Origin of the sequence: Streptomyces hamibioticus (assembly GCF_047946815.1) — a bacterium.
Taxonomy (GTDB): Bacteria; Actinomycetota; Actinomycetes; order Streptomycetales; family Streptomycetaceae; genus Streptomyces.
On sequence record NZ_JBKKQY010000001.1, the window covers coordinates 6912693 to 6967137 of the forward strand.

A 54445-nucleotide genomic window follows, 5' to 3' on the forward strand; every position below is an offset into this window, starting at 1 on the left:
CGACAGCCCCTTTTTGAACTCCGACGCGGTGACCGGGGAGCTGGTGGACCGGCTCCGCGGCCTGGACGAGATCGCCAAGTCCCGCGGCCAGTCGCTGGCGCAGATGGCGCTGGCCTGGGTGCTGCGCGGCGGCCGGGTGACCTCCGCCCTGGTCGGCGCGAGCAGCCCGCGGCAACTCGAGGACAGCGTCGCGGCCACCCGCAACCTCGACTTCGACGCCGCTGAGCTGGACCGCATCGACGCGATCGTCAAGGGATAGTCAGGCGCCGAGCCGCTCCTCCAGCCGGACGGTGACGGTGTCGCCCTCCTGCTTGCCGATGGCCTCGCGGACGGCGGCCTTCACAGGCAGTTTGTGCGTGCCGTCGCCCAGTGCCGTGAAGGAACTGCGGAACGGGTGCCCGTCGATCGTGCCGCGGACCTTGACCAGTCCGCGCGTACCGAAGAACGCGACGGACCCGGGCCAGACCAGATAGGTCCAGCCGCCCTCGCTCGGGCTCTTGCGCAGTACGGCGGTGAATTCCTCGGGAAGTTCGCCGGTGGTCGCCATGATCTCCTCCGTCGTCGGTGGCCTCGCCACTGATGAGACCGCCGGCGACCGGGGAACTCATCGCCTTTCGGCCAACAGCGGCCGTGAATATGCCAGGAGACTGGCCGGAAACTCATGGTGACAGTGTTTCAGCAGTCAACATACTCGTCTGCTAGGGCGTCTCACAGCACGCGACAGCGCCCTCACGCACCGCACATGATCCGCACGGCCGCCCGGCCGGACCGGCCGCCGGCCGGGCGACGGGGGAGGGGACCAGTGCACGACGAGTTCCTGTGCCATGTCACCGCATACGGCGTCTGCGACGGCCGCCGCATCGGCGTGCCCCTGGGGACCTACCGGGCGCCCACTCTCGCCCTCGCCCTGTGGTGGCTGCGCGACCGCGCCACCTGGATCGCCGAGCGCCTCGACCCGCGACCGGACGACCCGCACTTACCGCCCGGCGCCCTGACCCCGGTCGCCGACACCGTGCCCGACGTGCCGACGGTGCTGCGGGCCTGGTGCGCCGACGACGTACGGCAGGAACAGGTCGCCGACGAGCTGGCCGCCGGGCGGCTGGTGCGCATCGCCACCAGCGACGACACCACCGAGTACGAGCTGCTCGCCGAGTCCGTGGACGCCCTGCGCATGCAGCGCGCCGCCCCGCCGCTGCTGGTCCCCGTCGGCTGAGCGGCCGGTCCCCGCCTCGGGTGCGCGGCACGTGCTCGCGCCCAGGCGCATCCATGGGCACATCGGTAGAATTCACGTATGGCTGAGCGGCCGGGCGCCCCGACCGCGCCCGAACTCGTCCTGGAGACGGACTCCGGCTCCACGGTGATGAGTCCGAGCCGCGACTACCACGTCGGGCGCGACCCGTTGAGCGACATCGTCATCGACGATGCCCGGGTCTCGTGGCACCACGCGGTGCTGCGGCCCGAGGACGGCCACTGGACGCTGAGGGACGAGCACAGCACCAACGGCACCTACGCCGACGGCCACCGCGTCGACGCCTGGGACGTCGGCCCCGGCAGCGTCATCCGCTTCGGCAGCCCGGCCGACGGCCCCCGCGCCGTCCTGGTCGGCCGGCCCGCACCGCCGCCCCCGGAGCGCCCCTCGGTGGTCTCGCACCCCGCACTGACCTCCACCTACCGGCAGCCCACGACCGTGCGCCCACTGCCCGCCCGCACGGTCCGCATCGGCCGCGCCGCCGACAACGACCTCGTCCTCGACGACCTGGTCGTCTCCCGGCACCACGCCGAACTGCGCACCACGGCCGACGGGACCTACGAGATCGTCGACCTGGACAGCCACAACGGCACCTACCTCAACGGCCTGCGCGTCACCACCGCCGAGATCGGCCCCGGCGACGTCGTCGGCATCGGCCACTCCGACTTCTGCCTCGTCGGCGACACGCTCCAGGAATACGTCGACACCGGCGAGATCTCCCTCGACGTGCAGGACCTCACCGTCGCCGTCGACCGCGGGCGCAAGACCCTGCTCGACCACGTGTCCTTCCCGGTGGGGGAGAAGTGCCTGCTCGCCGTCGTCGGCCCGAGCGGTGCCGGCAAGTCGACCCTGCTGAACGCCCTCACCGGGCAGCGGCCCGCCGACCGCGGCACCGTCCTCTACGACGGCCGCGACCTCTACCGCGACTACGCCGAGCTGCGCCAGCGCATCGGCCTGGTCCCGCAGGACGACATCCTGCACTCCCAGCTGACCGTCCGCAGCGCCCTGTCCTACGCCGCCGAGCTGCGCTTCCCCCAGGACACGGCCAAGGCGGAGCGCCGCGCCCGGGTCGACGAGGTGATCCGCGAGCTCGGCCTGGAGCAGCGCGCCCGGCAGGCCGTGCACAGCCTCTCCGGCGGGCAGCGCAAACGGGTCAGCGTGGCGCTGGAGCTGCTGACCAAGCCCTCGCTGCTCTTCCTCGACGAGCCGACCTCCGGCCTCGACCCCGGCATGGACCGCTCGGTGATGAACATGCTGCGCGGCCTGGCGGACGACGGCCGGACCGTCGTCGTGGTCACCCACAGCGTGCTGAGCCTCGAGGTGTGCGACCGGCTCCTGGTCCTCGCGCCCGGCGGCAAGGTGGCGTACTACGGGCCGCCGGAGGACGCCCTGCCCTTCTTCGGCTTCGACCAGTGGCCGGAGGCCTTCGAGGCCTTCGAGCGCGACCGCGACCGGGACTGGGCGGGCCGGTTCGCCGAATCGCCGCTGCACCGCCGCTACGTCGCCGACGAGACCGCCCAGCCGCAGCAGCCGCGGTCCGGTCCCGTCGTCATCGCCCCGCCGCCCCGGCCGCGCAGCCGGACGGCCCAGCTCGGCACACTGGTGCGCCGGTACGCCAGCGCGCTGGGCGCCGACCGCACCTTCCTCGCCATCATGATCGCCCTGCCCTTCGTGATGGGCGCGATGGCCCGCGCGCTGGCCGGCGGCCGGCTCACCCAGGAGACGGCGATGAACGCGCTGCTGATCCTGTGCGTCGGCGGTGTGCTCACCGGTGCGGCCAACGCGGTCCGGGAGCTGGTCAAGGAGCGGGTGATCTACCAGCGCGAGCGGGCGGTGGGCCTGTCCAGATCGGCGTACCTGATGTCCAAGGTCGTCGTCCTCGGCACGATCACCGTGGTCCAGGCCGTGGTGCTGACCCTGGTGGCGCTCCTCGGCGTCGATCTCAACGCGCCGGGCGGAGAAGGGGTGATCCTGCCGCCCCTCGTGGAGATCACCGTCGCGGTCGCCCTGCTGGCCTTCACGGCGATGATGCTGGGCCTGCTCATCTCCGCGCTGGTGCGCAAGGAGGAGGTGACGATGCCGCTCCTGGTGCTGCTCGCCATCGTCCAGGTCGTCTTCTGCGGCGCCCTGCTCGGGCTGGACGGGGTGCCCGGCCTGCAGCAGCTGGCGTGGCTGGTGCCGGCCCGGTGGGCGCTCGGCGCGATGGCCGGCACCGTCGACCTGGGACGCATCGTGCCCGGCGAGCTGACCGACGATCCGCTGTTCGAGCACACGGTGGGGATCTGGCTGCTCGACATCGGCATGCTGGTCGTGCTGTCCGTGGTCTTCGGCTTCGTCGTCTCCCGGCTGCTGCGCCGCCACGAGCCCGTCGTGATGCGGAAGTAGGCGTCCGTCATGAGCACTCCCGGCTTCCGGCCCACCCACGTCGTCCCGCAGCACGGGATGCCCGCCTGGGAGACGCCGGACCCCGGCCGGCCCACCGTGCCGCTCGACGCCCTGCTGCCCGTGCAGCTCGTCGAACGCAGCGGCGACTGGGCGCACGTGCTGTGCTCCAACGGCTGGTCGGCCTGGGTCGACGGCCGGCTCCTGGTCGCCGTACCGCAGGATCCGCCCGCCGCCGGCGGCCCGCAGGCCCGCACCGCCGACCCGCGACCGCTGCTCACCCGCGCCGAGCAGGGCCTGGCCCGCTACCGCGCCGCCGTCGAGGACCTGACGGACGGCACCCTCGACGGCGAGTCCTTCCAGGCCCGGACGCGGGGCCTGAGGGTCGGTGTCGTGGTCGACGGGGAGTCGGTGTGGCTGTACGACACCGACCGCTCCGAGTGGGTCCACGGCGACGGCACCCGGCTGAACACGTACGCGACGGACGACGGGCTGCCGCAGCACGCCTCCGGTGCGGGCCGTGCCGTGCCGGAGGAGACCCACCCGCCGACGCGCGTGGTGCCGGAGGGCGCGCCGGACGGGGCGGCTCCGGCGGAGCGGGAAGCGCGTCCCCCTGCCCGGCCGGCGCCCGGGGCGGGCCCGCCGGAGCGGCTCGCGCCCGGCGGAGCGGGCCCGGCGGGGACATCGGAAGCGGACCGTCGGCACGCCCCGACCCGGCTGGTGCCCGTCACCGGTGCACCGGAGCCACCACCCCGCCGGACGGGCCCGTCCCCGGCGGAGGACTCCACCGGCCAGGACCCCACCCGCTTGGCCGGCGAGCCCGGGCCCGAGCGGGAGGGCGGTGGTCGGGATCCGGGGCACGTGCCTACCCGGTTGGTCGGGGAGGCCGAGTCCGAGGCGGCGTCCGACGGGCAGGGGCCGCGTCAGGACCCCACCCGCTTGGCCGGCGAGCCCGGGCCGGAGCGTGAATTTGTTGGTCACGGCATGGGGCACGCGCCCACGCGGTCGGCCGGCGAGCCCGGGCCCGAGCCGGAGGGTGGCGGTCGGGATCCGGGGCACGCCCCCACGCGGTTGGTCGGGGAGGCCGGGCCCGAGCCGGAGGCCGACGGGCAGGGTACGGGATACGCGCCCACCCGTGTCGTACCGGAGGCCGGTCCGTCGGACGGTCCGGATGCCACCCGGATCGCCGGTGACGGTGAGCGGCGGTGAGCGACGGCACCGGTGCGTTCTCCGGGCGGCCGTCCGAGCTGGTGGGACGGCAGGTCGCGGGGTACCGGATCGAGCGCGAGATCGGGCGCGGCGGCATGGCCGTCGTCTACCGGGCCCGCGACCTGCGTCTGGAGCGCACCGTCGCCCTGAAGCTGCTCGCCCCGGAACTGGCCCGCAACGACACCTTCCGGCGCCGGTTCACGCACGAGTCCCGGGCCGCCGCCGCGATCGACCACCCGCACATCGTGCCGGTGTTCGAGGCGGGCGAGACCGACGGCGTCCTGTACATCGCCATGCGCTTCGTCCCCGGCAGCGATCTGCGCCACCTCCTCGACCGCCGGGGCCCGCTGCCGCCCGCCACCGCGCTGCGCATCGCCGCCCAGGTGGCCTCCGCGCTGGACGCGGCCCACGAGCACGGGCTGGTCCACCGGGACGTCAAACCCGGCAACATCCTGGTGGCCCGCGGCACCGACAGCGAGCACCCCGAGCACGCCTACCTCACCGACTTCGGGCTGACCAAGAAGTCGCTGTCGCTCACCGGCTTCACCACGGTCGGCCAGTTCGTCGGCACCCTCGACTACGTGTCACCGGAGCAGATCTCCGGCCGTCCGGTCGACGGCCGCTGCGACGTCTACGGCTTCGCCTGCGTCGTCTACGAGATCCTCGCCGGGCGCCCGCCGTTCCGCCGGGACGACGACCTGGCCCTGCTGTGGGCCCACCAGTACGACGAGCCGCCGACCCTCACCGAGGCGCGCCCCGACCTCACCGCCCGGGCCGACCCGGTCTTCGCCAAGGCCCTCGCCAAGCGTCCGGACGACCGCCACGACTCCTGTCTCGCCTTCGTCGCCGCCCTGCGCGCCGCGATCCGCCCCGGCGGGCCCGCCCCGCACCGGTCGGCCGACCGCCCCGCACCGCCGCCGCGCTGGGCCGAACCGGTCTTCGGCAAGCGGTCCTAGGACCCGCCGGACGGGCCCCGGACCTCGCCCCGCGCACGCCGCACCGCCCACCGCGCGAGCAGCGCGCCGAGGAAACCGGTGACCAGGCCCCACAGCAGGGCCAGGCCGAGCGCGCCCCACAGCCGCGGCCGGAGGAAGAGGTCCCCGGACAGCCCGCCGCCCAGGTCGCCGATGCCGAGCACGGACAGCCCGTACCGCGCGGAGAGCCGCCCGACGAGGCAGATCATGAGCACCGTGAGCGCCAGCGCCACCGCCATGTGCGCGCCGTGCCGCCAGGCCGGCAACCGGCCCGGCGTGCGCGCCGCCTTCACGAAGCCGGCGGCCAGCAGCAGCACCACGTCGGCGACCAGCAGCCACCACACCCGGCCGTCGTGCTCGGAGAGCGTGCCCAGGTTGAGCGTCGAGATGCCCGGCGTGCGCAGCACCTCGTCCAGGACGTGCGGCATCGGCAGCCCGAACGGCCCCTCCACCCGCCCCTCCCACGTCGCACCCAGACCGATCGTCAGCCCCAGCCACACCAGGTTGGGCAGGCCGAGCAGCAGCACCGCGAACGTCTCCGCCGGGTGCCCCCGGGTCGCCGCGACCACCAGCCCCACCACCACGCCGATCGCCACGTACGCCAACAGCAGCAGAACCATCGCGTACGCCGCCGGCCGCACCGAGGTCTCCCAGCGCAGCATCCGCCCGGGCAGCGGGGCGCCGTGCGAGACCAGCAGGGCCAGCGCCAGCACGCCCGCCAGCCACAGCAGCCCGAACAGCACGGTCAGCGGTACGTCGGTGGTGAACCCGACCTTCGGCTCGAACCCGAACAGGTCGCCGAGGTCGTCCAGTCCCTCCCCGAGGGAGATCTCGAAGGTCTGCCGTGCGGCGAAGGCCAGCGCGAGCAGCGCGAGCAGCCACAGCACGGCGATCCGGCCCGCCCAGCCCGCCAGTTCCGGGGCGCCGGCCACCGCCCGGTGGCGCAGCGGACGCAGAAAGCCCCAGGCGAACACCAGCGCGCCGGTCAGCGTGACCGACAGCGGGATCACGGTCATCGACGCCTCGGTGCCGGCGAGCCCTCCGGCGTCTCCGGACAACTCGACCGCCCCGCCCACGGCGGTCACGACGGTCGCCGTGACGACCCGGGGAAAGGCGTTGCCGGGCAGGTCGGTGGCGCCCGCCGCCCACAGCCCGAGCGCGGCGACGACTCCCATGGCGGCCAGCCCGGCCAGCACCGTGCCGAGCGCCTGCACCCAGCCGTGGCGGGGGACCCGGCGGCCGGCGGGGGAGGGGGTTGGCGAACTCACCCTGCCACGCTAAGCAGCGCCCGCGCCGGGCGCCCGCCGAGAGGGCCGTCCGCGTCGGCTTGCGCCCACCTCGGGAGGAGAGCACACAATAAAGGGATACGGCAGATAGCACGCATATCGGACTGAAGTCTCGTCAGAGCCGTTCAGGTCTTCGCGGAAGAAGAACTCGTGAGCGTCGAACCACCGTCGTCCGGCCGCCCCACCGGACCGCCCTCCGGGCCGCTGTCCGGACCCTCGTCCGGGTCCCCGTCCGGCCCCTCCCAGCCGCCCTCCGGCGGCCCCCCGTCCCCGCCGCCCGGGGGTGGCGGCGGCTCCACGGGACCCGGCCGGCCGCGCCGCCCGTGGTGGCGCTCCGCCCCTCGGCTCGCGGTGCTGGCCGTGGTCGTGGTGGCCGCCGTCGTCCTCGCCGTCGTGTTCTCCCGGACCGGCGGGGACTCCGGCACGGTCGGCGAGCCCGGCACCCAGGGCGAGGTGTTCCTCCAGGCCGCGGGCACCAGCGGCCCCGACCCGTTCACCGAGTCGACGGCGAAGGACAGCTCCATCCCCTCCGAGAGGCCGTCCCCGGACACCGAGTCCGGACCGCCCAACGAACTGCGCGGCGCGGACGGCGGCGAACCCGGCCTGTACGGCGGCACCCGCAACGTCTCCAGCTGTGACGTGGAGAAGCAGATCGACGCGCTCGGCGCCGACCCGGACAAGAACCGGGCGTTCGCCTCCGTCGCCGGTGTCGACCCCGCCGACGTACCCGACCACCTGCGCGGGCTCACCCCCGTACAGCTGCGCGTGGACACCCGCGTCACCAACCACGGCTTCCGCGACGGCAAGGCGACCCCCTACCAGTCCGTGCTCCAGGCCGGCACCGCCGTCCTCGTGGACGACCGCGGCGTGCCCCGGGTGCGCTGTGCCTGCGGCAACCCGCTCACCGAACCGGTGGCCCAGCCCGTCACGCCGAGGACGACGGGCGACCCCTGGCCCGGGTACCGCGCCTCGAACGTGGTCGTCGTCGAACCGGCGCCGCGGCCGGTGGAGGTGTTCGTCCTCTACGACCCCGAGCGCAACGAGTGGATCTCCCGGCCCGCCGGCGACACGGGCGGCAAGGACCGTGAGACCGAGCGCCCCACCGACCCGGCCTCCCCGTCCCCCGGCGAGCCGACCCCCGCGCCCCCGACCGAACCGACCTCACCGGCACCGGACACCGGGGAGCGGACCACCGAGGGGCCGACGACGCAGGACCCCGGCACGCCCGAGGCCCCGGGAACGACCGGCGACCCCGGCACGACCGACCCGCCGCCCGCCGACCCGGGCACCGTCCCCCAGTCCCTGCCCTCCGCACAGGTGCCGCCGTCACCGGCCGCTCCGCCCGCCGTGTGACTCAGCCGTCCCGTACGACCAGGGCGTGGTCGCCGAGCCCCAGCATCCGGTCGCCGGGCAGCTCACCGCGTGTGGTCAGGATCGTCAGGACGCGCCCGGACTCCGGGTCGAAGGCGACGTCCTGCACCGTCCCCCACGCGTCGCCGGTCTCCGTCAGCACCCGGCTGCCCGGCAGGTCGTGGCGGGGCGGGGCGGACTCCGCGGCGGCGGCCGAGCGGACCAGGACGGCATCCGGGCCGATGGCGTGCACCGCGTCCCAGGCCAGCACCGTCTCCTTGCGCGGGCGCCGGCCGCGGACCCGTACGTGGGTGAGGGCACCGGAGCGGGCGTCGACGGTCAGTGACGCCACCGTGCCCAGCTGAGCGGCCTCGGTGAGGGTGACCACGGGCAGGCCGCTCACCTGCGAGAACAGCATCATGGCGGCGAGCCCTCCGGACGGCCGGGCGAGCCGCCCATCAGCGCGGCCAGGTCGTGCAGATCGTCCGCGACGTGCCGGGTGGCGTCCGCGGGCAGCACCAGCGCCCGGCCGGAGACGGAGAGCGTCTCGCCGCGCGGTACGTACACCCGGCGCCGCCGGCGATGCGAGGCCGCCACGAACGACTTGCTCGCGGCGACCCGGAAGCCCACCACCCGACCGCGGGTGCCGCCCTCCACCACCGCGTCCAGCACCGTGCCCACGTCGGTGCCGTCGTCGGTCAGGACCTTCGCCCCCAGCACCCGACCCTGCGCGGCCTCCCGGCGCGCAACCACCGCGGCCGTCTCCACCAGCGCCCGCCGGTCCGCGATCATCACCGCGTCCCGGCCCAGCGAGTGCACCGCCGCCCAGGGCAGGCTCTGCCGCAGGGGCCCCGAGAACAGGCCCCGGCCGCTCAGGGTGAACCCGGTGATCCGCCCGGCCTCCGCGTCGAAGACGGTGTCCTTGATCTGGGCGACCGCGTCGCCGCCCAGGGTGACCACCGGGCGGGTCGTCAGGCTGCGGGCCGCCATCAGCTCGTTCATCGCACGCCCTTCCCGCCGGACCGGCGTCCCCGGCGCACCGCGACGACCGTCCCCGACCGCCGGCCGGCCTGCACGGCCACCGTCACCGCCGCGCAGGCCACCACCGCGACGAGCACCACGACCAGCCACATCCACCAGGCCACGGCTCACCTCCGGCCCTCCGTCCGGCCACCGTCGACCGGCCCCGGTACCATCCGGGTGCCCCCGGCGACTGTGACGATGCCCGCAGTGCGGCTCCGGGGGACTGCGGAGCCGAGGCCGGGGTACGAGGACTGGTGCAGCAGCGTCCGGCCAGTCCGGCATCCGAGAGAGAAACGCATGATCGAGCATCTGGACGGGGCAGTGATACCGACTGGTTTCGACGTGCCCGTGGAACCGCTACGGCGGGCGGCGCACTACACGGGCGACCCGGGAAGCATCGCCGAGGCGCGGTCCTTCGCCTCGCTCTTCCTCGACCAGCTCAGGACCGAATGGTGTGCCACGATCGGCCCGCGGGCCGACGGCGCCGTGCTGCTGGTGGTGAGCGAACTCGTCACCAACGCCGACCGGCACAGCAGGGGTCCCTACATCCTGGAGCTGGAGGGCACGGACGTCTCCGTGACCGTGTCCGTCTACGACAGCAGCGGATCGGTTCCCCGGCGCTTCCCCCGCGACCCGGAGCGCGTCGGCCGGCATGGTCTGGAGATCGTGCACGCCCTGGCCGAGGAGATCGTCGTCGAACGGGTCCCGGTGGGCAAGCGGGTACGCGCCGTGGTGCCGCTGCAGGAGAACTGAGCCGCAGGACTCTCGCGGGCCCGGTACCCTCAGGTTCCCGGGCCCCGTCCGGCGGTGGGGCGCCCGGCCCCTCGGCCAGGTGCCCGCCCCGTCCTGTCAGGCGCAGCCCAGCTCGCCCAGCATGCCCTCGCGCAGCCGGGTGAGGATCCGCTTGATCAGCCGGGACACGTGCATCTGCGAGCAGCCGAGCTGTTCGCCGATCTCGGCCTGGGTGGCCTCCTCGACGAACCGCAGATGGATGATCTGCCGGTCCCGCTCGCTCAGCTCGGCCATGAGCGGAGCCAGTGCGTGGAAGTCCTCGACGAGCCGCAGCCCGTCCTCCTCCATACCGATGAAGTCGGCGAGCACCGCCTCGCCGCCCTCGGCGCCGTCGCCGGTGAGCGCCGCGTCGAGGGAGGAGGAGTTGTAGCCGTTGGAGGCGATCTGGCCCTCGATCACCTCGTCCTCGCTGATGTTCATCAGCGTGGCCAGCTCCGCGACGGTCGGCTCGCGGTCCAGCCGGCTGGACAGCTCCTCGCGGGCCTTGGCCAGCTCCACGCGCAGCTCCTGGAGGCGGCGCGGTACGTGCACCGCCCAGGTGGTGTCACGGAAGAACCGCTTGATCTCGCCGACGATGTACGGCAGCGCGAAGGAGGTGAACTCGACCTCGCGCGACAGCTCGAACCGGTCGATGGCCTTGATCAGGCCGATCATGCCGGTCTGGACGATGTCCTCCATGTCGTTCCCGCGGCCGCGGAACCGTCCGGCCGCGAACCGCACCAGCGACATGTTCATCTCAATGAGCGTGTTGCGCGCGTACTGGTACTCGTGCGTGCCCTCTTCGAGTTCCGTCAGACGCTGGAAGAACTGCCGGGACAGCTCACGCGCGTCGCGCGGGGCAACGGCCCGGGGGTCCACGACTCCGGGCAGCGGCCCGTCGCCCGTCCCGGTCCCGCCGGTCTCCTCGACGACCTGTGCCTGCGACCGGATCACGGCGGTGTCCATTACCTCTCCCACGAAAGTCACGGTTTGGTCTCCCTGAGTCCTTCGGGCTTGCGTGTACCCGGGTCGTGGCTGCACATGCCCACCACTGTCCCGGGTGGCGGAAAACCGTCGGTGATTTTGCGTGGAACTCACCATCCCATCAGGATATGTCCCTGCCTCAGGGGCCGCATCATGGACGGATTTCGGCCGCTGGATTTCCCTCAGGGCGGAAGACCGCTCCCTTCCGCGAGGGCCACGCCCTCCTAGGCTGAAGAGGTGAGCAGCCAAGCGTCGAACGAAGCCCGCGTCATTCCCCTGCGCTCGCCCGCCGCGCGCCCGGGAACCCGCCCCGCCGCCGTCTCCCCGGCCCGCCCGTACACCCCGGCGCCGGCTCCCCGGGAGCCGCTGTGGCGCGACCTGGTCGGCGATGTCCTGCGCCGCGAACGGCTCGACCAGGAGCGCACCCTGAAGGACGTCGCGGAGGCCGCCCGGATCTCCATGCCCTATCTCTCGGAGGTGGAGCGCGGCCGCAAGGAGGCCTCCTCGGAGGTCCTCGCGGCCGCCGCGCAGGCCCTCGGCCTGGGGCTGGGCGACCTGCTGTCCCGGGCCCAGGGAGAACTGACCCGGATCACCTCCCGGCACGCGGCGGGCGGCCGCGGCACGTCGGGCACGCACCACGGCGGACTGTGCCTGGCCGCCTGACGGCTTCCCGGGGCCGGCACCGCCGCACCGTGCGGCGGCGCCGGCCCTCGTCCCCGCCCGCCCCGCGCCCCAGCCCCGCGTCCCCGGTCCTCGCCCTCGGCTTCGCCGCCGGCCCGTCTCAGGCCGTGGCCCGGACCGTGTCTCAGACCGTCACGAGACGCCGGCTGAGCACCTCGTCGGCCAGCCCGTACGCCACCGCCTCCGCCGCGGGGAACACCTTGTCCCGGTCCATGTCCGCGCGCAGTGTCGCCACGTCGTGGTGGGTGTGCCGGGCCAGGACCTCCTCGACCTGGGCGCGGATGCGCACCATTTCCTTGGCCTGGAGCGCCAGATCGGACACCGTGCCCCGGCTGCCCCCGGACGCCGGCTGCCCGAGCAGCACGCGCGCGTGCTCCAGCACGAACCGCCGCCCCGGGTCGCCCCCGGCCAGCAGCACGGCCGCCGTGGAGGCCGCCTGTCCGACGCAGAACGTCGAGATCGGCGCCTGGACGAACGTCATGGTGTCGTAGATCGCCATCAGCGAGGTGAACGAGCCGCCGGGGGAGTTGATGTAGATGGCGATCTCGTTCTCCGGTGCCGCCGACTCCAGGTGGAGGAGCTGCGCGATCACGACGTTGGCGACGCCGTCGTCGATCTCGGTGCCGAGAAAGATGATCCGCTCCGACAGCAGCCGGCTGAACACGTCGTAGGAGCGCTCGCCCCGCGGGGTGTGCTCGACGACGTTCGGAATCGTGTACGTCCCCATGCCTACAGCCCCATCCGTCGCCTGGTGGTGGCCGGCCGGATGTCCGCGAGGGACTCCACGACCCGGTCCACCATCCCGTACTCCCTGGCCTCCTCGGCCGTGAACCAGCGGTCCCGGTCGCCGTCCCGCGAGATGGTCTCGGGGGACTGCCCGGTGTGCTCCGCGGTGATCCGCTCGATGGTCCGCTTGGTGAACTCCAGGTTGTCCGCCTGGATCTCGATGTCGGCCGTGGTGCCGCCGATGCCCGCCGACGGCTGGTGCATCATGATGCGCGCGTTCGGCAGGGCGTAGCGCTTGCCGGCGGCGCCGACGCCCAGCAGGAACTGGCCCATGCTGGCGGCGAAGCCCATGGCGAGCGTCGAGACGTCGTTCGGGATCAGCCGCATCGTGTCGTAGACGGCCAGCCCGGCGTGCACCGAGCCGCCCGGGCTGTTGATGCAGAGGGTGATGTCCGTCCGCGGGTCCTCCGCGGACAGGATCAGCAACTGGGCGCAGACCCGGTTCGCGGAGACCTCGTCGACCTGCGTGCCCAGCAGGACGATGCGCTGTGCGAGCAGTTGGGCCGCGAGGTGGTCGTCGAACCGCGTCGGAAGGGTGTCGCCCTCCTCCGCCCGCGGCGGCATGGCCGGCAGCGGGCCGGCGGTCAGTGGAGACATCGGCGCTCCTTGTCGAGTCGTCGAGACGGTCGTACGCGGCCGGTCGGCACCGCGCGGTCTCCACTGTCCGCCCGGCCGGGCCCGGGGCGGGGGCTTCTCTGCCCGCGGCAGATTCGCCATGGGCAGAGCGGTCGCGAGCCCCGCGTGCGCAGCCGTCAGGAGTCACGCCCGGCCGCTGCGCGCCGAACGGCTCTTCTGGCCCGCCGATGAGTTTCCGGGGCCGGACCGGTCTCTGCATACGACCGCGTTCCCACCGCATCCCGTGCCCAGGAGGTACTCATGGCCACCGACGGATTCACCACCTGTCTCTGGTTCGACGACCAGGCCGAGGAGGCCGCCCACTTCTACGTCTCGGTGTTCAAGAACTCCAGCGTCGGCGGCGTCACCCGCTACCCCGAGGGGGCCATGCGCCCCGCCGGCACCGTGCTGACCGTCGACTTCACCGCCAACGGCCAGAGGTTCGTCGCGCTGAACGGCGGGCCGCAGTTCACGTTCAACGAGGCGATCTCCTTCCAGATCCCGTGCGACTCCCAGGAGGAGGTCGACCACTACTGGGCCAAGCTGCTGGAGGGCGGCGGTGAGGAAGGGCCCTGCGGCTGGCTCAAGGACCGGTACGGGGTGTCCTGGCAGGTCGTCCCGCGCCGGCTCAACGAGATGTTCGCCGACCCGGACCCGGTGAAGGCGGCGAACGTCAACAAGGCGATGATGACCATGCGCAAGCTCGACATCGCCGCCCTGGAGAAGGCCCACGCGGGGGAGTGAGGCGTCCGGGGCGTCGACAGGGGCCGGCCCTCCGGCCCCTGCGCGGCCTCGGCGAGAACCTCCCGCCCCGGGTGGGCGGGCCGGGCCCTCTTCCACCGCGCGCCCTCAGCGGCCCGCGGCTCGTTCGCCGACCACGCGCGTGATCTCCCGGACCATCCGCAGGATGCCGGGTGAGGGCACCGGGCACGGCTTGGGCGTGGACGTCGTGGGCGCCAGGCAGAAGTGCAGGTAGTCGTCGTCGCGATGCAGCGCGGTGCGGTCGCGGCCCGGCTCGGTGCAGTGGCCGGCACGGGCCCGCTCCTGGGCGGTGCACGGCAGGTGCTGCACCCAGGTGTAGCGGGCCCCGGCGGCGCTCACCGTTCTCCCGGCGTCGGCGACCAGGTCGCCGGAGGCGCGGGCCAGCCGTTCGTAGACACCGTTCACCAGCCGGACCCGCTCCGGGGTGATGGGGTCCGGGCCCTGCAGCACCCACACGATCCGCGGCCGCTGCTTCCCGCCGGCCGCCGCGATCTGCTCGGTCAGCCGCTTGGCGTCCGCCTCGTACCGCCGGAGGTACCCGGTGCGCGAGGCGTCGTAGGTGATCCCGTCCATGCACGGGGTGTAGCCCCAGGAGTTGCCCCAGAACTGCAGCACCACCACGTCCGGCCGCAGGGACCGGACCAGGGCCGCCGCCTTGTCGCCTGCCGGCACCAGGGACCGGCCGGGGACGCCCTCCAGGTAGTCGCACAGCGTGGTCCCCGAGTATGGCGCGCTGGTGTACGTCGCCCTCAACCGCTCACGCAGCTCCCGCCCGAGGGCCTTCTGGTTCTCCATGGCGAGCGAGTCGCCGAGGTAGAGCACGCGGGGCGGCTTCGCCGGGGCGGCGGAAGGGGCGGTGGTGCCCGGAGAGGCGGCGGCCCGCCGGTGGGTGGTGGCCGGCGCGTCGGGAGAGGGGGGCGGCGGCGCGGCCGGTCCGGACGCCGGATCCCCGCACGCGCCGAGCAGCACGCCGGCCAGTACCAGTCCCGAGATCCACGACTTGCGCATACGGCAACTCCCGCCCCGGCCGACGCCCATGGCAACCGAAAGGCCCCCAGGCAAGCACACCCCGGCGGCGGGTGGAAGACGCCTGCCGGACGTCCTGCCTCCTTCCACGCGCGCGGCGGCGGACGGATGACTAGCGTGAGGAACCGGACCCATCACTCATACGGAACATACGGGAGGCGTCGTCATGGCCGCACCACCTGAGGGAGCCCCTTGCTGGGCCGATGCGATGTTCGGCGACCTGGAGGGCGCCAAGCGCTTCTACGGGGAGGTCCTCGGCTGGACCTTCGGTGAGTCGTCGTCGGAGTTCGGCGACTACACGACCGCGTACGCCGACGGCAAGGCGGTCGCCGCGGTCGTCCCGCCCATGCCCGGCCAGGAGGGCCGGTCCCAGTGGTGCCTCTACTTCGCCTCCGAGGACGCCGCCGCGACCGCGGGGAGGATCCGCGACAGCGGGGGCGAGCTGCTGATGGAGCCGATGCAGGTCGGCGACTTCGGCACCATGTGTCTGGCCCGTGACCCGGGCGGGGTGCTCTTCGGCGTCTGGGAGAGCGGGACCCACCAGGGCTTCGAGGCGACGGCCGAGCCCGGCGCCTACTGCTGGGCCGAGATCTTCGCCCGCGATCCAGGGCCGACCGACGCCTTCTTCCCCGCCGTCTTCGGCTACCGGGCCAAGCGGATGGAGGACGGCGAGATCGACTTCCGGCTCTTCGACCTGGGTGAGCGCACCGTCCTGGGCCGGATGCGGATGACGGACGACATCCCGGCCGAGGTGCCGCCGTACATCAACGTCTACTTCACCGTCGCCGACTGCGACGAGGCGGTGTCCACGGCCACCGGACTCGGCGGCGTCCTGCGCTTCGGGCCGATGGACTCGCCCTTCGGCCGGTTCGCCACGCTCACCGATCCGCAGGGCGCGGACTTCTCGGTGATCGACGTCACGACCACCGAGGGCGAGATGCCGAAGATCACGGACCTGGCCTGAACCCCGCCCGGGGCCCGGTGCCGCCATGGCATGATCGAGCCCATGCGTGAACGTGTAGTGGCCGCGTGCGACGGCGCCTCGAAGGGCAATCCCGGCCCGGCCGGCTGGGCGTGGGTCGTCGCGGACGAGACCGAGACACCGGCCCGCTGGGAAGCGGGACCGCTGGGCCGGGCCACCAACAACGTCGCCGAGCTGACCGCACTGGAGCGGCTGCTGACGGCGACGGACCCGGAGGTGCCGCTGGAGGTCCGCATGGACTCCCAGTACGCCATGAAGGCCGTCACCACCTGGCTGCCCGGCTGGAAGCGCAACGGCTGGAAGACGGCGGCCGGCAAGCCGGTCGCCAACCAGGACCTCGTCGTGCGCATCGACGAGCTGCTGGCGGGCCGCTCGGTGGAGTTCCGCTACGTGCCCGCGCACCAGGTCGACGGCGACCGGCTCAACGACTTCGCGGACCGCGCCGCCAGCCAGGCGGCCACCGTCCAGGAACCCGCGGGCAGCGGTCTCGGCTCACCGGAGCCGCCGCCCGCGCCGGACGCCCCGGCGGCCCGCGGCCCGCGCCGCAAGCCGGTGGCGGCCCGCAAGGGCGGCGGCTCCGGCGCGCGGACCATCAAGGCCAAGTTCCCCGGGCGCTGCGTGTGCGGCCGCTCGTACGCGGCGGGCGAGTCCATCGCCAAGAACGACCGGGGCTGGGGCCACCCGGAGTGCCGCACGGCGGCGGCCGGGTAGCCCGGGGCGAGCCTGCCGCAGGCCCGTCACACGGCGCCGCGCCAGCCCCCGGTCTCCTGTCCGCGCTGTTCGATGAACTGCTTGAACCGCGCCAGGTCGTCCTTGGTCTGCCGCTCCACGAACCCGAGCTTGTCGCCGACCTTCTCGGTGACGCTGTCGGGCTGGAATTCCAGCTGCAGCATCACCTTGGTGTGCTCGTCGTCCAGCCGGTGGAAGGTCACCACCCCGGCCTGCCGGGCCTCGCCGTCGACCGTGGTCCACGCGACCCGCTCGTCCGGGATCTGCTCGGTGATCTGCGCGTCGAACTCCCGGCGCACGCCGCGTACGTTGGTCACCCAGTGGGTGAGCGTGTCCGTGCGCTGCTCGATGCGCTCCACCCCGCTCATGAACTCGGGGAAGGACTCGAACTGCGTCCACTGGTTGTATGCGGTGTGCAGGGGGACGTCGACCTCGATGGACTGCTCGACCTGTGACATACCGTGCGTCTCCTCCTTCGGTTGCTCCGCTCGGGGCGGCGCGGGTACCCGGGAGATGACCGGCGAATCGCCTTCCGGACCGGTCAGTCGGTGTCGAACGTGTAGTGCGCGGTGTGGTCGAGCAGCTCCGCCGGGGTCACGTCGTTCCACGGCCGCATCGGCTCGTTCAGGTCCACCACGTCCGCTGTCCCGCCGCCCGGCACGTACCCGGATCCGGGGTGGCGGCGCTGCCACTCGGCCCACAGCTTGTCGATGTAGGCGTGGTGCAGCCAGAACACCGGGTCGTTCGGGGAGACCCCCGTGGCCATCTGGCCGCCGACCCAGACGTGCACCCTGTTGTGCAGGTTGACGCCCCGCCAGCCCTCCAGATGGTTGCGGAAACCGTCCGAGGCGCTGTTCCAGGGCGCCATGTCGTACGTCGGTATGGACAGCACCGACTCGACCTCCGCCCGGGTGGGCAGCTGGACGCCGCCGGCGCCGAGCGAACGGCGCAGGAAGGTGCGCCCGTCCACGCGCACCCTGATCGGCCAGTTCCCGGCTTCCGCGGCGAACGGGCCGTCCGCCACCCGGCCGTCCCGGCTGCGCCCGGTGCCGCCGAGGAGGTCCGGCGCCCACAAGGAGGCCCGCGCCGTGCGGTCGGTGCTCCAGTCCCAGTACGGCAGTGCCACCGAGGCGTCCACCGACTGCAGGGCCCCCTCGAAGTCCAGCAGGAATCTGCGGTGCCAGGGCAGGAAGGACGGCGAGCGGTGTCCGGTCCGCTCGCCGTCGTCGGTGTCGGCGAGGATGAAGGCGTTGTGGGTGGTGACGAACTCGTCGTAGCGGCCGGTGCGTTTGAGCTCCAGGACCGCGTCGACGAAGCGTCGCTTCTCTTCGCTGGTCAGGCTCGCCTGGTTCTTGCGGACGGTCATGTGCGGGTGGCTCCCTGGGTGGTCGCGTGCGGTCGGATCAGCGGGCGGGCGCGGAGGACCGGATCAGTGGGCGGGTGCGGAGAAGGGGACGAGCCGCGCGCCCTGGAGCTCGTCGACGGCGGCCCGTGCGGCGGCGCGCGGGGTGGGCACCGGGTCGTAGTGGCTGACGACGCTGATCCAGGTGCCGTCGGCGTTGCGCATCAGGTGCAGTTCCGCCCCGTCGACGAACACGGCGTATCCGGGGCCGTGGTGGTGACCGCCGCCGGTGACGGGGCGGCCCTGTATCCGGCGGCCGCGGTAGACCTCGTCGAAGGCGGCGGGGGAGTGGTGGTGCTCCGCGGCGGCGGTGGCCGGGGTGCGGGCGGCCGTGGTCCCCGCGGCTGCGGCGACGGCGGCCGCGGCGGCGAGGGCGTGGCGGCGGCTGAGTCCGGGCATGCGGACCTCCCTGGTTCGTCGGGGTGGTGACGCCGCATGCCTACCGGCCCGGCCGGGAGTGGCGGAAATCATGGAGCGGTGGTTGGCCACGATCCGGACAATTGCCAATAACCGGTACAAGGTTGAATCAAGATGATCTTGCCCGGAGTGGGGGCCGCGGAGGCCCGGAAGGAGGAATTCCTTCTGTCCAGGCCCCTGTCGCGGGTGGTGTTTCGCGGGATGGCGCAGTTTCGGCGGCGCTTCCCGTGCCGGGAAGCTGACGTGAATCGAAAGGCCGGCCGCACGGTCGGTCACCTGTCGCACGGCTGCTACTCTGCGTCCGAAATGACCGTTATAGGTAGATATCAGAGGTGTGTGTGAAGGTCGTCTGCGTCGGCGGCGGGCCCGCCGGCCTGTATCTGTCGATCCTGCTGAAACGGCAGGACCCGTCCCACGACATCACCGTCCACGAACGCGACCCGGAGGGCTCCACCTACGGGTGGGGCGTGACGTACTGGCGCACCCTGCTCGACAAGCTCCACGCGCACGACCCCGCATCGGCGCACGCCGTCGAGAAGGCGTCCGTGCGCTGGCGCGACGGCGTCGCCCACATCCGCGGCCTGACCACCCGTCACCGCGGCGACGAGGGCTTCGGCATCGGCCGCCACCGGCTGCTCGAGATCCTCGCCGCCCGCGCCCGCGAACTCGGCGTACGGCTGGAGTACGGGCACGAGACCGGCCCCGACGACCTGCCCGCCGCCGACCTCGTGGTCGCGGCCGACGGCGTGGGCAGCGCACTGCGCACCCGCCACGCCGGCCACTTCGGCACCGTCTCGCGGGCCGGCCGCAACCCCTACCTCTGGCTCGGCACCACCAAGGTCTTCGACTCCTTCACCTTCGCCTTCGTCGAGACCGCCCACGGCTGGATCTGGGCCTACGGCTACGGCTACGGCCCCGGGCGCAGCACCTGCGTGGTCGAGTGCGAGCCCCGAACCTGGACCGGCCTCGGCCTGGACCGGGCGGGCGAGACCGAGGCACTGGCCCTGCTGGAGAAGCTGTTCGCCGACGTCCTGGACGGCCACCCGCTCACCGGCCGGCCCTCGGCCGGCGGCGGCGCCCCCTGGCAGAGCTTCCGCACCCTCACCAACCGCACCTGGTCCCGCGGCAACCTCGTGCTGCTCGGCGACGCCGCCCACACCACGCACTACTCCATCGGCGCCGGCACCACGCTCGCCCTGGAGGACGCGATGGCCCTGGCCGCCGCCCTCGGCACGCACGCCCGGCTGCCGGACGCCCTCGCCCGCTACGAACGCGAGCGCAAGACGGCCCTGCTGCCCGCGCAGAGCGCGGCCCGGCACAGCGCCCAGTGGTACGAGAACCTGACCCGCTACGTCGACCTGCCTCCGGAGCGGATGTTCGCCCTGCTCGGCCAGCGCCACTCGCCGCTGCTGCCGTACGTGCCGCCGCAGCTGTACTACCGGATCGACCGGGCCGCCGGGCGACTGGAGCCGCTGCGCCGGCTCAAGCGCTGGCTGGGGCCGCGGGTGGCGCGGACCGTGCACGCACGGCGGATGACAGACTGACGCCCATGGAAGAGCGCACATTCGAAAGGTCCGGTCAGCACGCGTCCGTGGTCGGTCTGGGCACCTGGCAGCTGGGTGCCGACTGGGGAGACGTCGACGACAAGGAGGCCCTAGCGGTCCTGGAGGCGGCCGCCGAGGCCGGGGTGACCTTCTTCGACACCGCCGACGTCTACGGTGACGGACGCAGCGAGGAGACCATCGCGACGTTCCTGCGCAGCCGGCCCGATCTGCATGTGCTGGTCGCCACCAAGATGGGCCGCCGGGTCGAGCAGATCCCGCAGAACTACGTCCTGGACAACTTCCGCGCCTGGAACGACCGCTCCCGGCGCAATCTCGGCGTCGACGTCCTGGACCTGGTCCAGCTGCACTGCCCGCCCACCCCCGTCTACTCCGCGGACGAGGTCTTCGACGCGCTCGACACCCTCGTCGAGGAGGAGCGGATCGCCGCCTACGGCGTCAGCGTCGAGACCTGCGCGGAGGCGCTGACCGCGATCGCCCGGCCGAACGTGGCCAGCGTGCAGATCATCCTCAACCCGTTCCGGATGAAGCCGCTGCGCGAGGTGCTCCCGGCGGCCCGCGAGGCGGGGGTCGGCATCATCGCCCGGGTGCCGCTCGCCTCGGGCCTGCTGTCCGGCAAGTACACCGAGGACACCGTCTTCGCCGCCAACGACCACCGCACCTTCAACCGGCACGGAGAGGCCTTCGACCAGGGCGAGACCTTCTCCGGCGTCGACTACGCCACCGGCGTGGCGGCCGCCGCCGAGTTCGCCGCCCTCGCTCCCGACGGCTGCACCCCCGCCCAGCTGGCCCTGCGCTGGATCGTCCAGCAGCCCGGCGTGACCACCGTGATCCCCGGCGCCCGCTCGCCGGAGCAGGCCCGCGCCAACGCGGACGCCGCCCGGCTGCCGGAGCTGCCCGAGCAGACCCTCGCCGCCGTCCGCGAGCTCTACGACCGGCGGATCAAGGACCAGGTCGAGGGCCGCTGGTAGGCGGCCGCCCGGCAGGTGAGCGGCCGCTCACGGCACCAGGAGCAGCTCCCGCTCCTGCTCCTGGTCGCCGGAGGCCGCGCCCTCGTCACGGGTGCTGAAGGCCTTCGCGAGTGTCTCGCTCGCCGCCGTCACGGCCTGCGGGGTGCCCTGCACGGTGACCGTCAGCGGGGCGGACAGCCGCTCGCCGCGCGCCTCGGTGGAGGCCACCGGCTCCGGGGTGAGCGGAGAGGTGAAGACGGCCGTGCGGACCGTCGCCCGCTCGTCGGACGGGACGTCCCGCGGCGCCCCGAACACCCCCTCCAGTACGCGGACCACCGCCCGCGCATCGTCGATGCCGCCACCGCTGAACGTCACAGTGAGCTGCGTGTCGGGCATTCTGCGCGACCTCCTCGGGCTCGGGTCCGGTCGCGGCCCGTGTAACCGTGAGCCGGTCCCCCAAACCGTCCGCCCCGCCGCACGGCAAGCGCTGGAACAGGAGCGCGACACGGCGTCTGACTCCGGGGAACCCGGGAAGAGGACAGTGCACATCCCGGTGAGGAGGAGAACAGTGGCGGACACGGGCGCGGCAGCCGAGGGGACGACGAGGCGCCGGGGGCGCAACGAGAGCGAGGAGGAGCGAGCCGACCGGATGTGGACCGAGCTGATCCAGGAGGTCCGCGTCGCACAGATGGGTGTGCAGATCCTGTTCGCCTTCCTGCTGACCGTCGTGTTCCAGCCCAAGTACGAGGAGCTGTCGGACGCCAATCAGACGATCTACCTGGTGACGGTCGTCCTCGGGGCGTGCGCGACCGGCGCGCTGATCGCCCCGGTCTCCCTGCACCGCCTCGTCTCCGGCCGGCGCATCAAACCGCGGGCGGTGCGCCTGGCGTCCCGGCTGACGCTGCTGGGCCTGGCGCTGCTGCTGGCCACGACGACCGCCTCGCTGCTGCTGATCCTGCGCGTGGCCACCGATGACGGCTTCGTCCCGTGGATCGTCGCGGGCGTGGTCGCGTGGTACCTGCTGTGCTGGCTGGCGATCCCGGTGTGGACCCGGTACCGCCACACCGCGGACTGACGGCGGCGCCCACCCGGGGGCGCGTCAGTGTCCCGTGAGGATCTCCGCCAGGGCCTCGTCGACGTGCACCCGCTCCTGCCCCGGCCGGACGACGGCGTGGGTCTCGCGCAGGAAGGCCGCGATCGCCGGCGCCCACGCGTAGACCACCGCGTGGTGGCGGCCCCCGTCCGGGCGGGGGTCGCCCAGGAGTTCCAGCCGCAGCTCGTCCCACATGCCCCGGGACACCGGACGCAGCCGCACGTCACCCACGCCGACCGGGCGCAGCAGTCCCTCGCCGACCATCTCCCGGTCCAGCGTCCAGCGCGCGAGCACGCGGCCGTCGGCACTGAACACCACGGTGACCGCGAACGGGTCGGCGGCGTCGTACCCCAGGTGGGCGAGAACGGGAAAGCGCTCCGTGTCACCGGCCTGAAGCTGTACGACCAGGGTCTTGTGCACGAAGGAGTTCACGGCGGGGCCTCCGGGAGAACGGGCGTGAAGCATCGGGAGCGGACGTAGAGCCTCCTAGTACCCCGTCGGCCCGTGAGATGCCCCATCGTTCGGGTGAATCGCGCGGAGCCAGGTCGTCAGGACCCGCCCAGTGCCTCGCGCAGCGCGGGCAGCAGCGTCTTCTCGGACCAGTCCAGGAACGCCGGCTGCGAGTCCCCGCCGATCTGGACCAGGGCGATCTCCGTGAACCCCGCCTCGGCGTACGGGCGCACCGCCTCGACGAAGGCGTCCGGGTCGTCGCCGCACGGGATGGACCCGGCGACGTCGTCGGGCGTGACGAACTGGGTCGCCGCCTCGAAGGAGTCCGGGTGCGGCAGCTCGGAGTTGACCTTCCAGCCGTTGCCGAACCAGCGGAACTGGGCGTGCGCGCGTTTGATCGCCGTGTCCCGGTCGGGGTCGTAGCACACAGGCAGCTGGCCCACGCGCGGCTTGCCCTGCCCGCCGTGCCGGTCGAAGGCCTCCAGCAGGCCCGGCTTGGGCTCCGTGGCGATCACCAGGTCGCCGAGCTCGCCGGCGAGCCTGCCGGACCGCTCCCCGGAAACGGCGATCCCGATCGGCGGCGGACTGTCCGGCACGTCCCACAGGCGGGCCGACTCCACGTCGAAGTGCTCGCCGCGATGGTTCACGTGCCCGCCCGCGAACAGGGACCGGATGATCTCGACGGCCTCGCGGAGCATCTCGTGCCGCACGTCGACGGACGGCCAGCCGCCGCCGACCACGTGCTCGTTGAGGTTCTCGCCGGACCCGAGCCCCAGCCGGAAGCGGCCCTCGGACAGCAACTGCATCGTCGCCGCCTTCTGCGCCACCACCGCCGGGTGGTAGCGGAACGTCGGACACGTCACGTACGTCATCATCGGGATGCGCGAGGTGGCCTGGGCCGCCGCTCCCAGCACGCTCCACGCGTACGGCGAGTGGCCCTGCGCGCGCAGCCACGGGAAGTAGTGGTCCGAGGTCACCGAGAAGTCGAACCCGACCTCCTCGGCCCGTACCAGATGGGCGACGAGATCGCGGGGACCGGCCTGCTCGGTCATCATCGTGTATCCGATTTGCACCATAAACGCCGAGTCCCCGGCGCGGGGCACCGAAAACGGCCCGTCACCCGGTCAGCCCGACCGCTCCCGGAACGTCCCCAGGAACGTGTCGAGCGCCAGCCCGTTCGCGGGGTCCTGCCAGTCGGCGGCCGGGGTGGTCCAGCGCAGGGAGAAGCTCCGGCCGCCGCCGAGCAGAAAGCCGCGGCCGAAGGTGCGGACCCGGGAGCCGCCGTCCTCGGCGAGCCACTCCATGTCGGCGGCCTCGCGCCCGCGGTAGGTCGTCGCGCGGATCGCGCCGACCCGCTCGTAGCCGCCGGACCGCTTCAGCCTGGGCTCGACGTCGTCGCGCCAGACGGCCACCGGGTCCGCGCCCGCGCGTTCGCTGTAGGTCACCGCCAGCGTCCGCGGATCGCCGGACGCACCGAAGACCACGCGGTACGCCACCCCGGGCACGCGCTTGGTGTCCAGCCGCCGCCAGTCCTCGGGCAGGGCGACGGAGAAGCCCTCCGGCGCCCGGTAGGTGCGGAACCCGGCCGGCGGGGCGGTGGCCGGCGGGGCGGTGGCCGACGGGGAGGGGGGCCTCGGCGGCGCCGTGTCCGGGGCCGGGACGACGGGCTCGGGAGGCCCCTCCGGCGGTGCGACGGGGGCCGAGGGGCGCGGCCGGCTGCCGGTCGCGGGCTCGCCGGTGCCGGGCGGCCCGTACGTGGCGGCCAGCACGGCGACCGTGACGGTGACGACGGCCAGGGTCGTCCCGGCGATCATCGTCCGCCTGCTCCACCGGTGTCCGGCGTGCCAGGCGGCGGAGCGGGCGCCGCGCGGACGCGGGACCGGCCGGACGGCGGCGTCGGCCTCCTCGCTCAGCACCCGGACGAGGGCCTCGCGGATCACCGGGCGGGTCAGCCGCTCGCGGGAGTCCTTGCGGAGCAGCCCCTGCACCGCCTGGGTGAGCGGCCCGGCGCGCAGCGGTGCCCGCATCGGCAGCCGGTCCACGCCCTTGAGGGTGTCCTCGGGCCGGCCCCGGTCCCGGAAGGGCGGACGCCCCTCGACCATCGTGTAGAGGATCGCGCCCAGTGCCCACAGGTCGGCCGCCGGGCCGATCCGCGCGTCGCGGGCCTGCTCCGGGGAGGCGTACGACGGTGCGGTCAGGCGCGGTGCGAGGGTGGCGCCGGCCAGGCCGAAGCCCGTGACCACGACGGGGCCCTCCTCACGTACGAACACCTGGCCGGGGCTCAGCTCCCCGTGGGTGATGCCCTGACCGTGCGCGGCCTCCAGCACGTCCAGCAGCCCGAGGCCGATGCGCGCGGCCCGCATGCAGGTGAAGGTGCCCGGCCCCGCCAGGAGTTCGCTCAGCGGCACCCCGCCGGGCCACTCGGTCACCGTCCACAGCGAGCCGTTCTCCACCACGGCGTCCACCACCGCGGCGACCCGCCCGGAGCACAGCAGCCGCATCGTCTCGCAGGTGCGGACGATCCGGCCGGTGGCCCGGCGCGCGGCCTCGCCGGCCGGGCCGTCGGGCAGCCGCACCTCGGTGACCAGACACGGGCGGTCAGCCTCGACGTCCTCCCCGGACCAGCAGACGCGGTTCGTCTCGCTGTGGACGATCTGGAGGAGGCGGTACCTACCGGCGACCCATTTACGTGTGGAGACGTGCGCCCTGCCCATGGCCATCCCTCGTTCGCGCCCCTGGCTCTCAGCTTGACCAGAGGTACGGTGAGCGGGCCCCGGTGCGTTCAAAAGGCACCGCAACTCCGGCTGTTTTTCCGCCCTTTCTTCAAATAGGCGAGCAGGTGGGTGAGCAGGTGTGCGAAGAAATGCGGCCGGCCCGGCGGCACCCCGCCTCACCTCGGCAAGCAGTTCCCCACGTACGCCCGGGAATTCCGCCGCCCGGCGCCCGCGGACCGGAATTCGCGCCCGACCAGGCAGTAACCCGCGGTAAGCAAAACCGTGTGCGGGTAAACGGAACTCAGCGCAGCCCGAACCGGGCGGCCCAGCCCGCAAGGTCCGCCGGGCTCGCGTTGCCCCCGCACACCACCAGAGCGAGCCGCGCCCCCTCGCCCACCCGGTCGACCACGCGCCGGGCGGCGGGCAGCAGGCACCCGGCGGCCGGCTCGGTCCACAGCTTGGCGTGGTCGGCGAACTCCAGCGACCCCTGCACGGCCTCCCGGTCCGGCACCACCAGCACCTCGGTGACGAGCGCCGACACATGCTCGTACGTCAGCCGCGACACCGACGGGGCGCTGAGCGTCGTCACCAGCGACGACAGCGGCACCGGCACCGGACCGCCCGCCGCCAGCGCCCGCGACATGGCCTCGGCGCCCGAGGTCTCCACCCCCCAGATCCGGACGTCCGGACGACGCGCCCGCAGCGCCGCCGCGACCCCGGAGACCAGCCCGCCGCCCCCGATGCTGACCAGCACGTCGGTGAGTTCCCCGGCGTCCTCGGCCAACTCCAGTCCCACGGTGCCCTGGCCGGCGACGAGCACGGGATCGTCGAAGGGGTGGACCGGGGTCAGGCCCTCCTCGCCCAGTCGCACCGCGAGCGCGAAGGCTCCGTCCATGTCGTCGGTCAGCCGCACCGACGCCCCGGCGTGCTCGGCGGTCTCCACCGACCGGGCGGGTGCCGAGCGCGGCATCACCACCGTCGCCTTCACATCGAGGGCGGCGGCCATCACCGCCAGGGCGATGCCGTGGTTGCCGCCGCTGACCGCCACCACACCGGCGGCGCGCTCGGCCTCGCTCAGCGACAGCAGCTTGGCCGCCGCGCCGCGCGCCTTGAACGAACCGGTGCGCTGCAACGACTCCAGCTTCGTCTCGACCGGCACGCCCAGCAGGGCGGACAGGCCGGGGCTCGGCACGGTCGGGGTGCGCACGACGAGCCCGGCGATCCGCTCGGCCGCGGTGGTGATCTCCGTGATACCGATCATTTCCGTCCCTCCCGGCGCGCTCAGTGCTGCTGGGACTTCTGCGGCGTCGCCTCGCTCGGCCGTACGACGACGTACCCCTGGCCCTGGAGCACCAGCTGGACCGCCTCCCCGGAACCGCCGCGCAGCATCGACCCGATGGACTGCGAACGGTGCAGCGTGGTCTGCAGCCCGGCGGTCCAGCCGACGACCGCGTCCGTGTCGACGTACACCGGGTACTGCGGGGAGACCGGGATGACCAGCGGCTCGCCGTCGCAGACCAGCCCCAGCCTGCCCTGTCCCGTGAAGACGCTGTTGAACAGGCCGCCGCCGCTGATGCCGGCGCCCTTCACGGTCGCGATGCGGTAGGACAGGGACGCGTCGAAGCACAGGACGTTGCGGCCGTTGACGGTGAACTCGTCGCCCGGGCCGACCTCGACGACGAAGCAGTTCTGCGCCTCGTGCGCGAACCAGGCCTCGCCCTGTCCGCGCACCGCCATCAGCGGCAGGCCCTCCCCGGTGACCGCGCGCTTGAGCATGCCGCCCACGCCCTGGCCCTTGCGCTCGAACTGGAGGTTGCCACGATAGGCGACCATGGCGCCCTGCCGGGCGAGCATCTCGCCGTCGACCGCGTACCGGATGCACTTGGAGTTCTCCACGGTCATGCCCGGCGCCTGCGCCGGCTGGACCATGTGCTCGCTGGAAAAGAGGTCACCCTTCATACGCGCATCCTGTCCCGGAAGGCCCCCGTCCGCCAAGATCGCCTCGGAGCCGGGAGATTCCGGTGTCAACCGCCGAACACCTGCGTCCAGTACGTGCCCGCCCGGCCGCCGCCCGCGAGGCCGACGCCGATGTGGGTGAAGTCGCGTCCGAGGATGTTGGCCCGGTGGCCGGGGCTGTTCATCCAGCCCTCCACCACATCGGCGGGGGAGCGCTGCCCGCAGGCGATGTTCTCGCCGATCGTGCGCCGCGTGGCACCGGCGGCCGCCGCCCGGTCCCGGGGAGCGCTGCCGTCGGGTGAGGTGTGGGAGTAGAAGTCCCGAGCCACCATGTCCGCGCTGTGCGCCTGCGCGGCCGCGGTCAGCCGGGGGTCGGCGGCCAGTGGCGGCAGACCCGCCCCGGCCCGCTCGCGGTTGGTGAGGTCCACGACCTCCGCCGCCGTGCGGGCCAGCCCGTCCGGGGTCAGCGGCGCGGCCCACAGCGCGGTCCAGTGGACGTCGCCCGTCCGGCCGTCGGCGGCACGGGCCACACCGGTGTGGCGGAACGCCGGGTCGTGCAGGGTGCGCCGGGTCCGGTCGGTGTCCAGGCAGTACGCGACGAACTCCGCCGGCGTGCGCGGGCCGGAGACCAGGTGCTCGCCGACGGTGAGGAACCGGTAACCGGCACCCAGGACGCGCTGGTAGACCGAGACCCCGTCCCTGGTCTGCACGGCCGGCCCGCCCGCCGCGGCCATGGCGGTGGCATGGGCGCGGGCCGCCGAGGTCAGCCGGGCGTCGAGGGAGACCGCCGGGGAACCGGCCGAGGCACGGGCGGCGTTGACGGCATCGAGGAATCCGCCGGCCTCGGCGGTGGGCGCGGCGGCGGGCGGGTCGTCGACGACGTCCACGCCGAAGTCGCGGGCGAGGCCGGCCAGCCCGTCGGCGTAGCCCTGGCCCAGGGCGCGCAGTTTCCAGCGGTCGCCGCGCCGGTAGATCTCCGCGAGCAGCAGCACGGTCACCTGTCCGGCCGGCGGCGGCGCGAACCGGGCGAGCACGCGGCCGCGCGCGTCCGTCACCTGCAGCGTGGGCGGGGGCAGCCGGTGCAGCGGGGTGCCGGGCTCGGCGGGGCTGACGGCCACGGTGACGCGGGTGGCGCCCGGGCGCAGCTTCGCCGGGTCCACGGTGAGCGTCCCGTCCCGCAGCCGGGCACCGGGCGCCTCCGGCTGGTTGTAGAAGACGAAGTCGCCGTCGCCGTCCACCGTCCCGCCGTCGTCCGTGACCAGCGCCGAGACGTCGAAGGCGCCGGTCACCCGCACACCCACGGGGCCGTCCGGCAGGGGGAGGTTTCCCCCGGGGACCAACTCGTACATCGTGCCCGCCCTGTCTGCTGGTTCGCGCTCCGATGGGGTGCCCAGGAGGACGTACGCCGCGGCGCCTCGGTTCCCGGGACGCCCCGGGCCCGGCGGCGCACCGGGCAGGGCGGAAGGGGGGAGCGGACCGCGCGGGAACGGTCCGCAGGGCCCGCCCGCCGGCGCCGGGCACGGCCGGACCGGCCGGTCAGCGCCGGACCACCGGGCCGGCACGGTTTCGGCGGGTCGGCCGGTCAGCCGGGGGCGCGGCAGGTCGGCACGGTTTCGCTGGCCGGCCGGTCAGCCCGGGACCGGCCACTCCGGTGCCACCAGGCCCTTGCGGCAGGCGATGGCCACCGCCTCCGTACGGCTCGTCGCGCCGAGTTTGGCGAGGATGTTGGAGACGTGCACGCTCGCCGTCTTGGCGCTGATGAACAGCTCCTCGCCGATCTGGCGGTTGCTGCGCCCGCGGGCCAGCAGCCGCAGCACGTCCCGCTCCCGGGCGGTCAGCGACACCGGCCGTTCCCCGGCGGACCCCGCGTCCGCCGGGCCGCCGCGGCGGACGAGGGCGTCCAGCCGCTCGCGCAGCGGCGTGGCGCCGAGCCGCTCGGCCGTCCGCCGGACGTCCGCGGCCTGCGCGGCCGCCTCCTCGCGGCGGCCCGCCGCCAGCAGCGCCTCCACCAGCCGCAACCGGCACCGGGCCCGTTCGTAGGTGTCGCCGTAGGCGAACGCGGCGACCGCCTTCTCCCATGCCGCCGGGTCCGGTCCGGACACGGCCCGGGACCACTCCGCCTCCGCCCGGGCCAGCCACGCCTGCCCCTCGGGTCCCTGCGGGACACCGTCCTCGCCGCGCGCGGCGGAGGCACGGGCCCGCTCCACCAGCTCCGCGGCGGTGTCGGCGCAGCGCCGCGCTCCCTCCGCGTCGCCGGTCTGCCGCAGCTCGGCGGCCGTGTCGGCGACCGCGGACAGCGCGAGGGCGGTGAGCCGCACCGTGGCGTCGGGCGGGGTGCCCATCTCGTCCGTCAGCGCCTCGATGGTGGTGCGCATCCGCTCCACCGCCTCCTCCGCGTCACCGCGCAGCGCGGCGGCGTCGGTCAGCACGATGCCCGCGACGAGTGTGCCCACCCAGTCGAACGGCCCCCGCAGCAGCGCACGCGCCTGCTCGACGGCCCCGGAGTCGCCGCGCGCCAGTGCCACGTACAGCAGCGGGCCGGCCACCGCGGACGGGTGGGGTCCGGCCTGCTCCGCCGCACCGCCGAGACCCTCGTCCCACTGGCCCAGCGTGTACCGCGCCAGCCGCTGGAGGTAGCGCATCTCCTGCGGATAGGGCGAGGAGAGCAGCCCGGAGTCGCGGGCCCGGTCGAGTCCCTCCGCCACCCAGGACAGGCACTGCTGAAGGTCACCGGACTCCAGGCAGCCGATCGCGAGGTTGAACAGCGCGCGCGTCTCCACCGGCGTGTTGCCCGACCGCCGGGCCAGCTCGCGGGCCTGGCGCAGGCGTTCGCGGCCCGGTTCGCCGCGCCGGCCGCCGCCCTCGAGGCCCGCCAGGGAGATCAGGAGGTCGGCGCGGGCGTCGGTGACGCCCAGTTCCTCGGCCACGCGCAGGGCCCGGTGGGCCACCCGCAGCGCCGTCCCCGTCTCGCCGACCTGGCGGGCGGCCATCACGTGCGTGGCCGCGGCCCACACCCAGGTCGGCGACGGCGGCTCGGCCGGGATCAGGGCCAGCGCCTCGCTGCTGTGGCTGAACGCGGAGCGGCGGCTGTCGACGTTGAGCAGGTTTCCGGCGAGGGTGTACCGGACCCGGGCGGCCAGCTCCAGATCCGCGTCCTGGCCGAGGCCGTCCAGCGCGGACCGGGTGAGGGAGACCGCCCGGTGCAGTTCCCCGGCGTGCGCCGCGGCGGCGGAGGCACGCAGGGTCAGCGTCACCGGGTCCGGGTCCGCGGGCCGGGCGGACGCCTCCACCACCGGCCACAGGTCGAGGGCCGCTTCCAGGTGGCGCAGCTCCTCGGCGGGCGCGCCGACGCGCTGGGCGTGGTCCGCGGCCTCCAGCGAGGCGGTCAGCGCCCGGGCCGGGTCATGGCTCTCCCGGTAGTGGTGGGCGCGTTCGGCGGCGTTCTCCGGACGGCGGTCCCGCCCGTCCAGCAGCCGGGCGAACCCGCCGTGCAGCCGGGCCCGTTCACCGGGGAGCAGGTCGGCGTAGACGGCCTCCCTGGCCAGGGCGTGCCGGAAGGCGTACGTCTCGCCGTCGCCGGGCACCAGCAGTTGCCGCCCCACGGCCTCGCGCAGCGCCGCCTCCAGCTCCTCCTCGGGCAGTCCGACGGCGTCCCGGAGCAGGTCGTGCCCGACCCGGCGCCCGGCGACCGCCGCCGTACGCAGCACCTGCTGGGCGGTGTCGGTCAGTTGCTCGAAGCGGATGAGGAGTACGTCGGCCAGACCGCTCGGCACCCCGCCGGCCCCGGCGTCCGTGGCCGCGACCAGTTCCTCGGCGTAGAAGGCGTTGCCCTCCGCCCGCTCGACGATGCGGCGGACCGTGGTGTCCGGCAGCGGCTTCCCGCGCAGCCCCCGCACCAGGCGCGCCACCTCGGCGTCGGCCAGGGGCCGCAGCTCCAGCCGCTCGACGCCGGGCAGCCGCACCAGCTCGGCCAGCAGCGGACGCAAGGGGTGACGGCGGTGCAGGTCGTCGGCGCGGTACGAGGCGAACACGGACAGCCGGTGGGCGGGGGCGTCGCCCACCGGCCGGTGCAGCACGCCCCGGCTGAGCAGGAACCGCAGCAGATCCCGGGAGGACTGGTCGGCCCAGTGCAGGTCCTCCAGGACCAGCAGCAGCGGCGCGACGTCCGCCAGGTCGGCCAGCAGCGCGGCCACGCCCTCGAAGAGCCGCAGCCGGCTGTCCACGTCCCGCGCGGCGTCCGTCCCGCCGCCCAGCAGCCGGTCCACCACCGGATGCGCGGCGAACGCGGAGGCGAACCGCCCGTCCGCCGCGAGCCCGCCGAGGACCTCGGTGAACGGCAGGTACGGCAGACCCACGTCACCGAGGTCCACGCAGTGCCCGGTGAGCACGGTCGTCCCCGCCGCGGCGGCCCGGGCCGCGACCTCCCCGAGCATCCGGGTCTTGCCGACACCGGCGTCCCCGGCGATCAGGACGGCTCGCGGCACGTCGGCGCCGGTGCGTTCGAGTACGCCGGTGAGACGCACGAGTTCGTCCTCGCGCCCGACGAGTGGCGTGTCGAATGGGGTCTGTGGCACATGGCCATCCTGGCACGCGGCGAAACCGCGCCACCGGCGAGGCGGAGACGGTTTCCGCCGGCTCCGCCCTGCGGCGCCGCGGCGGAGAGCCGGCGATCAGCCGCTCACCCCTGCGGAGTCACGGTCTCCCCGCGGGGAACACTGGGGGCGACGGACCGACCGCGACATTGAGGAGCCCGCATGACCCGCCCGATCACGGCAGGCGTGGACGGATCTGAGGAGAGCCTGGCCGCCCTGGCCTGGGCGGCCGGAGAGGCCGTCCGGCGCGGCACGGCGCTGCGCGTGGTGCACGCCTGGCGGTTCCAGGAACTGGAGGCGGCCGGGGTGACCGACCGGGAAGCCCAGGAGCGGTGGATCCGGGACGCGGTGACCCAGGAGGTCCGGACCGTCGTCGAGCGGCACGGCGACGTGGAGATGACCGTCGACGTCGTGGAGGGCCACGCCGTCGAGACGCTGGTCGCCGCCGCGGCCGACGCCGAGACGCTGGTGCTCGGCTCGCGCGGGCACGGCCGGCTCGTCGGCTTCCTGGTCGGTTCCGTGGGCCAGCGGGTGATCGGCGAGAGCCCGCGGCCCGTGGTGCTGGTCCGGGCCGGGGGCCGGGCCGCCGACGAGGCGGCCGGCCGCGAGATCGTGGTGGGCCAGCAGGGTGAGCCGGAGGACAGCGCCGACGTGCTGCGTTTCGCCTTCGAGGCCGCCGCCCTCCGCGGCGCCACCGTGCGCGCCGTACGGGCCTGGACGCTGCCGCCGGTGTACGCCTACAGCCCGGCCTCGCTGAAGCTCCTGGACGAGGCCGGGGGACCGGAGCCGTACGAGCGGAAGGCGCTGGCCGCGGCGCTGCGGCCGTGGCGGGAACGCTTCCCCGACGTGCCGGTCGTCGAGCACGTGGAGATGGGCAGCGCCGGGCAGGTGCTGCTGTCGGTGTCCGGCGGCGCCCGGCTGCTGGTGGTCGGCCGCCGGGCGACCCGTTCGGCGGTGGGCGGCCGGATCGGCTCGGTCGCCCACGGCGCGGTGCACCACGCCGACTGCCCGGTGGCGGTGGTGCCGCACACGTGACTCACTCGGCGGTCGGCTGCAGCGTCTCCCGGGCCCTGGGCAGGATGTTCTCGATGTAGTCGCGCACCGCCGTGTCCAGACCGATGTCGTGCTGCGCCCGCTCGGACAGGTACCAGCGGTGCTCCAGCAGTTCGTGGTAGATCTCCGCCGGGTCCATCGTGCCGCGCAGCTCGGGCGGCACCGCCCGCACGGTCGGTCGGAACACTTCCCGCACCCAGCGGTGGGCGAGCACCTCGGGGCGGGCACCGAGGGGATCGCCGGGGTCGTGGTCGTCCTGGGTGGCCATCCAGGACTCCAGGTCGTTGAGCAGCCGCCGGGCCTGGTTCTCCTCGGCGTCCAGGCCTGTCAGGCGCAGCAGTTGCCGCTGGTGGTGGCCGGCGTCGACGACCTTGGGCACGAAGGTGACCGTGTCGCCGTTGGAGGCGTGCTCGATCTGCATCTCGGCCACGTCGAAGCCGAGGTCGTTGAGCCGGCGTATCCGGCGCTCTATGTAGTGGTACTTGCCCGCCGGATAGACGGAGGTGCGGGTCAGCTCCTGCCACAGGCCCCGGTAGCGGGCGCAGATCTCGGTGCCGAACTCCACCGGGTCCACCGACGGGTGGAGGGCCCCGGACGCTTCCAGGTCGAGCAGCTCGCCGCTGATGTTCACGCGCGCGAGGTCCAGGTCGTAGCCGCGCTGTCCGTCGCTCAGCCGCGGGTGCAGCTCACCGGTTTCGGCGTCCACCAGGTACGCGGCATAGGCGCCCGCGTCGCGCCGGAAGAGCGTGTTGGACAGCGAGCAGTCGCCCCAGGCGAACCCGGACAGGTGCAGCCGGACCAGCAGCACGGCCAGGGCGTCCATCAGGCGGTGCATGGTCGCCGGGCGCAGGGTCGTCTCGAACATCGACCGGTACGGCATCGAGCCGCCCAGGTGCCGGGTGATCAGCACCGGCTCCAGCGGCTCGCCCGCGGCGTCGGTGCGGCCGGTGACGACGGCGAGCGCGTCCACGGCGGGGATGCCGAGCCGGTCCAGGTCGCGCAGCAGCTGGTACTCCCGCAGCGCGGGCCGCTCGGCCAGCTCCTTGACGGCGATCACCTCCGCGCCGGCGCGTGCGTAGCGGACGACGTGGCGGGAGATGCCGCGGGGCAGCGGCACGAGGTACTCCTCGGGCCACTCCGCCAGCGGCAGCTGCCACGGCAGTTCGAGCAGGAGCGCGGGGTGCTCCGGGTTGGTGGCACTGATCTGCAAGGCCATGGCCCGACTCTAGAGCGCCCGCTCCCGGGCCAGCCGGGCGGCGTCCTTCACCGGGCCGCGGTGCACCGGGCCGTGTCCGGGCAGCAGCACGTCGGCGTCCAGTCCGGCGAGGACGTCCAGCGAGGCGATTGCGCGGGCGCGGTCGCGGTGGAACATGCCGGGCAGCAGCTGCGGCCCCTCGGCGCGCGAGGTGGCGTGGCCGCTGACCAGGGCGTCGCCCGAGACCACCACCCCGGCCTCCGGCAGGTGGTAGGCGCAGTGGCCGTCGGTGTGGCCGGGGGTGTGCACCGGAACGGGGCGTCCGGGCAGGTCCAGGGCCCCGGCCCGCGGGAACGGCAGCGGGGAGGCGACCGGCAGCCGGGCCGTGCCGCCGGAGCGGACCACGTGCACCGCCCAGGGCAGCACCCCCGGCCGCCAGCCGTTGCGCAGCACCGTCGCCACGGTGACCTGGTGCAGGAAGTCCCGGCGCGCGTGCGGTACTTCGGCCTCGTGGAGGTAGACCGGGGCGCCGTGGGCGGAGCGCAGGTACTCGGCGGACCCGAGATGGTCGTTGTGGGCGTGGGTGATCAGCACCGCCGTCACCGCCCCCGGTGAACTCCCCACCGCGGCGAGGGACTCCAGCAGCCCCTGCCGGTCGCCCGGGTAGCCGGTGTCGATCAGGGTCACCGCGTCGCCGTCGGTGAGGATCACCCAGTTCGTGTCGCCGCCGTGCACCAGATAGGTGCCGTCGGCGACCTGCCGTACGGTGGCCCGCATCGGTCTCCCCGCGTCCGGAGGTGGCTGCCGGGGACAGCCAACCAGATCCCGGCGCCCGTCGCGGCCCCGGCTCAGCGCACGCCGTGCGGGCGGAACTGCACGCTGATGCGCGGACCCGCCGCTCGGGTCGTCTTGCACGCAGTGCTCCCAGGTGCGCTGGCAGGAGCCGCCCATGACGATCAGATCGCCGTGCCCCAGCGGCCGGCGCACCGTGCCACCGCCGCCACGCACCGGGCGCAGCAGCAGGTCCCGGGGCGCGCCCACCGAGACGATGGCGACCATGGTGTCCTCCCGCGCGCCCCGACCGGTCCGGTCACCGTGCCAGGCGACGCTGTCGCGGCCGTCGCGGTACAGGCACAGGCCCGCGGTGGCGAACGGCTCACCCAGCTCGGTGGCGTAGCGCGCCGACAGCGCGTCGCGCGCCTCGGCCAGCACCGGGTGGGGCAGCGTGTCGCCCGCGCCGTAGAAGGCGAGCAGCCGGGGCACGGCCACCTCGTGGTCGTACATCGTGCGCCGCTCGGCACGCCACGGGACCTCGGCTGCCAGCCGTTCGAACAGCGCGTCGGAGCCGCTCAGCCAGCCGGGGAGCACGTCGATCCAGGCGCCGGAACCCAGGTCGGTGCGGCGCAGCCCGTCGAGGGGGCCGAGCCGCACCTCGTCGGTCTGGTCGAACAGCGAGCCCTGGAGGTGCCTGGTGATGAGGCCAGCGTACCCCTTATTCGAAAGTGTGTTCCAAGCAGAGAAAGTCGGCACCGGCCCCTGTGGATACAGCCGTGTATCGGATACATTCGCGTATCGAACGCGGGACGGCAGCCTCGCACGGCGACCGGGAACGGCGACCGGGAACGGAGGGCGGGGCATGGTGGGGCAGAGCACGGCCGGGCGCGTGACCAGGCGCCGCGCCCGTACGCGCGCCGATCTCCTCCGGGCGGCGTTCACCGTGTTCGCGGCCAAGGGGTTCGGCCACGTGTCGATCGAGGAGGTCTGCGAGGCCGCCGGCTACAGCAGGGGGGCCTTCTACTCGAACTTCTCCAGCCTCGACGAGCTGTTCTTCGCCCTCTACCGCGAGCGCGCCGATCTGATCGCCGACCAGGTGTCCGGCGCCCTCGCCGCGGACGGGCCGGACCTCGACGTGCCGGCCGCCGTGGACCGCGTCACCGAGGTCCTGCTGCTCGACCGCGACTGGCTGCTGGTCAAGACGGACTTCCTGGTGCACGCCGCCCGCGACCCCGCCGTGGCCCGGACCCTGCTGGAGCACCGGGCCCGGCTCCGGCGGGCGATCGCCGACCGGCTCGCCCGGGCCCGCGGGCACACCACGCTGCCCGCCGTGCTCGGTGACGCCGACGGCGCGGCCCACGCCGTGGTCGCCGCCTACGACGGCGTCACCGTCCAGCTGCTGCTGGACCGGGACGTCGAGCGTGCCCGCGCCTGGCTGGCACGACTGCTCACCGCGCTGCTCACCGACGGCGGCGGCACCACCGGGTGAACGTCCGCCGACCAGGGACGTACAGGAAACGGACAGGAAGGGGACGGTCGCCATGGATGCCGACGTCATCGTCGTCGGAGCGGGCCTCGCGGGCCTGGTCGCGGCGCACGAGCTGACCAGCCGGGGCCGCAGGGTCGCGCTCGTCGACCAGGAGAACGCCGCCAACCTCGGCGGCCAGGCGTTCTGGTCCTTCGGCGGGCTGTTCCTCGTCGACTCACCGGAGCAGCGCCGCCTGGGCGTCAAGGACTCCTTCGACCTGGCCTGGAACGACTGGCAGGGCAGTGCGCGGTTCGACCGGACCGAGGACGAGGACTCCTGGGCGGTGCGCTGGGCACGGGCGTACGTCGAGTTCGCGGCGGGGGAGAAGCGGTCCTGGCTGGACGGGCACGGCATCAAGCTGCTGCCCACCGTCGGCTGGGCCGAGCGCGGCGACCTCACCGCGCACGGACACGGCAACTCCGTGCCCCGCTTCCACATCGCCTGGGGCACCGGCACCGGCGTCGTGGAGCCGTTCGTGCGCTACGCCGAGCAGGCCGCGCGCGACGGGCTGCTCACCTTCCACCACCGTCACCGGGTCGACGAGCTGGTCGTCGACCAGGGCACCGCCCGCGGCGTGCGCGGCACCGTCCTCGCGGAGGACACCTCGCCCCGCGGTGTCGCCTCCAACCGCGATGCGACCGGCGAGTTCGAACTGACCGCCCAGGCCGTGATCGTCACCTCCGGCGGCATCGGCGCCGACCACGACATCGTCCGCCGCCACTGGCCCGGACGCCTCGGCACCCCGCCGCGCGAGATGGTCACCGGCGTCCCCGCGTACGTCGACGGGCGGATGCTCGACATCAGCGCGGCGGCCGGCGTACGCCTGGTCAACCGCGACCGGATGTGGCACTACACCGAGGGTGTCCGCAACTGGGACCCGATCTGGCCCGGCCACGGCATCCGCATCCTGCCCGGACCGTCCTCGATGTGGTTCGACGCCCTCGGCCGCCGTCTTCCCGAGCCCTGCCTGCCCGGCTACGACACCCTCAGCACCCTGAAGCACCTGCGCACCGGCGACGGTCTCGTCGACCACGACCACTCGTGGTTCATCCTGACCCGGCGGATCATCGAGAAGGAGTTCGCGCTGTCGGGCTCGGAGCAGAACCCCGACATCACCGCCAAGGACCGCGGGGCCTTCCTGCGCGAACGCGTCCTGGGCAAGGGCGCGCCCGGCCCGGTCGACGCGTTCCTGCGCCGGGGCGCCGACTTCGTGACCGCGCCCGACCTGGAGCGGCTCGTCGACAGGATGAACGCGCTGACCGACGAGCCGCTCCTGGACGCCGCCCTGATCCGCCGCCAGATCGAGGCGCGCGACACGCAGCTGGCCAACGCCTATGCCAAGGACGCGCAGGTCCAGGGCATTCGCAACGCCCGCCGCTACATCGGCGACCGGCTCGGCCGGGTCGCGGCCCCGCACCGCATCCTCGACCCCGCCGCGGGCCCCCTGATCGGCGTCAAGCTGCACGTCCTCACCCGCAAGACCCTCGGCGGCATCCAGACCGACCTGGACTCCCGCGCTCTGGGCGCCGACGGCGAGCCGGTCGAGGGGCTGTACGCCGCCGGGGAGGTCGCCGGCTTCGGCGGCGGCGGGGTGCACGGCTACAACGCCCTGGAGGGCACCTTCCTCGGCGGCTGCCTCTTCTCCGGACGGGCGGCCGGCCGGGCCGCGGCGCGTCAGGCCGGGTGAGCGTGGCGGACCGGGTGAGCGCGGCGGGCGGATCGTGCGCGGCGGACGGGCCGCACGTGCCTGCCGGCCCGTCGCCTCACGGCCGGTCGAGGAGGCGGGCCAGCACGGCCGCGTGGCCGGCGTCGGGGGACTTGGCCGCGGTCAGCAGGGTGACCGGGCCCTCGCGCACCAGCTCTCGCACCCCGTCGAGCGCCTCGGCCGCCTCGGCCTCGCCCAGTTCGGCCTCGTAGCGCTCGGCGAACTCCTCGTAGGAGCCCTCGCCCGCGTGGTACCAACGGCGCAGCTCGGTCGACGGGGTGAGCGCCTTGGGCCACTCGTCCACGTCCGCCGCGTCCTTCGCCATGCCGCGCGGCCACAGCCGGTCCACCAGGACCCGCACGCCGTCGTCCGGCTCGGGCGGGTCGTAGATCCGGCGGACCCGGACGACCCCGGCGGAGGACCTGTCCCCGGTGCGGGGTCTGTGCCCGGCGGAGGATCCGCGCCCGGTCACCCGGACCGCCGGCGCGAGGCCAGGCGCCGCTTCAGCGCACGGCGCTCCATCTCGTCGGTCCCGCCCCAGACGCCGAGGGACTGGCCGGTGTCGAGGGCCCACCGCAGACACGGCTCCCGCACCGGGCAGCGGCGGCAGACCGCCTTGGCCTGCTCGGTCTGGAACAGGGCCGGACCGGAGGTGCCGATCGGGAAGAAGAGGTCGGGGTCCTCGGAGCTGCATGCGGCGTGCTGTCGCCAGTTGTCCATCAACGTCACCTGCGATCGAAGTCGTGTCGCGCCCTCGGGTATGGCTTCCTCGGTTGCGGGTCACCTGTCGATGCCGGGGTGAAACCGAAGGACGGCCTGGGAATCCGGAGCCGGTGCCGTCTCAGCGGCGCAGCGCCCGGGCCGCGGTCGTCACCACCGCCTCGGCCACCGCCGCCAGCGCCGGGGAGTCGAGCCGCCACTGCTGCCAGTACAGCGGCACGTCGACCGGCCGGTCCGGGGCCAGGTCGACGAGCCGTCCGGCGCGCAGCAGCGGGAGGGCCTGCGGTTCGGGCACCATGCCCCAGCCCAGGCCGGCCGCGACGGCCTCGACGAACCCCTCCGACGTGGGCACGTGGTGCCGGGCCGGACTCGCCGCCCCCTGCCCCCCGCCGAGCCGGCGGACGAAGCCGTCCTGGAAGTCGTCCCGCCGGTCGAAGACCACCACCGGCGCCTCGGCCAGCACCTCCCGCAGCGGCCCGGCCGGCCACCGGGCGGCGGAGCCGGGGCTGGCCACCGGGAGGTACCGCATCCGTCCCAGCGCCCGCACCGAGCAGCCCGGCACGGCGTCCGGCGACGAGGTCACCGCGGCCATCACCGTGCCCTCCCGCAGCAGGGCCGCCGTGTGGTCCTCGTCCTCGCGGCGCAGCTCGAAGCAGAGCCGCGGCTCCTGCGGCACGCGCGTGAGGGCGTCCAGGAACCAGATCGCCAGCGAGTCCGCGTTCACCGCCACCGAGATCCGGGTGGGCTCGCCGGCCCCGCCGCTCAGCCCCAGTTCGGCCTGCGCGTCCCGCTCCAGGCGGGCCACCTGCCGGGCCAGCCGCACCAGCACCGCGCCCGACTCCGTCGGCCGCACCGGCTTGGTACGCAGCAGCAGCACCCGGCCCGTGCGCTGCTCCAGGGCCTTCACCCGCTGGCTGACCGCCGAGGGCGTCACATGCAGCGCCGCGGCGGCCGCGTCGAACGTGCCCTCGTCCACCACCGCCAGCAGCGTGCGCACCTGGTCCAGCGGGAGGTCCGCCATCGCCGTCGTCATCACGAGAGCTAAGGATACGTAAGAATCTTTAGCTGTACCCGCGGAGATCCTTCCGCTTAGCGTCGAGGCCATGACCAGCTCCCTGACCGCCGCGGCCGCCGGGTTCGGCACCGGCCTCTCGCTCATCGTCGCCATCGGTGCCCAGAACGCCTTCGTCCTGCGCCAGGGGCTGCGCCGCGACGCCGTCCTCGCGGTGGTCGGGATCTGTGCCCTGTCCGACGCCGCCCTCATCGCCCTCGGCGTCGGCGGGGTCGGCGCGGTGGTGGTGGCCTGGCCGGACGCGCTGACCGTGGTCGGCTGGACCGGCGGCGCCTTCCTGCTCTGCTACGGCGCGCTGGCCGCCCGCCGGGTGTTCCGTCCGGGCGCCGCCCTCACCGCGGACGGCGACGCCGCGGGGTCCCGGCGGCGGGCGGTACTCACCTGTCTGGCGCTGACCTGGCTCAACCCGCACGTCTACCTCGACACCGTGTTCCTGCTCGGCTCCGTGGCCGCCGACCGCGGCGACCTGCGCTGGACCTTCGGCCTGGGCGCCGCCGCGGCCAGCCTCTGCTGGTTCGCCGCGCTCGGCTTCGGTGCCCGCTTCCTCGGGCGGTTCCTCTCCCGGCCGGCCGCGTGGCGGGTCCTGGACGGGCTGGTCGCCGCCACCATGATCGTCCTGGGCGCCACGCTGATCGCCGGCGCCTGAGCCCGGCCCCCGAGCGGTGCCCGCGTCCTGCGACGGTGCCTCCCGAGACCTGCGCCCACTTTGGCGAGGGCCTCGCCCGCGGGCTGCTGTCCGCCGGTCGTCCACGGGGCGGTCCTGCCGCCGCCGGCACGGACGAGACGCGCGGTCGGATGAAGGGCGCGTCCATCGTCGCCGTCGCGGGCGGCCCGCGCCTCGTCGACGTCCTGCACGGCACGGCTGGGCAGGACGTCGGCGCCCGTACCGCCGTGACCGGCGGCGGCCTGCCGGCCGGCGTGGCGATGCCGGGCCTGGCCTGCGCGGTGCCGGCCCCGCGGCGCTACCGCGATCGACGGCTCACGGCTCACGGCCCCGGCTCACGGTATGGCGCGCCGGTGTGCCGCGTACTCCATGAGCTTGCCCCGGGTCGTCTCCAGCCGGTGGGCGAGGATCTCGGCGACCGAGCGCACCAGCACCAGCCCCAGCGACGGATCCTCCTCGCACAGGGCGAGCACGGGCGCCGCCTCGAACTCGTAGGCGCGCACCGGGCTGAACGCCTCGGCGCCGAAGTCCCACTCGTGCGGCGGGAACAGCCAGGACCAGCCGAGCAGGTCGCCCGCCCCCAGACTGGCCACCGTCACCCGTTGCAGGGACGACACCCGCTGGGTGAGGGAGACCGCGCCGGAGCGGATCACCCAGAACCGGTCGGCCCGCTCGCCCGCCTCGAAGATCTGGGCGTCCTCCGGAAACGCCACCTCCCGGGCGAGCGTCATCAGGCGCTGACGCTGGGGCGGGGGAAGGGCGGTCAGCAGCTTGATCGCTTTGGTCATGACACGGAGCCTCTCGCCGACGATCCGGTTCCGGTGCTTTCCCTACGCCCATTTCATCGGCTGCGGCCGCGCCGGGCACCTCGGCGGACGGCGGATCCCGCGGAGATTCCGTGCCGGAGCCGAGGACGCGGCGGCCCGGTGGCCCCACGCGCCGCATCGCTCCCGCCCGTAGCCGTGGCCGGGCATGAAAAAGCCCTGGCTGGACGGGGGAAGCCAGCCAGGGCCGTAAGCGGTGGCGCGGAGGACTGCGGCGGTCGACTCCGTCACCACGTATGCGTGAACGCTAAACCATTTTCCGCGGTTCCGTGAAACCGGAACGGGGTGGCGTGACCCGTCTCACCTCCCGGACACCCGGACACCCGGCCGCGCCGCCGGGACCGCCGGTCAGCCCGGCCGGGCGCCGTCCGTCCGCCGGCCCGGGGTCAGGACCTCGTCCAGCACCCGGAGCACGGTCTCGTAGGCCAGCGTCCGCACCTCGGCCTCCCGGGATGCCTCCGGGTCCGTCGGCCGCAACTCGTCCCGGCGTGCCCGCCACGCCCGCTCCTCCCGCACCGCACAGGCCCTGGCCCGCTGCATCCGCCGCAGCAGTTCGTCGGAGTCCACAACTTCGGTCATGCCACCCGCGTACCCCCGTACGGCGCCGGAATGGCCGTTGGGCCGAAGGGAGGTGTGGATGTTTGGAGGTATCCGGAGGGGTCAGCCGAAAAGCACACAGCGCAGCGCTTTCCACCCTCGATCCCCACCGAACCAGGGAGCTGACGGATGCGCCAGAGGCACCCGACCCAACCCACCGTCGACCGGGCCGGTGACCGGGCCGTCGACTGGTCCGTCGACCGGCTCGTCGACCGGGCCGGTGACCGGGCCCGGCCCACGGGCCCGTGCCGGCCCGCCGAGGCCCGCCGGGCCGTGGAGCGCGCGGTCGCCGAGCACCGGCACCCAGGGCAGGCGCCCTGCGACGCCCACGCCCTCTCGGACGCCGTGCTCGTCGCCTCCGAGCTGACCACCAACGCGATCCTGCACGGCGGCGGTGTCACGGACTTCCGCGTCGACGTCGTCGGACCCGGGGTCCGCCTCTCGGTGAGCGACCGCAGCGACGCGCTGCCGGTGACCGCGCCGCCGGTCGACGAGCGGGGACACCGGCGGCTGGGCGGCCGTGGCTGGCCGATCGTGTGCCGGCTGGCACGCGATGTGTGCGTCTCCGACTTGCCGACCGGCGGCAAGCGCATCACGGTGGTTGTACCGCTTTCCTGAGAGTTTGGGACAAGCGGAGTTTGCTCCCCCAAGTGAGGGGCAGTCGCAGTTTCGTGCTTCGGACCGGAGGCGCAGCAGCGGGAGCGCTATGGCTGCCCGGGCCCCTCCAGGCGATCCGGACCGGCCACGTTCCCGCGGTAAGTCCCTGAGACCACCGTTCAGGAGCGATTCCGCATGCTCATCGACACGCCCACCAGCCATCCCGCCGCACCTGACACCACCACCCCGGACACCTCCACCGAGCCCGCCCGCCGGCGGCACGACGACGCCCCCGACACGGCGGCCCTGTTCGCCCGGCTGGCCTCCCTGGAGGACGGTCCCGAACGCGACGCCGTCCGCGACGAACTCGTCACGGCCTGGCTGCCCATGGCCCACCGCATCGCCGGACGGTTCCGCGACCGCGGAGAGTCCATCGAGGACCTGCGCCAGGTCGCCGCCCTGGGACTGGTGAAGGCCATCGACCGGTTCGACCCGGAGCGAGGCGCCTTCGAGAGTTACGCCGTGCCCACCATCACCGGTGAGGTCAAGCGGCACTTCCGGGACCGGATGTGGGCCCTGCGGGTGCCCCGCCGGGTCCAGGAACTGCGCAACAAGGTGCGCCTGGCGCGCCGCGAACTCACCCAGAACCCGGGCAGCCCGGAACCCTCCGTGGCCGACATCGCCGCCCACACCGGGCTGACGGAGGAGGAGGTCAGCGCCGGGATGGAGGCCCTGGAGAGCTTCAGCACCCTGTCGCTGGACGCCGAGCTGTCGGCCGGCGACGACGGCTACAGCCTCGCCGACACCCTCGGCGCCTCGGACACCTCGTACGACGTCGTGGTCGACCGCGAGTCCGCCAAGGAGGGCCTGCGCCGGCTGCCCGAGCGCGAACGGGCCATCCTCTACATGCGTTTCTTCGAAGACATGACCCAAAGCCGCATCGCTGACCGGCTGGGCATCTCCCAGATGCACGTCTCCCGCCTCATCAACCGCAGCTGCGCCCGGGTGCGCGACGAGGCGATGGGGCAGCGGACGGGCGGCCGGCAGGCGACGGCCTGAAGGAGGAGCGGATCACATGCTGAGGCCCCACCCCACCGTGCTGCGCCGGCTCGTGGACGAGTACGAGGAGGTCGTGGCCGCCGAGCCCGCCACCGGCTCGGCCCCACCGAGCCCGCGGGCCCGGGACCTGGCGTACACGCTGTGCGTGTCGACGGGCACCCGCGACGTACGGCTGGCCCTGGAGGCAGCCCACCGCTGGCTCGCGGCGGCCCCGGCGGCCACGCCCGCCGCCGCGCGTACGCCCGCCGGCGTGTCGGACTGACGGGCACCGGCCGCCGACGCGGTCCGGACACCAGGAGGACCGGTGTCCGGACCGACGTCTGTCCGGGGCCGGGCAGCCGCCCGCACACACCCGCGAGAACCGCGTGTGTCATGCACCGACCGCGAGGGGTCTGATCCGTGCCGGACGGGGAACACGGCCAGGATGAACGAACACGAGATCCCGCCGGACGGCCGTCCCGTGGACGTCTACCTCGACCTCCTGCGCGTGCGGATGGACAACGAGGACTACCGGCTGCTGCTCAAGGTCGTGGAACCCGTGCTGCGGGCGATCGACGAGGACGAGTTGCCCACCATCGACTTCTCCCTGGACGGCGGGGAGGCCGAGGCGCTGCCCCAGGAGATCCGTGACGAGGCCGCCCTCGTGATCGCCACGGCCGTGACCGGACGGCTGGACAACGAGGTCGTCGAGATCAGTACGGACGAGACCGGCCCGGTCAGAGTGGTCACCGACGCGGCCACCGCCTCCGACCCGGACCGGCTCGGCGAGATCGCCGACTACCTCAAGGAACGGCACCGGCAGAACGAGGAGCTGCGCGGCATCGCCGAGGTGAGCGGGCTGCCCACCGACTTCTGACCGGCCGCCCGCACCGCGGGCCCACGCCCGCCGCCCGTCACCGCTTCGGTGCCGTGACGGGCATGCCCAGCGGCTTGGCGAGACCGACGACCGCCTCGTCCAGGCGCTCCAGGTGCCGCAGCACCCGGCCGGTGATCCTGCCGTAGCGCGGGGAGCCGGCCGCGTCCGGCTTCAGCAGGGAGGCGATGCTCGGCCCCGTCTCCACCTGCGTACCGGCCCGTTCGTCCTCGACCCGGGCGGCGATCGCCTCGATGTTGCGCACGGTGCGCCGCACCGCGCCCCGCAGCCGCGGGTCGGCCGCGATCGACGGGTGGGTGGGCAGCAACTCGGCCGTCGCCGCCAGCGACCGCGCGTGGTAGGCGCAGGTCTCCAGGAGCGCGACCACGTACCGGGCGGTGTCCCGCCGGGCCCGCAGCGGCGTGATCGGATGGGTGAGCGGCTGGGTGGCGGCCCGCAGATCGCCGAGCGCCTGGTCCAGGTCCCGGGCCCGGTCCAGCAGGTCGGCCGCCGCGCCGCCGCTGAGCTGGTCCACGGCACCCTCGGTGACGTCCGTGAGGCGCTCCAGCACCGTGCCGAGCAGCTCGTCGGTCCGGCGGTCGGTGCGCACCGGCAGCACCAGTGCCGCCGCCAGGACCCCGCAGGCCGCACCGAGCGCCGTCTCCTCCACCCGCAGCAGCAGCACCGACATGCTGTAGGTGTGCAGCAGGGTGTACAGCAGCCCCAGCATCGCGGTGACGAAGAACGACATCAGGGTGTACGACATCGGTGCCGTGTAGAACATCGCGAAGATCAGCAGCAGCACCAGCGCGAACGCGACCCAGGTGTGGTTCCCGACCAGGCCCGCCAGCGCTATCCCGGCCACCACCCCGAACAGCGTGCCCAGCACCCGGCGGTAGCCCTTGACGAGGATCTCGCCGGTGGAGGCCGTGTTCAGGAAGACGATCCAACAGGCGAGCACGGCCCAGTACCAGCGCTGGGCGGACAACAGCTCGCCGCCGGCGATGGCGAGCGCCGAGCCGACCGTGACCTGCACCGCGGCCCGCGTGGTGGGCCGGCGCAGCCCGGTCTCCCCCTCGGGCTCGCTCTCCTCACCGGCGTCGATCGAGGCGTCCTCGGCGTCCAGTTCCTCGCGCGAGCGGGCGGTCGCGGGGGAGTCGTCCGACTCGTCCTGCGGGCCGTCCAGGGCGATCCGCAGCCCCATGACGGCCCGGGCGGCCTCGCCGAGGCCCCGGAAGACGTCCTGCACGGCCGGCGAGGCCGGCGGCAGGTTCTCCTCGTCGCGGTAGCCGAGCAGCCGGTTGCGCAGCTGGGACAGCGCGGTGCCGCGCGCCCGGTCGGGCGTGGCCAGCACCAGCACCCGCAGCGCACCGAGGTCCCGGCGCAGCAGGGCGGTCGCCTCGTCCGGCCCCGGCAGCCGGACCACCGACGGGGCCGGGGCGCCGGGCAGGTGCAGCGTCAGGGTGTCGGCCCGCTCGGCGCTGCGCGCGGTCAGCAGCAGCAGGCCCAGCCGCTCGGCGGCGATCTCGGCGTCCGCGATGCGGCGCTGCACCAGCCGCGCCGTGGGCTGGTCGGGAGTGCCCTCCTCCAGCCGGGACTGGATCATCAGCGCCGTCTCGTGCAGCCGCGCGGTGCCGTCGCGTACGTCCTTGAGGACCTTGTCGATGTCGTCCGGGCCGGCGTCCAGCAGATCGAGCTGTGTCTGGACCAGCTGCGCCAGCCGCGCGCGGAAGGCCTGCCGCAGCCGCAGCAGAATGCCCGCGGGCGTCGCCGGGACGATCGCGAAACGCACCAGGGCACTGCATCCGAAGGCGACGGCGACGGCCGCGCACAGCCCCGGCAGCGCCGAGACGGAGGCACCGACGAACAGGGACACGAAGTAGACCTGGAAGGCGATCAGCCCCAGCGCGTGCCCCCGGTCGCCGAAGCGGCGGCCGTAGACGGCGCAGAAGATCAGCCCGACGAAGAACAGGTCCCCGGCGACGACCCGGGAGGACAGCAGCGCGCCCAGCGTCACCGAGGCCAGCGCCACCGGCAGGCCGAGGGCCAGCGTGACGGCCTGCGCACCGCGCTGCTTCTCCCGGATGGCGAAGGTGGCGGCCATCGCCGCCATCGCGCCACCCACCAGATGGGTGACGTCGGCCCCGAACGGGGCCAGCACGGCCAGTGCCAGCGCGATGGCGCCCACCGTCCGCAGCGCGGCGATCAGCCGCAACAGGCCCGGGTCGGACGCGGCGACGCGGTCCCGCAGCCGTGTCCGACCCGACCGTCCCGCTGTCCTCACGCCGCCGTGCTCACTTCCGTCCGCCGCAGAGATCCACTTCTCAGCATGTCATGCCGCGGGCGGACCTCCGAGGCCGGGTCACCGGGCCGGCCGGCCCGACCCCTCCACGTGCGCCCGCACCTGCTCCGGTGTCAGATAGGCGTCCGTGTACTCGAAGTCCTTCAGCTTGGCGGGCTTGCGGGCCTGGAAACCGGTACGCACGAAGTCGTCGCCGGCGACCGCGTTGAGCAGCCAGTTGGTCATCACCCGGGTCTTGGCGACGCCGGTGCGCAGCGCGGACCAGTGGTAACCGCGGGCCACGGCCTGGGCGGGCAGGCCCCGCAGCTCCACACCGAGCGGCTTGGACACGGCGTCGGTGCCGCCGAGGTCGACCACCAGTCCCAGGTCCTTGTGGACGTACGGCCGCATCGGCTGACCCCGCAGGGCGGCGATGACGTTGTCCGCGACGTGCCGGCCCTGCCGCATGGCGTGCTGCGCGGTCGGCGGGCAGACGGCGCCCTCCTGGCCCTTGGCGAGGTCGGGCACGGCGGCGGAGTCGCCCAGCGCGAAGACCCCGTCGTGGTTCGGCAGGCACATCTCGGACGTCACCGCGAGCCGCCCCTTGACCGTCTCCGCGCCGAGCGTGGCGATGAGCGGGCTGGCGACCACACCGGCCGTCCAGATGAGCGTGCGGGTGGGGACCACCCGGCCGTCGGTGAAGGTGACCTCCTCCGCCCCGGCCTTCTCGATGGAGACGCCCAGCGAGACCTCGATGCCCCGCCGGCGCAGGATCTCCTGCGCGCTGCGCCCGAGCTTCTCGCCCAGCTCGGGCATCAGCTTCGGGGCGATGTCGATCAGGTGCCACTTGATCAGGCTCGGGTCCAGGCGCGGGTAGCGCTTGACCGCGGCGTGCGTGAGGCGCTGCAGACAGGCGGCAGTCTCGGTGCCCGCGTAGCCGCCGCCGACCACCACGAACTGCAGCCGGGAGGCGCGCTCGGCCGGGTCCTGGCTGGCGTCGGCCAGGTCCAGCTGCGAGATGACGTGGTCCCGGATGTAGGCGGCCTCGGCCAGCGTCTTCATGCCGAAGGCGTGCTCGGTGAGCCCCGGGATGTCGAAGGTGCGGGTGATGCTGCCGGGCGCCAGCACGATGTAGTCGTACGGCTCGTTGACGATCCGGTCGGTGATGGTGCGCACCACGCACACCTTGGCCTTGAGGTCCACGCCGATGGCACCGCCCGGAATGATCCGGGTCCGGTACTTCTTGCTGCGGCGCAGCGACAGGGCGATGGACTGGGGTGTCAGCACGCCCGAGGCGACCTGGGGCAACAGCGGGAGATAGAGCTGGTAGGCGAACGGCGTCACCAGGGTGATCTCGGCCTCGCTGGGGGAGAGCTGCCTCTCCAGACGGCGGACGCACTCGACGCCGGCGAAACCTGCGCCGACCACCAGAATCCTGGGTCGTGTCACGGTGTTCATCCCTTTCTGCGGCTCCAGGCGGTCTGCCTCGAACGCCATGCGCCTGCCCCCGTCACCGGTGCTTCGCACCTCATCGATCCCATCGTGCTGCCGCGGGTTCCGCCAGTCGAGCGCGGCGGACAGCGGAAGAACGGGCAAAGGCGCGGGCCGGGGTCAGGCGCGTTCGCGCAGATGGCACAGCAGCAGGCACACGTCGTCGTCGCGCTCGGAGTCGCTCAGCAGCGGGTGCAGGATGCCGTCCGCCGCCCCCTCCAGGTCCAGCTCCAGCTCCGCCGGAGCGAACGAGCCCAGCGCCGCCGCGAGCCGGTCGATGCCCGGGTCTATGCCCCGCGCCCGCCGCTCGACCAGCCCGTCCGTGTACAGCGCCAGCGTCGAACCGGGTGCCACCGGCACGCGGTGATCGGCGATCTCCTGCTTGAGCGGGATGCCGAGCATCGCGCCGGGCTTGTCGTCCAGGACGCGCACCCGCCCGTCGGGACCGCGCAGCACCGGCGGCGGATGGCCCGCCGCCGCCCAGGCCAGCTCGGGCTCGTCCGGGTGGAAGCGGGCGATGACCGCGGTGGCGTACAGATCGGGCTGGAGGTGGTGCAGGAACGTGTGCAGCCGGGTCAGCAGCCGGCCGGGGCTGCCGCCGTCGACGGCGTAGGCCCGCAGCGCGGTGCGCAGCTGGCTCATCATGACCGCCGCGTGCAGCCCGTGCCCGGTCACGTCGCCGACCACGGTGATGACCCCGCCGTCGGGCTGGCGGAAGGCGTCGTACCAGTCGCCGCCGATGTTCAGCCCGTGGGTGGCCGGCAGATAGCGGGCGGCCAGCTCCAGCCTTTCCGGCGTGGGCAGCTCGGTGAGCAGCGCGCGCTGGAGCGTCTCGGCGATGTCGCGGTTGTGCTGGTAGCGCCGGGCGTTGTCGATGGCGATGCTGGCCCGCCGGGTCAGTTCCAGCAGCATCACGGCGTCGTCCGGGTCCCAGCGCGCCCCGGGCGGGGAGAGCGTCACCACGCCCAGCGGTGCCTGCCGGGTGGGCAGCGGGATGCACAGCAGGGGCCGGGTGGGGTCCAGCGCCGAGGGCGGCTGGTCGTCCACACCGGGCAGACCGCCCGGGTGGTCTGCGGCGTACTGCGGGCGTCCGGTGCGGGCCGCGACCACCGCGGCCGCCGGGCGCGGGGCGGTGCTCTGTCTGTCGTCGTCCTGGTCGAACAGCCAGACGTCGACGCTGGCGGCGTACGTCGGCACCAGCAGGTTCGGCAGGTGGCGCACGATCTCGTGGTGGTTCAGCGACGTCGTCAGCACCGCGCTGGCGTCCGCCAGGAACGTCAGCCGGCGGCGGGCGGCCTCCGCCTCGTTGCGGGCCTTGCGCTCGGCGGCGAAGGCCTCCCGCTGCGCCCGCCCGGCGGCGTCCAGCTCGGCGTGCAGCGCGACGACGCCCTGGTTGGTCTGCTGCAGCTCCTCCCGGTGGAAGGCGACCAGGCGCTCCTGCTCGGCGAGCTGCTCCAGCACCAGCGCCGTGTCCTCGTCGGCGCCGAGCAGCGCCTCCGCCAGCGCGGCGCGGTCGTCCGCCACCACGTCGGCGTCACCGTCCCCGGTCACCTCCCGGCAGCTCACCGTCATCCGCCACGGCGGTTCCCCGGCGGCGCTCGCGTCCCGCGACGGTGTGATCAGGGCGTGCAGCAGGTTCCCCTCGGCGGTCCCGGTCTCCACCTCCAGGGTGAGCCGCCAGGTGCCGCCCTTGGTCAGGCACTGGCGCAGCCGGCCGCTGAGCGACGCGGCGAGCCGGGTCCGCTCCAGGGACGGCACACCGTACGCGGCGGCCAGCCGGGCGATGGCGATACGGGCCCGTGCTGCGGCCGTGACGTCGGCGATCTGCCAGGTGCGCATCATGGGTGGTCCGGCGGGGTCGGAGCGAGTACGGCCACGGCGGTGTCGTCCCGCACCGGACGGGCGGAACTGCTGGCGTCCCGTATCGTCACCGCGGCCGTCAGGGCCGGGTCGACCGCGGGCTCGCAGGTGTCGGGCGCCGGCGTCCAGCGGCTGGGCAGGCCGTCGCTGTGCAGGACCAGCAGCCGGTCGTCCGCCCACGCCGTCTCCTCCTCCCGCACCCGCGCCGGGCGGTGCACGCCGACGATGCCGGGCCGCGACACCAGATGGCGCCAGGTGCCGCCCTCGCACAGCCGCGCCCCGATGTTGCCGATGCCGGCGAAGGACAGCCGCCCCAGCCGCAGATCGACCTGGGCCACCGCGACGGCCGCGCCCCGGGTGCCGCGCAGCGCCTCGTGCAGCCGCCGCAGCACCTCGGCGGGCGGCAGCCCGGCCGCGCCGCGCAGCGCCTCCGCCGCGGCGGTCGAGGCACCGGCCGCGTCCGGTCCGTGGCCCAGCCCGTCGGCCAGCATCAGCGTCAGCCGGTCCTCCGCGCGGACCCACTCCCAGGCGTCACCGGAGTACTCCGCCCCGCCGTACGGGACGTTCACCCCGCCGGCCCGTACCCCGGCCGGCGGTCGTGCGGCCGTACGGGTACGGCGGGTGGTGCGCCCGATCCGGGCCAGCGCGACCGTCCCCCTGCCCGCCGCGCTGTGCACCTCGAAGCCGTCGGCGATGCGCCGGCAGGTGCCGAGGCCGGCGCCCAGCGACTGGGTCGTGGAGAAGCCGTCGCGCAGGGCACCGGGCACGTCGGCGATGCCCGGGCCGTGGTCCACCGCCGTTATCTGGACCATCCGGGCCCCGTCCCACGCGTCGGTGAGGACGGGCGGCGTCACGACGTCGATGAGTATCTGGCCGCCCCCGGCGTGCTTGAGCAGATTGGTGGCCAGTTCGGTCGCCACCAGCGCCGCCGCCGCGGTGCGCGGTTCGTCCAGCTCGGCCAGCGCCGCCGCGTGCTCGGCCGCCACCCGGGTGTCGCGTACCCGTGTCGAGTCGTGCACCGGCACGTCCCACACGCGTGGCATCAGGACTCCTCGCGTGGCCGCGGCGGCCGACCCGTCCAGGAAGTGACCCGGACCGTCGTGCCGGCGCCCGGAGTGCTGTCGATCGCGAACTCGTGCACCAGGCGCCGGGCACCGCCCAGCCCCATGCCGAGCCCTTCGCCGGAGGTGAAGCCGTCGCTGAGCGCCTGCTCCACGTCCGGGATGCCGGGGCCCTCGTCCGTGAACGTCAGCCGCAGCCCGTGCGAGCCGCCCTCGACCAGGTGCTCCGTCCGCATCGTGCCGCCCCCGCCGTACACCAGGGTGTTGCGGGCCAGCTCGCTGGCCGCCGTGACCAGCTTGGTCTGGTCCACCAGGCCGAAACCGAGCTGAGCGGCGGCCTGCCGCACGTGCTGACGCACCCACACCAGATCCATGTCCGAACGGATCGGCAGGCGGGCCTCGACGCCCGCTGCGGTGTCCATCACGGCCGCTCCCGGCGCAGGCCGCCGGAGCGGGCCGTCACGATGGGCTGCCGGAGCAGTTCCATGGCCACCTCGGTGCTCAGCGCGGTGCGCAGATCCGGCAGCGTCAGGCCCAGCTCCACCAGGGTGATGGCGACCGCGGGCCGCATGCCCACGATGATGGTCCGCGCCGCCAGCAGGTCCGACTGGGCCGCGATCTCGGCCAGCACCCGGCCCAGGAAGGAGTCGACGATCTCCACACCGGAGACGTCGATGATCACACCGGTGGCTCCGCTGGCCGAGATGGTCTCGGACAGGTCCTGCTGAAGCTGCTGTGCCGTGCTGTCGTGAAGGTCCCCCTGGAGCGTGACCAGGAGGATGTCACCGAGCCGGAGGACGGGTACGTGTCCCGGGACGGGGCCGGGGGAAGCGTGGCTCACCGGGGCTCCGCGCCGTTCGAGGCCGGGTGCACGATGCCCGCGCCGAGCCGGTGCAGGGCGTGCCCCAGCGCGTCGGCGAGTCCGGCCCGGGTGACCACCGTGCCGAGGTCCAGGCCGAGGTGGACGATGGTCTGCGCGATCGCGGGACGGATGCCGGACACGATGCACTCCGCGCCCATCAGCCGCGCCGCCGCGACCGTCTTCATCAGGTGCTGGGCCACCAGGGAGTCGACCGTCGGCACACCGGTGATGTCGAGGATGGCGAAGCGGGCCTGCTGCTCGACGATGGCGTCCAGCAGGGTCTCCATGACCACCTGGCTGCGGGCGCTGTCCAGTGTGCCGATCAGCGGCACGGCCACGATGCCGTCCCACAGCTTGATGACGGGCGTGGCCACCTCCAGCAGCTGCATGCGCTGGCGGGCGATGAGCGCCTCGCCCTCGCTGAGCGCGGTCTGCATCACCACCACCCGCAGCGTCCCCATCAGGACGCTCAGCGTGGTCGTGCACTCCCGTACGCGCTCCGCCGGGACGTCCGCGAGATCGCTCAGCAGCATGTTCTCGACGGGCTGGCGCAGCGCGGCCAGCTCGCTCGAGACCTGGGCGGTGCTCAGACCCGCCCGGGAGCGGGCCGCCCCCATCCGGGCCAGCTGCTCGCGCACCCCGCTGAAGCCGGCCGCGTCCGGGTCCTCGACCCGGGCCCCGTCGGCGACCTGGGCCAGCGCGTCCACCACGGCCTTGCCCGCCTCCACCGCCTCGTCCCGCGACACGGTGAACACGGCCCGGAACAGGGGCTCGTCCGCCCAGCGCTGGGCGATCTGCTCACGGCGGCGGCGCAGGAAGTCCCTGACCTCCCGCGTCGGCGATCCGGGGGTTCCCTCCGCTGTGTGCTCCGGCACCTGCTTCACTCCTCATCCGCCTTGCGTCGCACGGACGGCCCGGGCGGGCCGACGACGTGACTCTGCCGGGCGACAACTGTAACCACCCGTCGACCTCGCACGACACCGCGTCCCCAAGGTGCGATCGGGTTGAGGGCGCGAAGGCCGGCGACGGCGGCCACTCAGGTGTCACTCAGGTGTGAGGAAGCGAACGGCGGTTCGGGTCAGCTCTCCTGCCGGTCCGGTCCCGGCCCCCCGTCGACCAGCGCCAGCGCGTCCTCCACGGTCGGCGAGACCGGCACCGTGATGCTGACGCCGGTCAGGTCCAGCACCCGCCGCACGGCCGGGGTGGGGTCGATGATGTGCACGCTGCCCGGCAGCTCACGGGCCTCCTGGTAGACCCGCAGGATGATGTTCATGCCGGAGGAGTCCATGAACGGCACCGCCGACAGATCGAGCAGGAAGTGCCGTCGGCCGTGGTGGAGCTGGTTCGCCAGGTGGTGCTGGAACTCGGTCGCCGTGTCGACGTCCAGGTACCCCTCCACCTTGAGCAACGCGACGTCCTGGCGGGGGAGCGTCACCTCGACGGACAGCGGGTTCTGGGCAATGGGCACGTGTACCTCCAACGAATGGGGACCGCGGGTGCGGAGGGCCAGGGCTGGTTACCCCTGTGCATGACTTCGATGCATGCCGGTGACCGGACGCACATGGTGATCAAGATCTCATCGGATGCAGCACCCCTCCCCGCGGTCGTCGTGTCACCGCGCCCCGCGCTTACCCCGCGAGCCGGGCGCCATGCCTGCCGGACGGCGCCCGGCCCGTCACCCGAGGCGGACGCCGACCAGACACGTGTCGTCGTCGGTGTCGGACCTGCTGTAGGTGAGGAGCCCGTCCAGCTGCTGGTCGAGGGTGCTCGGCGCGGTGCGGACGGTGGTCAGCAGCTGGGTCAGCGACTCCGACACGGAGCGGTCGCGGCGCTCGATCAGGCCGTCGGTGTACATCAGCAGCGTGTCCTCGGCCGCCAGCTGCACCTCGGCCTCCTCGTACGCGGCCTCCGGCACGGCACCCAGCAGCATGCCCTTGACCAGCGGCAGCGGCTCCGCCTCCGCGCCGCGGACCAGCACCGGCGGCAGATGACCGGCCCGGGCCCAGCGCAAGGTCCGCCGGACCGGGTCGTACAGCCCGCACACCGCCGTGGCGGTGACGGCCCCCGTCAGATGGTGGGCCACGATGTTGAGCCACGACAGCAGCTGACCGGGCCCGGCACCGGTCACCGCCAGGCCGCGCAGCGCGTTGCGCAGCACCACCATGCTGGTCGCCGCCTCTATGCCGTGCCCGGCCACGTCGCCCACGCACAGCAGCACCAGCCGGTTCGGCAGCACCACGGCGTCGTACCAGTCGCCGCCCACCAGCTGCTCCGTCTGCGCGGGCCGGTAGCGGACGGCCACCT

58 protein-coding genes and 1 pseudogene (2 of these 59 only partly in view) are annotated in these 54445 nt (G+C 73.9%); 22 read left to right on the forward strand and 37 right to left on the reverse strand.

Annotated elements, in window-relative coordinates; translation table 11 throughout:
• Nucleotides 1–259, forward strand: partial view of an L-glyceraldehyde 3-phosphate reductase gene (gene mgrA, locus ACLGIH_RS31510; protein WP_416528684.1) — the final stretch only. Its footprint begins 734 nt before the window's first position; 259 of the gene's 993 nt are visible here — the last part of the coding sequence; its start codon lies beyond the left edge, outside the window; its stop codon occupies nt 257–259.
• On the opposite strand, the gene ACLGIH_RS31515 is transcribed toward mgrA, so the two are convergent.
• Nucleotides 260–547 carry a DUF1905 domain-containing protein gene (locus tag ACLGIH_RS31515; protein WP_416528685.1) on the reverse strand — a complete coding sequence of 96 codons (288 nt, stop codon included), beginning with the start codon at nt 545–547 and terminating at the stop codon, nt 260–262. It lies immediately after the preceding gene.
• A gap of 255 nt (nt 548–802) precedes the next feature.
• Between ACLGIH_RS31515 and ACLGIH_RS31520 the strand changes: the two genes are divergently transcribed.
• From ACLGIH_RS31520 to ACLGIH_RS31535, 4 genes are all read left to right on the forward strand, one after another.
• Nucleotides 803–1213, forward strand: coding sequence for a hypothetical protein (locus tag ACLGIH_RS31520; protein WP_416528686.1), 411 nt, complete (start codon nt 803–805; stop codon nt 1211–1213).
• Nucleotides 1214–1291: 78 nt separating this feature from the next.
• On the forward strand, nt 1292–3634 hold the full coding sequence (locus ACLGIH_RS31525; RefSeq protein ID WP_416528687.1) for an FHA domain-containing protein: 2343 nt from the start codon (nt 1292–1294) through the stop codon (nt 3632–3634).
• Between the two features lie 9 nt (nt 3635–3643).
• Nucleotides 3644–4840: an SH3 domain-containing protein gene (locus ACLGIH_RS31530; RefSeq protein WP_416528688.1), complete on the forward strand. Its 1197-nt coding sequence runs from the start codon at nt 3644–3646 to the stop codon at nt 4838–4840.
• Entirely contained in the window at nt 4837–5796 is a 960-nt protein-coding gene (locus ACLGIH_RS31535; RefSeq protein ID WP_416528689.1) for a serine/threonine-protein kinase, read from the forward strand. The genes ACLGIH_RS31530 and ACLGIH_RS31535 overlap by 4 nt, the downstream gene beginning before the upstream one ends.
• Here ACLGIH_RS31535 and ACLGIH_RS31540 read toward each other — a convergent pair.
• Entirely contained in the window at nt 5793–7082 is a 1290-nt protein-coding gene (locus ACLGIH_RS31540; protein ID WP_416528690.1) for a streptophobe family protein, read from the reverse strand. The genes ACLGIH_RS31535 and ACLGIH_RS31540 overlap by 4 nt on opposite strands.
• Before the next feature lie 168 nt (nt 7083–7250).
• On the opposite strand from ACLGIH_RS31540, the gene ACLGIH_RS31545 reads away from it, so the two are divergent.
• Nucleotides 7251–8453 carry a DUF6777 domain-containing protein gene (locus tag ACLGIH_RS31545; RefSeq protein ID WP_416528691.1) on the forward strand — a complete coding sequence of 401 codons (1203 nt, stop codon included), beginning with the start codon at nt 7251–7253 and terminating at the stop codon, nt 8451–8453.
• Between the two features lies 1 nt (nt 8454).
• Here ACLGIH_RS31545 and ACLGIH_RS31550 read toward each other — a convergent pair whose 3' ends face one another.
• From ACLGIH_RS31550 to ACLGIH_RS31560, 3 genes are read right to left on the reverse strand one after another with little or no spacing between them, the layout of a single operon-like run.
• Nucleotides 8455–8871 (reverse strand): PRC-barrel domain-containing protein, encoded by a 417-nt coding sequence (locus ACLGIH_RS31550; protein WP_416528692.1) that lies wholly within the window; start codon nt 8869–8871, stop codon nt 8455–8457.
• Nucleotides 8868–9452: a PRC-barrel domain-containing protein gene (locus ACLGIH_RS31555; protein WP_416528693.1), complete on the reverse strand. Its 585-nt coding sequence runs from the start codon at nt 9450–9452 to the stop codon at nt 8868–8870. The genes ACLGIH_RS31550 and ACLGIH_RS31555 overlap by 4 nt, the downstream gene beginning before the upstream one ends.
• Nucleotides 9449–9595, reverse strand: coding sequence for a hypothetical protein (locus ACLGIH_RS31560; protein ID WP_416528694.1), 147 nt, complete (start codon nt 9593–9595; stop codon nt 9449–9451). Before ACLGIH_RS31560 ends, ACLGIH_RS31555 begins: the two co-directional genes overlap by 4 nt.
• A 175-nt stretch (nt 9596–9770) precedes the next feature.
• Between ACLGIH_RS31560 and ACLGIH_RS31565 the strand changes: the two genes are divergently transcribed.
• Nucleotides 9771–10226, forward strand: a complete 456-nt coding sequence (locus ACLGIH_RS31565; RefSeq protein WP_416528695.1) for an ATP-binding protein — start codon at nt 9771–9773, stop codon at nt 10224–10226.
• Between the two features lie 96 nt (nt 10227–10322).
• On the opposite strand, the gene ACLGIH_RS31570 is transcribed toward ACLGIH_RS31565, so the two are convergent.
• Nucleotides 10323–11210 carry an RNA polymerase sigma factor SigF gene (locus ACLGIH_RS31570; protein ID WP_416529528.1) on the reverse strand — a complete coding sequence of 296 codons (888 nt, stop codon included), beginning with the start codon at nt 11208–11210 and terminating at the stop codon, nt 10323–10325.
• 255 nt (nt 11211–11465) lie between these two features.
• Between ACLGIH_RS31570 and ACLGIH_RS31575 the strand changes: the two genes are divergently transcribed.
• On the forward strand, nt 11466–11891 hold the full coding sequence (locus tag ACLGIH_RS31575; RefSeq protein ID WP_416528696.1) for a helix-turn-helix domain-containing protein: 426 nt from the start codon (nt 11466–11468) through the stop codon (nt 11889–11891).
• A gap of 142 nt (nt 11892–12033) precedes the next feature.
• Here ACLGIH_RS31575 and ACLGIH_RS31580 read toward each other — a convergent pair whose 3' ends face one another.
• Together ACLGIH_RS31580 and ACLGIH_RS31585 are read right to left on the reverse strand one after the other, a co-directional pair.
• Nucleotides 12034–12636 (reverse strand): ClpP family protease, encoded by a 603-nt coding sequence (locus ACLGIH_RS31580; RefSeq protein WP_416528697.1) that lies wholly within the window; start codon nt 12634–12636, stop codon nt 12034–12036.
• Nucleotides 12637–12638: 2 nt separating this feature from the next.
• Nucleotides 12639–13292 carry an ATP-dependent Clp protease proteolytic subunit gene (locus ACLGIH_RS31585; RefSeq protein ID WP_416528698.1) on the reverse strand — a complete coding sequence of 218 codons (654 nt, stop codon included), beginning with the start codon at nt 13290–13292 and terminating at the stop codon, nt 12639–12641.
• 279 nt (nt 13293–13571) lie between these two features.
• Between ACLGIH_RS31585 and ACLGIH_RS31590 the strand changes: the two genes are divergently transcribed.
• A complete protein-coding gene (locus tag ACLGIH_RS31590; RefSeq protein WP_416528699.1) occupies nt 13572–14054 on the forward strand; it encodes a VOC family protein in 483 nt (160 codons plus the stop codon).
• Between the two features lie 105 nt (nt 14055–14159).
• On the opposite strand, the gene ACLGIH_RS31595 is transcribed toward ACLGIH_RS31590, so the two are convergent.
• Entirely contained in the window at nt 14160–15080 is a 921-nt protein-coding gene (locus tag ACLGIH_RS31595) for an SGNH/GDSL hydrolase family protein (protein WP_416528700.1), read from the reverse strand.
• A gap of 184 nt (nt 15081–15264) precedes the next feature.
• On the opposite strand from ACLGIH_RS31595, the gene ACLGIH_RS31600 reads away from it, so the two are divergent.
• The gene (locus ACLGIH_RS31600; RefSeq protein ID WP_416528701.1) at nt 15265–16062 is read left to right on the forward strand and encodes a VOC family protein; all 798 of its coding nucleotides are present in this window, start codon (nt 15265–15267) and stop codon (nt 16060–16062) included.
• A gap of 30 nt (nt 16063–16092) precedes the next feature.
• Nucleotides 16093–16791 (forward strand): ribonuclease H family protein, encoded by a 699-nt coding sequence (locus ACLGIH_RS31605; protein WP_416528702.1) that lies wholly within the window; start codon nt 16093–16095, stop codon nt 16789–16791.
• A 26-nt stretch (nt 16792–16817) separates the two neighbouring features.
• Here the strand turns inward: ACLGIH_RS31605 and ACLGIH_RS31610 are convergent, their stop codons facing one another.
• The 3 genes from ACLGIH_RS31610 to melC1 form a co-directional block, all read right to left on the reverse strand.
• Nucleotides 16818–17267 carry an SRPBCC family protein gene (locus ACLGIH_RS31610; protein WP_416528703.1) on the reverse strand — a complete coding sequence of 150 codons (450 nt, stop codon included), beginning with the start codon at nt 17265–17267 and terminating at the stop codon, nt 16818–16820.
• Nucleotides 17268–17350: 83 nt separating this feature from the next.
• Nucleotides 17351–18175, reverse strand: a complete 825-nt coding sequence (gene melC2 / locus ACLGIH_RS31615; protein WP_416528704.1) for a tyrosinase MelC2 — start codon at nt 18173–18175, stop codon at nt 17351–17353.
• Nucleotides 18176–18238: 63 nt separating this feature from the next.
• Nucleotides 18239–18610: an apotyrosinase chaperone MelC1 gene (gene melC1, locus ACLGIH_RS31620; protein ID WP_416528705.1), complete on the reverse strand. Its 372-nt coding sequence runs from the start codon at nt 18608–18610 to the stop codon at nt 18239–18241.
• Between the two features lie 350 nt (nt 18611–18960).
• On the opposite strand from melC1, the gene ACLGIH_RS31625 reads away from it, so the two are divergent.
• Nucleotides 18961–20172, forward strand: coding sequence for an FAD-dependent monooxygenase (locus ACLGIH_RS31625; protein WP_416528706.1), 1212 nt, complete (start codon nt 18961–18963; stop codon nt 20170–20172).
• A 5-nt stretch (nt 20173–20177) separates the two neighbouring features.
• A complete protein-coding gene (locus tag ACLGIH_RS31630; RefSeq protein ID WP_416528707.1) occupies nt 20178–21161 on the forward strand; it encodes an aldo/keto reductase in 984 nt (327 codons plus the stop codon).
• 27 nt (nt 21162–21188) lie between these two features.
• Here the strand turns inward: ACLGIH_RS31630 and ACLGIH_RS31635 are convergent, their stop codons facing one another.
• Nucleotides 21189–21536 (reverse strand): hypothetical protein, encoded by a 348-nt coding sequence (locus tag ACLGIH_RS31635; protein ID WP_416528708.1) that lies wholly within the window; start codon nt 21534–21536, stop codon nt 21189–21191.
• 172 nt (nt 21537–21708) lie between these two features.
• On the opposite strand from ACLGIH_RS31635, the gene ACLGIH_RS31640 reads away from it, so the two are divergent.
• Nucleotides 21709–22215 (forward strand): DUF6328 family protein, encoded by a 507-nt coding sequence (locus ACLGIH_RS31640; protein ID WP_416528709.1) that lies wholly within the window; start codon nt 21709–21711, stop codon nt 22213–22215.
• Between the two features lie 24 nt (nt 22216–22239).
• Here the strand turns inward: ACLGIH_RS31640 and ACLGIH_RS31645 are convergent, their stop codons facing one another.
• From ACLGIH_RS31645 to ACLGIH_RS31675, 7 genes are all read right to left on the reverse strand, one after another.
• On the reverse strand, nt 22240–22665 hold the full coding sequence (locus ACLGIH_RS31645; RefSeq protein WP_416528710.1) for an SsgA family sporulation/cell division regulator: 426 nt from the start codon (nt 22663–22665) through the stop codon (nt 22240–22242).
• 116 nt (nt 22666–22781) lie between these two features.
• A complete protein-coding gene (locus ACLGIH_RS31650) occupies nt 22782–23759 on the reverse strand; it encodes an LLM class F420-dependent oxidoreductase (RefSeq protein ID WP_416528711.1) in 978 nt (325 codons plus the stop codon).
• A gap of 48 nt (nt 23760–23807) precedes the next feature.
• Nucleotides 23808–25403 (reverse strand): serine/threonine protein kinase, encoded by a 1596-nt coding sequence (locus ACLGIH_RS31655; protein ID WP_416528712.1) that lies wholly within the window; start codon nt 25401–25403, stop codon nt 23808–23810.
• A 295-nt stretch (nt 25404–25698) separates the two neighbouring features.
• The gene (locus ACLGIH_RS31660; protein ID WP_416528713.1) at nt 25699–26658 is read right to left on the reverse strand and encodes a threonine/serine dehydratase family protein; all 960 of its coding nucleotides are present in this window, start codon (nt 26656–26658) and stop codon (nt 25699–25701) included.
• Nucleotides 26659–26678: 20 nt separating this feature from the next.
• Entirely contained in the window at nt 26679–27356 is a 678-nt protein-coding gene (locus ACLGIH_RS31665; protein WP_416528714.1) for an AIM24 family protein, read from the reverse strand.
• A 65-nt stretch (nt 27357–27421) separates the two neighbouring features.
• Nucleotides 27422–28702 (reverse strand): CAP domain-containing protein, encoded by a 1281-nt coding sequence (locus tag ACLGIH_RS31670; RefSeq protein ID WP_416528715.1) that lies wholly within the window; start codon nt 28700–28702, stop codon nt 27422–27424.
• Between the two features lie 279 nt (nt 28703–28981).
• Complete coding sequence (locus ACLGIH_RS31675) at nt 28982–31927, reverse strand: ATP-binding protein (RefSeq protein ID WP_416528716.1); 2946 nt, start codon at nt 31925–31927, stop codon at nt 28982–28984.
• A gap of 180 nt (nt 31928–32107) precedes the next feature.
• On the opposite strand from ACLGIH_RS31675, the gene ACLGIH_RS31680 reads away from it, so the two are divergent.
• Nucleotides 32108–32980, forward strand: coding sequence for a universal stress protein (locus ACLGIH_RS31680; protein ID WP_416528717.1), 873 nt, complete (start codon nt 32108–32110; stop codon nt 32978–32980).
• A 1-nt stretch (nt 32981) separates the two neighbouring features.
• Here ACLGIH_RS31680 and ACLGIH_RS31685 read toward each other — a convergent pair whose 3' ends face one another.
• From ACLGIH_RS31685 to ACLGIH_RS31695, 3 genes and pseudogenes are all read right to left on the reverse strand, one after another.
• Nucleotides 32982–34214, reverse strand: coding sequence for a DUF4032 domain-containing protein (locus tag ACLGIH_RS31685; RefSeq protein WP_416528718.1), 1233 nt, complete (start codon nt 34212–34214; stop codon nt 32982–32984).
• A 9-nt stretch (nt 34215–34223) separates the two neighbouring features.
• On the reverse strand, nt 34224–34970 hold the full coding sequence (locus ACLGIH_RS31690; protein ID WP_416528719.1) for an MBL fold metallo-hydrolase: 747 nt from the start codon (nt 34968–34970) through the stop codon (nt 34224–34226).
• Between the two features lie 71 nt (nt 34971–35041).
• Nucleotides 35042–35669, reverse strand: a pseudogene (locus ACLGIH_RS31695) (alpha-ketoglutarate-dependent dioxygenase AlkB).
• Nucleotides 35670–35829: 160 nt separating this feature from the next.
• On the opposite strand from ACLGIH_RS31695, the gene ACLGIH_RS31700 reads away from it, so the two are divergent.
• Nucleotides 35830–36456 carry a TetR/AcrR family transcriptional regulator gene (locus ACLGIH_RS31700; protein ID WP_416528720.1) on the forward strand — a complete coding sequence of 209 codons (627 nt, stop codon included), beginning with the start codon at nt 35830–35832 and terminating at the stop codon, nt 36454–36456.
• Between the two features lie 52 nt (nt 36457–36508).
• Complete coding sequence (locus ACLGIH_RS31705; RefSeq protein ID WP_416528721.1) at nt 36509–38182, forward strand: FAD-binding dehydrogenase; 1674 nt, start codon at nt 36509–36511, stop codon at nt 38180–38182.
• A 76-nt stretch (nt 38183–38258) separates the two neighbouring features.
• On the opposite strand, the gene ACLGIH_RS31710 is transcribed toward ACLGIH_RS31705, so the two are convergent.
• From ACLGIH_RS31710 to ACLGIH_RS31720, 3 genes are all read right to left on the reverse strand, one after another.
• Nucleotides 38259–38672 (reverse strand): DUF488 domain-containing protein, encoded by a 414-nt coding sequence (locus ACLGIH_RS31710; protein WP_416528722.1) that lies wholly within the window; start codon nt 38670–38672, stop codon nt 38259–38261.
• The gene (locus tag ACLGIH_RS31715) at nt 38669–38920 is read right to left on the reverse strand and encodes a WhiB family transcriptional regulator (protein WP_416528723.1); all 252 of its coding nucleotides are present in this window, start codon (nt 38918–38920) and stop codon (nt 38669–38671) included. Before ACLGIH_RS31715 ends, ACLGIH_RS31710 begins: the two co-directional genes overlap by 4 nt.
• 121 nt (nt 38921–39041) lie before the next feature.
• A complete protein-coding gene (locus tag ACLGIH_RS31720) occupies nt 39042–39953 on the reverse strand; it encodes a LysR family transcriptional regulator ArgP (protein ID WP_416529529.1) in 912 nt (303 codons plus the stop codon).
• Between the two features lie 70 nt (nt 39954–40023).
• Here ACLGIH_RS31720 and ACLGIH_RS31725 point away from each other — a divergent pair, with 70 nt between their 5' ends.
• Entirely contained in the window at nt 40024–40638 is a 615-nt protein-coding gene (locus ACLGIH_RS31725; RefSeq protein ID WP_416528724.1) for a LysE/ArgO family amino acid transporter, read from the forward strand.
• 353 nt (nt 40639–40991) lie between these two features.
• Here the strand turns inward: ACLGIH_RS31725 and ACLGIH_RS31730 are convergent, their stop codons facing one another.
• Nucleotides 40992–41444 carry a cyclic nucleotide-binding domain-containing protein gene (locus ACLGIH_RS31730; RefSeq protein ID WP_416528725.1) on the reverse strand — a complete coding sequence of 151 codons (453 nt, stop codon included), beginning with the start codon at nt 41442–41444 and terminating at the stop codon, nt 40992–40994.
• Between the two features lie 384 nt (nt 41445–41828).
• Nucleotides 41829–42059, reverse strand: coding sequence for a hypothetical protein (locus ACLGIH_RS31735; protein WP_416528726.1), 231 nt, complete (start codon nt 42057–42059; stop codon nt 41829–41831).
• Nucleotides 42060–42206: 147 nt separating this feature from the next.
• On the opposite strand from ACLGIH_RS31735, the gene ACLGIH_RS31740 reads away from it, so the two are divergent.
• The 4 genes from ACLGIH_RS31740 to ACLGIH_RS31755 all read left to right on the forward strand — a co-directional run bounded on the left by ACLGIH_RS31740 (nt 42207) and on the right by ACLGIH_RS31755 (nt 44589).
• Nucleotides 42207–42695, forward strand: coding sequence for an ATP-binding protein (locus ACLGIH_RS31740; RefSeq protein WP_416528727.1), 489 nt, complete (start codon nt 42207–42209; stop codon nt 42693–42695).
• Nucleotides 42696–42869: 174 nt separating this feature from the next.
• The gene (locus ACLGIH_RS31745; protein WP_416528728.1) at nt 42870–43733 is read left to right on the forward strand and encodes a SigB/SigF/SigG family RNA polymerase sigma factor; all 864 of its coding nucleotides are present in this window, start codon (nt 42870–42872) and stop codon (nt 43731–43733) included.
• A gap of 16 nt (nt 43734–43749) precedes the next feature.
• Nucleotides 43750–43995: a DUF5133 domain-containing protein gene (locus ACLGIH_RS31750; RefSeq protein ID WP_416528729.1), complete on the forward strand. Its 246-nt coding sequence runs from the start codon at nt 43750–43752 to the stop codon at nt 43993–43995.
• A gap of 162 nt (nt 43996–44157) precedes the next feature.
• Nucleotides 44158–44589, forward strand: a complete 432-nt coding sequence (locus ACLGIH_RS31755; protein WP_416528730.1) for a hypothetical protein — start codon at nt 44158–44160, stop codon at nt 44587–44589.
• Nucleotides 44590–44626: 37 nt separating this feature from the next.
• On the opposite strand, the gene ACLGIH_RS31760 is transcribed toward ACLGIH_RS31755, so the two are convergent.
• The 9 genes from ACLGIH_RS31760 to ACLGIH_RS31800 all read right to left on the reverse strand — a co-directional run.
• Nucleotides 44627–46870, reverse strand: coding sequence for an FUSC family protein (locus ACLGIH_RS31760; protein WP_416528731.1), 2244 nt, complete (start codon nt 46868–46870; stop codon nt 44627–44629).
• Between the two features lie 78 nt (nt 46871–46948).
• Nucleotides 46949–48325, reverse strand: a complete 1377-nt coding sequence (locus ACLGIH_RS31765; protein ID WP_416529530.1) for an NAD(P)/FAD-dependent oxidoreductase — start codon at nt 48323–48325, stop codon at nt 46949–46951.
• A 153-nt stretch (nt 48326–48478) separates the two neighbouring features.
• Nucleotides 48479–50200 (reverse strand): PP2C family protein-serine/threonine phosphatase, encoded by a 1722-nt coding sequence (locus tag ACLGIH_RS31770; RefSeq protein ID WP_416528732.1) that lies wholly within the window; start codon nt 50198–50200, stop codon nt 48479–48481.
• Nucleotides 50197–51261 carry a SpoIIE family protein phosphatase gene (locus ACLGIH_RS31775; protein ID WP_416528733.1) on the reverse strand — a complete coding sequence of 355 codons (1065 nt, stop codon included), beginning with the start codon at nt 51259–51261 and terminating at the stop codon, nt 50197–50199. The genes ACLGIH_RS31770 and ACLGIH_RS31775 overlap by 4 nt, the downstream gene beginning before the upstream one ends.
• Nucleotides 51261–51701, reverse strand: coding sequence for an anti-sigma regulatory factor (locus ACLGIH_RS31780; protein WP_416528734.1), 441 nt, complete (start codon nt 51699–51701; stop codon nt 51261–51263). The genes ACLGIH_RS31775 and ACLGIH_RS31780 overlap by 1 nt, the downstream gene beginning before the upstream one ends.
• Entirely contained in the window at nt 51701–52120 is a 420-nt protein-coding gene (locus ACLGIH_RS31785) for an STAS domain-containing protein (protein WP_416528735.1), read from the reverse strand. The genes ACLGIH_RS31780 and ACLGIH_RS31785 overlap by 1 nt, the downstream gene beginning before the upstream one ends.
• Complete coding sequence (locus ACLGIH_RS31790; RefSeq protein ID WP_416528736.1) at nt 52117–53016, reverse strand: STAS domain-containing protein; 900 nt, start codon at nt 53014–53016, stop codon at nt 52117–52119. Before ACLGIH_RS31790 ends, ACLGIH_RS31785 begins: the two co-directional genes overlap by 4 nt.
• Before the next feature lie 203 nt (nt 53017–53219).
• Complete coding sequence (locus ACLGIH_RS31795; protein ID WP_416528737.1) at nt 53220–53609, reverse strand: STAS domain-containing protein; 390 nt, start codon at nt 53607–53609, stop codon at nt 53220–53222.
• A gap of 207 nt (nt 53610–53816) precedes the next feature.
• Nucleotides 53817–54445 carry the end of a SpoIIE family protein phosphatase gene (locus tag ACLGIH_RS31800; protein ID WP_416528738.1) on the reverse strand. It continues 1873 nt past the right edge of the window, so only the last 629 of its 2502 coding nucleotides appear in the window; the start codon falls outside the window, past its right edge; its stop codon occupies nt 53817–53819.

Coding starts and splice junctions, on each gene's coding strand:
- ACLGIH_RS31610 (WP_416528703.1), bottom strand. CDS start 17,267: ATGTCACAGGTCGAGCAGTCCATCGAGGTCGACGTCCCCCTGCACACC.
- melC2 (WP_416528704.1), bottom strand. CDS start 18,175: ATGACCGTCCGCAAGAACCAGGCGAGCCTGACCAGCGAAGAGAAGCGA.
- ACLGIH_RS31720 (WP_416529529.1), bottom strand. CDS start 39,953: ATGACGACGGCGATGGCGGACCTCCCGCTGGACCAGGTGCGCACGCTG.
- ACLGIH_RS31665 (WP_416528714.1), bottom strand. CDS start 27,356: ATGAAGGGTGACCTCTTTTCCAGCGAGCACATGGTCCAGCCGGCGCAG.
- ACLGIH_RS31780 (WP_416528734.1), bottom strand. CDS start 51,701: ATGGACACCGCAGCGGGCGTCGAGGCCCGCCTGCCGATCCGTTCGGAC.
- ACLGIH_RS31755 (WP_416528730.1), top strand. CDS start 44,158: ATGAACGAACACGAGATCCCGCCGGACGGCCGTCCCGTGGACGTCTAC.
- ACLGIH_RS31765 (WP_416529530.1), bottom strand. CDS start 48,325: ATGAACACCGTGACACGACCCAGGATTCTGGTGGTCGGCGCAGGTTTC.
- ACLGIH_RS31550 (WP_416528692.1), bottom strand. CDS start 8,871: ATGATGCTGTTCTCGCAGGTGAGCGGCCTGCCCGTGGTCACCCTCACC.
- ACLGIH_RS31685 (WP_416528718.1), bottom strand. CDS start 34,214: ATGGCCTTGCAGATCAGTGCCACCAACCCGGAGCACCCCGCGCTCCTG.
- ACLGIH_RS31725 (WP_416528724.1), top strand. CDS start 40,024: ATGACCAGCTCCCTGACCGCCGCGGCCGCCGGGTTCGGCACCGGCCTC.
- ACLGIH_RS31595 (WP_416528700.1), bottom strand. CDS start 15,080: ATGCGCAAGTCGTGGATCTCGGGACTGGTACTGGCCGGCGTGCTGCTC.
- ACLGIH_RS31590 (WP_416528699.1), top strand. CDS start 13,572: ATGGCCACCGACGGATTCACCACCTGTCTCTGGTTCGACGACCAGGCC.
- ACLGIH_RS31680 (WP_416528717.1), top strand. CDS start 32,108: ATGACCCGCCCGATCACGGCAGGCGTGGACGGATCTGAGGAGAGCCTG.
- ACLGIH_RS31750 (WP_416528729.1), top strand. CDS start 43,750: ATGCTGAGGCCCCACCCCACCGTGCTGCGCCGGCTCGTGGACGAGTAC.
- ACLGIH_RS31660 (WP_416528713.1), bottom strand. CDS start 26,658: ATGATCGGTATCACGGAGATCACCACCGCGGCCGAGCGGATCGCCGGG.
- ACLGIH_RS31770 (WP_416528732.1), bottom strand. CDS start 50,200: ATGATGCGCACCTGGCAGATCGCCGACGTCACGGCCGCAGCACGGGCC.
- ACLGIH_RS31740 (WP_416528727.1), top strand. CDS start 42,207: ATGCGCCAGAGGCACCCGACCCAACCCACCGTCGACCGGGCCGGTGAC.
- ACLGIH_RS31525 (WP_416528687.1), top strand. CDS start 1,292: ATGGCTGAGCGGCCGGGCGCCCCGACCGCGCCCGAACTCGTCCTGGAG.
- ACLGIH_RS31635 (WP_416528708.1), bottom strand. CDS start 21,536: ATGCCCGACACGCAGCTCACTGTGACGTTCAGCGGTGGCGGCATCGAC.
- ACLGIH_RS31565 (WP_416528695.1), top strand. CDS start 9,771: ATGATCGAGCATCTGGACGGGGCAGTGATACCGACTGGTTTCGACGTG.
- ACLGIH_RS31705 (WP_416528721.1), top strand. CDS start 36,509: ATGGATGCCGACGTCATCGTCGTCGGAGCGGGCCTCGCGGGCCTGGTC.
- ACLGIH_RS31555 (WP_416528693.1), bottom strand. CDS start 9,452: ATGAACGAGCTGATGGCGGCCCGCAGCCTGACGACCCGCCCGGTGGTC.
- melC1 (WP_416528705.1), bottom strand. CDS start 18,610: ATGCCCGGACTCAGCCGCCGCCACGCCCTCGCCGCCGCGGCCGCCGTC.
- ACLGIH_RS31580 (WP_416528697.1), bottom strand. CDS start 12,636: ATGGGGACGTACACGATTCCGAACGTCGTCGAGCACACCCCGCGGGGC.
- ACLGIH_RS31515 (WP_416528685.1), bottom strand. CDS start 547: ATGGCGACCACCGGCGAACTTCCCGAGGAATTCACCGCCGTACTGCGC.
- ACLGIH_RS31745 (WP_416528728.1), top strand. CDS start 42,870: ATGCTCATCGACACGCCCACCAGCCATCCCGCCGCACCTGACACCACC.
- ACLGIH_RS31600 (WP_416528701.1), top strand. CDS start 15,265: ATGGCCGCACCACCTGAGGGAGCCCCTTGCTGGGCCGATGCGATGTTC.
- ACLGIH_RS31670 (WP_416528715.1), bottom strand. CDS start 28,702: ATGTACGAGTTGGTCCCCGGGGGAAACCTCCCCCTGCCGGACGGCCCC.
- ACLGIH_RS31530 (WP_416528688.1), top strand. CDS start 3,644: ATGAGCACTCCCGGCTTCCGGCCCACCCACGTCGTCCCGCAGCACGGG.
- ACLGIH_RS31700 (WP_416528720.1), top strand. CDS start 35,830: ATGGTGGGGCAGAGCACGGCCGGGCGCGTGACCAGGCGCCGCGCCCGT.
- ACLGIH_RS31715 (WP_416528723.1), bottom strand. CDS start 38,920: ATGGACAACTGGCGACAGCACGCCGCATGCAGCTCCGAGGACCCCGAC.
- ACLGIH_RS31690 (WP_416528719.1), bottom strand. CDS start 34,970: ATGCGGGCCACCGTACGGCAGGTCGCCGACGGCACCTATCTGGTGCAC.
- ACLGIH_RS31650 (WP_416528711.1), bottom strand. CDS start 23,759: ATGGTGCAAATCGGATACACGATGATGACCGAGCAGGCCGGTCCCCGC.
- ACLGIH_RS31735 (WP_416528726.1), bottom strand. CDS start 42,059: ATGACCGAAGTTGTGGACTCCGACGAACTGCTGCGGCGGATGCAGCGG.
- ACLGIH_RS31570 (WP_416529528.1), bottom strand. CDS start 11,210: ATGGACACCGCCGTGATCCGGTCGCAGGCACAGGTCGTCGAGGAGACC.
- ACLGIH_RS31585 (WP_416528698.1), bottom strand. CDS start 13,292: ATGTCTCCACTGACCGCCGGCCCGCTGCCGGCCATGCCGCCGCGGGCG.
- ACLGIH_RS31630 (WP_416528707.1), top strand. CDS start 20,178: ATGGAAGAGCGCACATTCGAAAGGTCCGGTCAGCACGCGTCCGTGGTC.
- ACLGIH_RS31655 (WP_416528712.1), bottom strand. CDS start 25,403: ATGGCCATGGGCAGGGCGCACGTCTCCACACGTAAATGGGTCGCCGGT.
- ACLGIH_RS31605 (WP_416528702.1), top strand. CDS start 16,093: ATGATCGAGCCCATGCGTGAACGTGTAGTGGCCGCGTGCGACGGCGCC.
- ACLGIH_RS31775 (WP_416528733.1), bottom strand. CDS start 51,261: ATGCCACGCGTGTGGGACGTGCCGGTGCACGACTCGACACGGGTACGC.
- ACLGIH_RS31730 (WP_416528725.1), bottom strand. CDS start 41,444: ATGACCAAAGCGATCAAGCTGCTGACCGCCCTTCCCCCGCCCCAGCGT.